At 45.4% G+C, this 57,671-nt stretch carries 50 protein-coding genes and 1 rRNA gene (1 of these 51 running past the window's edge); 21 read left to right on the forward strand and 30 right to left on the reverse strand.

Annotated features, from left to right (window positions below; all coding sequences use genetic code 11):
• From AC58QC_RS17645 to AC58QC_RS17655, 3 genes are all read right to left on the reverse strand, one after another.
• Window positions 1-112: ribosomal RNA gene (locus tag AC58QC_RS17645) — 16S ribosomal RNA — on the reverse strand; the annotation flags it as partial.
• 332 nt (window positions 113-444) lie between these two features.
• A complete protein-coding gene (locus AC58QC_RS17650) occupies window positions 445-723 on the reverse strand; it encodes a hypothetical protein (protein ID WP_497416440.1) in 279 nt (92 codons plus the stop codon).
• A 156-nt stretch (window positions 724-879) separates the two neighbouring features.
• Complete coding sequence (locus AC58QC_RS17655) at window positions 880-2,094, reverse strand: S-layer homology domain-containing protein (protein WP_497416441.1); 1,215 nt, start codon at window positions 2,092-2,094, stop codon at window positions 880-882.
• 213 nt (window positions 2,095-2,307) lie between these two features.
• On the opposite strand from AC58QC_RS17655, the gene AC58QC_RS17660 reads away from it, so the two are divergent.
• The 4 genes from AC58QC_RS17660 (at window position 2,308) to AC58QC_RS17675 (ending at window position 6,910) form a co-directional block, all read left to right on the forward strand.
• Entirely contained in the window at window positions 2,308-3,963 is a 1,656-nt protein-coding gene (locus tag AC58QC_RS17660; RefSeq protein ID WP_497416442.1) for an FAD-dependent oxidoreductase, read from the forward strand.
• A 151-nt stretch (window positions 3,964-4,114) separates the two neighbouring features.
• A complete protein-coding gene (locus AC58QC_RS17665; RefSeq protein WP_497416443.1) occupies window positions 4,115-4,891 on the forward strand; it encodes a DeoR/GlpR family DNA-binding transcription regulator in 777 nt (258 codons plus the stop codon).
• Window positions 4,884-5,708, forward strand: a complete 825-nt coding sequence (locus tag AC58QC_RS17670) for an HAD family hydrolase (protein ID WP_497416444.1) — start codon at window positions 4,884-4,886, stop codon at window positions 5,706-5,708. Before AC58QC_RS17665 ends, AC58QC_RS17670 begins: the two co-directional genes overlap by 8 nt.
• The gene (locus AC58QC_RS17675; protein WP_497416445.1) at window positions 5,705-6,910 is read left to right on the forward strand and encodes an MFS transporter; all 1,206 of its coding nucleotides are present in this window, start codon (window positions 5,705-5,707) and stop codon (window positions 6,908-6,910) included. Before AC58QC_RS17670 ends, AC58QC_RS17675 begins: the two co-directional genes overlap by 4 nt.
• A gap of 73 nt (window positions 6,911-6,983) precedes the next feature.
• On the opposite strand, the gene AC58QC_RS17680 is transcribed toward AC58QC_RS17675, so the two are convergent.
• From AC58QC_RS17680 to AC58QC_RS17690, 3 genes are all read right to left on the reverse strand, one after another.
• On the reverse strand, window positions 6,984-7,529 hold the full coding sequence (locus AC58QC_RS17680) for a hypothetical protein (protein ID WP_497416446.1): 546 nt from the start codon (window positions 7,527-7,529) through the stop codon (window positions 6,984-6,986).
• A gap of 47 nt (window positions 7,530-7,576) precedes the next feature.
• The gene (locus AC58QC_RS17685; protein WP_497416447.1) at window positions 7,577-9,010 is read right to left on the reverse strand and encodes a DEAD/DEAH box helicase; all 1,434 of its coding nucleotides are present in this window, start codon (window positions 9,008-9,010) and stop codon (window positions 7,577-7,579) included.
• Between the two features lie 85 nt (window positions 9,011-9,095).
• Window positions 9,096-9,671, reverse strand: a complete 576-nt coding sequence (locus AC58QC_RS17690) for an RNA polymerase sigma factor (RefSeq protein ID WP_497416448.1) — start codon at window positions 9,669-9,671, stop codon at window positions 9,096-9,098.
• A gap of 247 nt (window positions 9,672-9,918) precedes the next feature.
• On the opposite strand from AC58QC_RS17690, the gene AC58QC_RS17695 reads away from it, so the two are divergent.
• On the forward strand, window positions 9,919-10,182 hold the full coding sequence (locus tag AC58QC_RS17695; RefSeq protein WP_497416449.1) for a DUF2573 family protein: 264 nt from the start codon (window positions 9,919-9,921) through the stop codon (window positions 10,180-10,182).
• Window positions 10,183-10,230: 48 nt separating this feature from the next.
• Here AC58QC_RS17695 and AC58QC_RS17700 read toward each other — a convergent pair whose 3' ends face one another.
• Window positions 10,231-11,007 (reverse strand): SDR family NAD(P)-dependent oxidoreductase, encoded by a 777-nt coding sequence (locus tag AC58QC_RS17700; protein ID WP_497416450.1) that lies wholly within the window; start codon window positions 11,005-11,007, stop codon window positions 10,231-10,233.
• 73 nt (window positions 11,008-11,080) lie between these two features.
• Window positions 11,081-11,539: a chemotaxis protein CheX gene (locus AC58QC_RS17705; protein WP_497416451.1), complete on the reverse strand. Its 459-nt coding sequence runs from the start codon at window positions 11,537-11,539 to the stop codon at window positions 11,081-11,083.
• 280 nt (window positions 11,540-11,819) lie between these two features.
• Between AC58QC_RS17705 and AC58QC_RS17710 the strand changes: the two genes are divergently transcribed.
• Window positions 11,820-13,499: a PAS domain-containing sensor histidine kinase gene (locus tag AC58QC_RS17710; RefSeq protein ID WP_497416452.1), complete on the forward strand. Its 1,680-nt coding sequence runs from the start codon at window positions 11,820-11,822 to the stop codon at window positions 13,497-13,499.
• Entirely contained in the window at window positions 13,496-14,293 is a 798-nt protein-coding gene (locus AC58QC_RS17715; RefSeq protein WP_497416453.1) for a TIGR01457 family HAD-type hydrolase, read from the forward strand. Before AC58QC_RS17710 ends, AC58QC_RS17715 begins: the two co-directional genes overlap by 4 nt.
• Before the next feature lie 270 nt (window positions 14,294-14,563).
• On the opposite strand, the gene AC58QC_RS17720 is transcribed toward AC58QC_RS17715, so the two are convergent.
• Together AC58QC_RS17720 and AC58QC_RS17725 are read right to left on the reverse strand one after the other, a co-directional pair.
• Window positions 14,564-15,142, reverse strand: a complete 579-nt coding sequence (locus AC58QC_RS17720; RefSeq protein WP_497416454.1) for a PadR family transcriptional regulator — start codon at window positions 15,140-15,142, stop codon at window positions 14,564-14,566.
• A gap of 13 nt (window positions 15,143-15,155) precedes the next feature.
• A complete protein-coding gene (locus AC58QC_RS17725) occupies window positions 15,156-16,682 on the reverse strand; it encodes an MDR family MFS transporter (RefSeq protein WP_497416455.1) in 1,527 nt (508 codons plus the stop codon).
• Window positions 16,683-16,947: 265 nt separating this feature from the next.
• On the opposite strand from AC58QC_RS17725, the gene AC58QC_RS17730 reads away from it, so the two are divergent.
• On the forward strand, window positions 16,948-17,850 hold the full coding sequence (locus AC58QC_RS17730) for a LysR family transcriptional regulator (protein ID WP_497416456.1): 903 nt from the start codon (window positions 16,948-16,950) through the stop codon (window positions 17,848-17,850).
• Window positions 17,851-17,972: 122 nt separating this feature from the next.
• Complete coding sequence (locus tag AC58QC_RS17735) at window positions 17,973-18,779, forward strand: histidinol-phosphatase (protein ID WP_497416457.1); 807 nt, start codon at window positions 17,973-17,975, stop codon at window positions 18,777-18,779.
• Window positions 18,780-18,992: 213 nt separating this feature from the next.
• Here the strand turns inward: AC58QC_RS17735 and AC58QC_RS17740 are convergent, their stop codons facing one another.
• Entirely contained in the window at window positions 18,993-19,088 is a 96-nt protein-coding gene (locus AC58QC_RS17740; RefSeq protein ID WP_497416458.1) for a hypothetical protein, read from the reverse strand.
• A gap of 164 nt (window positions 19,089-19,252) precedes the next feature.
• On the opposite strand from AC58QC_RS17740, the gene AC58QC_RS17745 reads away from it, so the two are divergent.
• The gene (locus tag AC58QC_RS17745) at window positions 19,253-20,326 is read left to right on the forward strand and encodes a ParB/RepB/Spo0J family partition protein (RefSeq protein ID WP_497416459.1); all 1,074 of its coding nucleotides are present in this window, start codon (window positions 19,253-19,255) and stop codon (window positions 20,324-20,326) included.
• 38 nt (window positions 20,327-20,364) lie between these two features.
• Here the strand turns inward: AC58QC_RS17745 and AC58QC_RS17750 are convergent, their stop codons facing one another.
• Window positions 20,365-21,852, reverse strand: coding sequence for an amidase family protein (locus AC58QC_RS17750; RefSeq protein ID WP_497416460.1), 1,488 nt, complete (start codon window positions 21,850-21,852; stop codon window positions 20,365-20,367).
• Between the two features lie 207 nt (window positions 21,853-22,059).
• Here AC58QC_RS17750 and AC58QC_RS17755 point away from each other — a divergent pair, with 207 nt between their 5' ends.
• From AC58QC_RS17755 to AC58QC_RS17770, 4 genes are all read left to right on the forward strand, one after another.
• Window positions 22,060-22,737: a GntR family transcriptional regulator gene (locus AC58QC_RS17755; protein WP_497416461.1), complete on the forward strand. Its 678-nt coding sequence runs from the start codon at window positions 22,060-22,062 to the stop codon at window positions 22,735-22,737.
• 30 nt (window positions 22,738-22,767) lie between these two features.
• On the forward strand, window positions 22,768-23,874 hold the full coding sequence (gene uxuA / locus AC58QC_RS17760; RefSeq protein ID WP_497416462.1) for a mannonate dehydratase: 1,107 nt from the start codon (window positions 22,768-22,770) through the stop codon (window positions 23,872-23,874).
• Entirely contained in the window at window positions 23,858-24,712 is an 855-nt protein-coding gene (locus tag AC58QC_RS17765) for an SDR family oxidoreductase (RefSeq protein ID WP_497416463.1), read from the forward strand. Before uxuA ends, AC58QC_RS17765 begins: the two co-directional genes overlap by 17 nt.
• Before the next feature lie 183 nt (window positions 24,713-24,895).
• Entirely contained in the window at window positions 24,896-25,516 is a 621-nt protein-coding gene (locus AC58QC_RS17770) for a transcriptional regulator (RefSeq protein ID WP_497416683.1), read from the forward strand.
• 319 nt (window positions 25,517-25,835) lie between these two features.
• Here AC58QC_RS17770 and AC58QC_RS17775 read toward each other — a convergent pair whose 3' ends face one another.
• The 4 genes from AC58QC_RS17775 to AC58QC_RS17790 all read right to left on the reverse strand — a co-directional run bounded on the left by AC58QC_RS17775 (window position 25,836) and on the right by AC58QC_RS17790 (window position 30,301).
• Window positions 25,836-29,087: a response regulator gene (locus AC58QC_RS17775; protein WP_497416464.1), complete on the reverse strand. Its 3,252-nt coding sequence runs from the start codon at window positions 29,085-29,087 to the stop codon at window positions 25,836-25,838.
• Between the two features lie 235 nt (window positions 29,088-29,322).
• On the reverse strand, window positions 29,323-29,448 hold the full coding sequence (locus tag AC58QC_RS17780) for a hypothetical protein (RefSeq protein WP_497416465.1): 126 nt from the start codon (window positions 29,446-29,448) through the stop codon (window positions 29,323-29,325).
• Window positions 29,435-29,782, reverse strand: a complete 348-nt coding sequence (locus AC58QC_RS17785) for a hypothetical protein (RefSeq protein WP_497416466.1) — start codon at window positions 29,780-29,782, stop codon at window positions 29,435-29,437. The genes AC58QC_RS17780 and AC58QC_RS17785 overlap by 14 nt, the downstream gene beginning before the upstream one ends.
• Before the next feature lie 27 nt (window positions 29,783-29,809).
• Window positions 29,810-30,301: a CYTH domain-containing protein gene (locus AC58QC_RS17790; RefSeq protein ID WP_497416467.1), complete on the reverse strand. Its 492-nt coding sequence runs from the start codon at window positions 30,299-30,301 to the stop codon at window positions 29,810-29,812.
• Between the two features lie 84 nt (window positions 30,302-30,385).
• Here AC58QC_RS17790 and AC58QC_RS17795 point away from each other — a divergent pair, with 84 nt between their 5' ends.
• Window positions 30,386-30,826 (forward strand): glycoside hydrolase family 2 TIM barrel-domain containing protein, encoded by a 441-nt coding sequence (locus AC58QC_RS17795; protein WP_497416468.1) that lies wholly within the window; start codon window positions 30,386-30,388, stop codon window positions 30,824-30,826.
• 48 nt (window positions 30,827-30,874) lie between these two features.
• Here the strand turns inward: AC58QC_RS17795 and AC58QC_RS17800 are convergent, their stop codons facing one another.
• On the reverse strand, window positions 30,875-31,240 hold the full coding sequence (locus AC58QC_RS17800; protein ID WP_497416469.1) for a group I truncated hemoglobin: 366 nt from the start codon (window positions 31,238-31,240) through the stop codon (window positions 30,875-30,877).
• 156 nt (window positions 31,241-31,396) lie between these two features.
• On the opposite strand from AC58QC_RS17800, the gene AC58QC_RS17805 reads away from it, so the two are divergent.
• Both AC58QC_RS17805 and AC58QC_RS17810 read left to right on the forward strand, forming a co-directional pair.
• Entirely contained in the window at window positions 31,397-31,663 is a 267-nt protein-coding gene (locus tag AC58QC_RS17805) for a hypothetical protein (RefSeq protein ID WP_497416470.1), read from the forward strand.
• A gap of 267 nt (window positions 31,664-31,930) precedes the next feature.
• On the forward strand, window positions 31,931-36,292 hold the full coding sequence (locus AC58QC_RS17810) for a glycoside hydrolase family 10 protein (protein WP_497416471.1): 4,362 nt from the start codon (window positions 31,931-31,933) through the stop codon (window positions 36,290-36,292).
• A 260-nt stretch (window positions 36,293-36,552) separates the two neighbouring features.
• On the opposite strand, the gene AC58QC_RS17815 is transcribed toward AC58QC_RS17810, so the two are convergent.
• Complete coding sequence (locus AC58QC_RS17815; RefSeq protein WP_497416472.1) at window positions 36,553-37,317, reverse strand: hydroxypyruvate isomerase family protein; 765 nt, start codon at window positions 37,315-37,317, stop codon at window positions 36,553-36,555.
• A gap of 73 nt (window positions 37,318-37,390) precedes the next feature.
• Between AC58QC_RS17815 and corA the strand changes: the two genes are divergently transcribed.
• Window positions 37,391-38,341 (forward strand): magnesium/cobalt transporter CorA, encoded by a 951-nt coding sequence (gene corA / locus AC58QC_RS17820; protein ID WP_497416473.1) that lies wholly within the window; start codon window positions 37,391-37,393, stop codon window positions 38,339-38,341.
• Between the two features lie 92 nt (window positions 38,342-38,433).
• Here corA and AC58QC_RS17825 read toward each other — a convergent pair whose 3' ends face one another.
• The 5 genes from AC58QC_RS17825 to AC58QC_RS17845 all read right to left on the reverse strand — a co-directional run bounded on the left by AC58QC_RS17825 (window position 38,434) and on the right by AC58QC_RS17845 (window position 45,081).
• Complete coding sequence (locus AC58QC_RS17825) at window positions 38,434-40,179, reverse strand: glycoside hydrolase family 35 protein (protein ID WP_497416474.1); 1,746 nt, start codon at window positions 40,177-40,179, stop codon at window positions 38,434-38,436.
• 40 nt (window positions 40,180-40,219) lie between these two features.
• Entirely contained in the window at window positions 40,220-41,479 is a 1,260-nt protein-coding gene (locus AC58QC_RS17830; RefSeq protein ID WP_497416475.1) for a Gfo/Idh/MocA family protein, read from the reverse strand.
• 82 nt (window positions 41,480-41,561) lie between these two features.
• Complete coding sequence (locus AC58QC_RS17835) at window positions 41,562-43,154, reverse strand: extracellular solute-binding protein (protein WP_497416476.1); 1,593 nt, start codon at window positions 43,152-43,154, stop codon at window positions 41,562-41,564.
• A 64-nt stretch (window positions 43,155-43,218) separates the two neighbouring features.
• Window positions 43,219-44,103: a carbohydrate ABC transporter permease gene (locus AC58QC_RS17840; protein WP_497416477.1), complete on the reverse strand. Its 885-nt coding sequence runs from the start codon at window positions 44,101-44,103 to the stop codon at window positions 43,219-43,221.
• A gap of 42 nt (window positions 44,104-44,145) precedes the next feature.
• Entirely contained in the window at window positions 44,146-45,081 is a 936-nt protein-coding gene (locus AC58QC_RS17845; RefSeq protein ID WP_497416684.1) for an ABC transporter permease, read from the reverse strand.
• A 266-nt stretch (window positions 45,082-45,347) separates the two neighbouring features.
• On the opposite strand from AC58QC_RS17845, the gene AC58QC_RS17850 reads away from it, so the two are divergent.
• Window positions 45,348-47,573: a helix-turn-helix domain-containing protein gene (locus AC58QC_RS17850; protein ID WP_497416685.1), complete on the forward strand. Its 2,226-nt coding sequence runs from the start codon at window positions 45,348-45,350 to the stop codon at window positions 47,571-47,573.
• A gap of 264 nt (window positions 47,574-47,837) precedes the next feature.
• Entirely contained in the window at window positions 47,838-48,446 is a 609-nt protein-coding gene (locus AC58QC_RS17855) for a hypothetical protein (protein ID WP_497416478.1), read from the forward strand.
• A gap of 105 nt (window positions 48,447-48,551) precedes the next feature.
• Here the strand turns inward: AC58QC_RS17855 and AC58QC_RS17860 are convergent, their stop codons facing one another.
• Complete coding sequence (locus AC58QC_RS17860) at window positions 48,552-49,535, reverse strand: glycoside hydrolase family 43 protein (RefSeq protein WP_497416479.1); 984 nt, start codon at window positions 49,533-49,535, stop codon at window positions 48,552-48,554.
• A gap of 336 nt (window positions 49,536-49,871) precedes the next feature.
• On the opposite strand from AC58QC_RS17860, the gene AC58QC_RS17865 reads away from it, so the two are divergent.
• Window positions 49,872-51,137: an erythromycin esterase family protein gene (locus tag AC58QC_RS17865; RefSeq protein WP_497416686.1), complete on the forward strand. Its 1,266-nt coding sequence runs from the start codon at window positions 49,872-49,874 to the stop codon at window positions 51,135-51,137.
• Window positions 51,138-51,504: 367 nt separating this feature from the next.
• On the opposite strand, the gene AC58QC_RS17870 is transcribed toward AC58QC_RS17865, so the two are convergent.
• The 6 genes from AC58QC_RS17870 to AC58QC_RS17895 form a co-directional block, all read right to left on the reverse strand.
• Window positions 51,505-52,908, reverse strand: coding sequence for an NAD-dependent malic enzyme (locus AC58QC_RS17870; protein ID WP_497416480.1), 1,404 nt, complete (start codon window positions 52,906-52,908; stop codon window positions 51,505-51,507).
• A gap of 467 nt (window positions 52,909-53,375) precedes the next feature.
• Window positions 53,376-54,236, reverse strand: a complete 861-nt coding sequence (gene rocF, locus AC58QC_RS17875; protein WP_497416481.1) for an arginase — start codon at window positions 54,234-54,236, stop codon at window positions 53,376-53,378.
• A gap of 10 nt (window positions 54,237-54,246) precedes the next feature.
• Window positions 54,247-55,446 (reverse strand): ornithine--oxo-acid transaminase, encoded by a 1,200-nt coding sequence (locus AC58QC_RS17880; protein ID WP_497416482.1) that lies wholly within the window; start codon window positions 55,444-55,446, stop codon window positions 54,247-54,249.
• Window positions 55,447-55,472: 26 nt separating this feature from the next.
• Complete coding sequence (gene rocF, locus AC58QC_RS17885) at window positions 55,473-56,384, reverse strand: arginase (protein WP_497416483.1); 912 nt, start codon at window positions 56,382-56,384, stop codon at window positions 55,473-55,475.
• A 108-nt stretch (window positions 56,385-56,492) separates the two neighbouring features.
• Window positions 56,493-57,365, reverse strand: coding sequence for a LysR family transcriptional regulator (locus AC58QC_RS17890; protein WP_497416484.1), 873 nt, complete (start codon window positions 57,363-57,365; stop codon window positions 56,493-56,495).
• Between the two features lie 83 nt (window positions 57,366-57,448).
• Window positions 57,449-57,671: the end of an ABC transporter ATP-binding protein gene (locus AC58QC_RS17895; protein ID WP_497416485.1), read on the reverse strand. Its footprint extends 743 nt past the window's final position; only the last 223 of its 966 coding nucleotides appear in the window; its start codon lies beyond the right edge, outside the window — the gene reads right to left on this strand; it ends in the stop codon at window positions 57,449-57,451.

The following is a 57,671-nucleotide window of genomic DNA, read 5'->3' on the forward strand; positions in this document are numbered from 1 at the left end:
TGTTACTCACCCGTCCGCCGCTAGCTTATCCCGAAGGATAAACCCGCTCGACTTGCATGTATTAGGCACGCCGCCAGCGTTCGTCCTGAGCCAGGATCAAACTCTCCATAAAGGTACCCAAAAAAGTGACGTTAACCTCCGAAGAGAATTCCGATTACTTTTCCGGGGCCCAAATTCAAATCTGACTTGCTCATTTGAAGCTAGCGAGATTTTGCAATCTCATTTATAGTCGATTGCTCGACTGTGCTTACTCACTCGTTGTTCAGTTTTCAAAGATCAATTCTCCATGCGTTATCCCCGCCTCAACCTCAAGGCCGGAATTACAATATAGCATAATTGCCCAACCAGATGCAAGCTTTATTTCTACAAATTCCGATAAAATTTGCAGCCCGTTTTGGCCGGACCAGTAATATACCACGGGCATTTGGATAATGCAACACCTTTTTAAAAAGAATATCGATTCAGCTCTTGCACCACAAGTTCTTGCTCAAATTGCTCTTTCAATGAATCATTGCTTGGCGAAATCGTTAGTCCCATTTCTTTGAACTCTCGAATCAGATTCTGAATCTCATGAAGGTTACCCTCTTGAACATATTGCTCAGTCTGATTGATGACATGGAACGCCATAGCCTGATAAGCATCCGAAAAGCTTTGATCAACACCCTCTGCACCTCGGTAATCAGCGTAATATCTTTTAAACGTATCCATCAAGCTTTCTTCCATTCCTAACCACTCCTCTCAAGTTATAGCATAGTTTCCCACTTCTCTTGCCAAATTATACAATTAAATGAACAACAAGCCCCCCGCTAGTAAGCAAGGAGCTTGTTTATGAATCTAACCTTTTTATATATCTATTGTAGGAATGCGAACTTTCTACCTTTATTTAACGTCAATAGTTGTAACGGATTGATTTTGGCCTTTAAGCTGGATCAGGTGACCTGCTGAGAAGTTAGCCAAATTGCCTGTCAAAGCGAAAGTCGAAGCCACATTATATGTAGTGGATTGATCAACGCCATTGATATTTTGTGTAATTGTGATTGTCGCAATTTTACCTTGAGCGTTAACTGTTGTTGCAGTCAACGTACCCGTAATGTCGAAGTTTGCATTTACTGGGGCATTCGTAGTTACTTCTACAAATACAACTGTGTTGTTGAATGTACGTACTTTCACAGTATCGCCAACAGCAATTTCAGTAGCAGCTACTTTCACACCATTACGCAAAACGAAAGCATCTGGGTGCAATGTGTACACAGTTGTTGTGCCATTTTTAGTTAGGGAAAGAACATTGTTGTAAACAGCCGCATTAACCGTACCTGTTTTTGTGTTTTGATCTTCACCAGGCAATTGCTCGTTTGTACGATCTAGAAGAGCTGCCAGTTGAGCACGTGTTACATTTTGATTTGGTCTGAATGTATTGTCTTCAAAACCGTCGACTAAGCCTTTATCAACCGCTACTTTCACATAACCAACGGATCCTGCTGGAATTTGCTTCGCATCCTTAAATGTAAGTTTGCTAGTCATGTTTGCTTTAGCTTCACCTTCTAATTTCAACGCTTTCACTAGAAGTGTCGTTGCCCATAGACGGTTTGCTTCTTCACTTGGACGAACGCTGTCATCGCTTTCTGTGAATAGGTCATTCTCAAGAGCTACAGCAACATAACCTACTGCCCATGCAGGAACTTTGTCTGCATCTTTGAAGTTCAATTTCGTTGATTTTTCAGCATCGGACTCAGCTTGCTCACGCAATCCCATCAAACGAACAGCCGCTGTAATCGCTTCAATACGAGTTACTGTTTTCTCTGGTTTAAAGCTGCCATCTTCATATCCTTCGAAAACACGTTTGGAAGCTAGGCTTGCAATATAACGCATTGCCCATTGTGAATTTTTCATATCGTTAAAATTAATGTTAATTGTTACGTTCCCGTTAAAAACATTTTGGGTATAGTTGGTATTGTTTTTAGATCCATTGTTATTATTACCTTTACCGTGATCATCGTTTTTACTTCCATTTGCAAATGCGGCAGTTCCGCCACCCATTACCATTGTAAGAACAAGTCCTGTAGCTACGAATTTTTTCATTAGATCCTTTTTCATTGTAAAATCTCTCCCTTAGTCATTTTATGGTTTTTACATAAGATGGAGCCTTCGCGAAGGGTTCCTGGTTATGCTACAAGGATTCGCCAAAGCATGTCATTTTTTGGGGGTAGAGCTTGTAAAACTTTTTAAAATCAATTCTCAAAGTCTATTAAATCCACTCTGAAACTGCTAAACTGAGACCATATAGTCTAACGCTAAAGGAGCTTATGTATGCGCTTACGAAACCCGCGAGTTCAACTCGTTATTGCTCTGGCTGTACTCCTAATCCTTGTATCAGCATTCTCATTCAGCAAGATTTGGTTCAAACAAGGAAGCATTAACGTGACCGCTGTAGCTCCACCTGTGATTCATCAAGACACCCCACAAGTAAGTGAAGTCCCGGCAGCAGCACCCATTCAAGAGCCGAAAAAAGAGAGCGTCGCCACATATCCAACAGAAAACGTAGATGTCGTCGTCATTGGAAGCGAGCTTGAAGGCCTCTATTTGGCTCGAGCCGCCATGGATGAAGGCCTCAAAGTGAGAATATTAGATCCGCACCAAGCCTTTGGAGGTCAAATCCTGCAAAGTCAGATGCTGTTTCTGGATGAAACACGCGATGAACAAGGGCGCCTTCTCGTTCAAGGCCGAGCGAAAGAACTCTTCGACGGCTTCCGTAACGCTAAGATTCGTAAGCTGCCTGAATTTACAACCTATATGAATAAACTAAGCAAAGATATCCCCATAGAGTCAGGCATCACCATCCAAGAAGTTGAACAAATCGAAACGCCTGACTATATGCACAAGATTCCATCGCTCATCTATCGAACAAACAAAAATGAAGTAAAGAAAATCACAGCTTCTTATTGGGTAGATAATAGTGATTTTGCCGCTTTAATTAGTCGATTGGAAGCCAAACGTCTACCAGGACTAGAGAAGTTCTATGGTCAGAAAGACATTGAATATATGAGTGCTGGCATGATGATGAAGTTTAAAAACGTAGATTGGAAGAAGTTCAATGCTGCATTCAACGCATTAAAGCCTGAGGAAAGAGCAAAGCAATTTGGCGGCGGAAGTGTCAGCGATAGTTTCGCAATTGGTCTTAGCGGAATGACGAAGGCTTATCATCCTTCTAATGATCGTGTTTTCTTAAGAGGTTTGAATGCGGTGAATCAACGCGATGGAGAGGTCCTCATTAACGCCCTGCTCGTCTATACCGTGGATCCTGCCAAGCAGGCGTCTGTGCAAGAAGCTGTATATTTAGGAAATAAAGAAACTGCACTCATCTTACAACATTTCCGTAAAACATTACCTGGTTGGGAAAAAGCAGAGCTTGGCGAACTTCCAACTTATCCCTATGTACGTGAATACAACCATTATGAAATGGACTATACATTAAAGCCTTCTGATCTCCTTGCTGGCACCATGTTCTGGGACAATGTCAGTATTGGCGGTTATCCGTTAGATTTACAAGGTACAAGTGCCAACAAGTGGGGAATCGAGATGGGTCGACCCGATAAATATGGCATGCCGCTTCGCAGCTTTTTGCTTAAAAATTATGAGAATGTCATCGCAGCTGGAAAAAATGTTGGTTCCTCAGCTATTGCTTACGGCAGCACACGTATTCAACCGAACACGAGTCTTGCCGCTGAATCTATCGGTGTCATCTTAGGCCAACTTCATGGTAAGCAAAAGCTTCGCGAAATTACACCTGAACAAATGTTGACGCTTCAAACGTATTTAGCAGCCCATTATCAAATCAAGTTGACTGGCGTAACGGCTACCAACAAGATTACAGGGTGGAATGAAGAGGAAATTCGCAAACTGGATACTGGCGAGATCACCTATCCAAGTTATATTCAAACGCGTAAGAAGCCTGCCGTAAAATAAGGATTCAAGTCAGAAACCGTGTCCTCGTTCATGCAACGAGAGCACGGTTTTTTTCTTTCGTAAAGGTATTGTAACTAAGGCAACATGCGTATACAATAAGCAATATACTTATAATTACTTATCAACACTTAAGCATAGGAGGCCGACACCCTTGTTTCAAGAAGAACGACTCGTTGCCATCCTCGAATACTTAAAATCAAATAAGCGTATATCGGTTGACCTGATCTGTGAGCTTTATGAAGTTTCTCGAGATACCGCAAGACGAGACATGGTGAAGTTAGAAGAACAAGGCTCGATCGTTCGTACAAGAGGCGGAGCAATTCTTCCGACACTTTCCAAAGAAGTCGGAAATTATGATCAGCGTTTACAGGCAGAGTCATCTTCCAAGCATACGATTGGGAAGACAGCCGCTGCCCTCGTTCAAGATGGCGATTATCTTATGATGGATGCCTCAACGACTGTTCTGCATGCCGCAACTGCCCTGAGCTCTAAAAACAACATTGTCATCACGAGCTCCATTGAAACAGCCGCTATCCTCACCCGCAAAGATGAAATAACAATTCATATGCTTGGCGGCGTGCTAGATAATAAGCATCATAGTGTCTACGGCGCGAAGGCGATTGAAATGTTAAAAGAATATCATGTCGATAAACTGTTCATTGGAACTTGCGGAATATCTGAAGATGGATTATCTGCGCCGAACGAAGAGGACTGCTATCTAGTTAGAGCCATGATGCAGCATGCGGATCAAGTGATTGTACTCGCAGATCATTCCAAATTCGGTAAGCGATTGTTCCATCGGGTAGTTGGATTTGAAAGTATTGATATCCTTGTGACCGATCAAGCGCTTAGCGAAGAGATGAAAGAACGCCTATTGGCCAGTGAAGTTGAAATTGTATTAGCAGGAGGAGATAACCACCATGATTAAACTTATCGTTAGCGATCTTGACGGCACCTTGCTTGACCATCATAAGAAAGTAACTGAGCGAGAGCTTAATGCGCTACGCCAAGTAAAAGAAGCAGGAATTACGCTTTGTCTAGCCTCGGGAAGAATGAATTTGGAGATGCAGCAAGTGCTTCAAGAAATCGATCATCAAGCACATTCTGTGTCCCAAAATGGCGCCTTTATCCACTTGGTGGATGGAACACTCCTGCAAGCGAAGCTATTTGAGCCTTCTATCGCCAATCTAGTTTATCAGCTCATCAAAGCTTACGATGTCGTAAAGCTGATTTGCTCTGGGAATGCCAACTATATTGAGCGCTTGAGCCCAGCTTCCGACGAAATTCAAGCGAGAATGTTTGAACCTTTTCTATTAAATAGCGAATTAGAGATGACCATGAAAGATGTGTTTCCGATATGTAAATTTTCTCTCTTCGGGCGTGTAGACAATTTACTAGAGATCAAAGCGTTATTAGAAAAAGAACTCCCCGATCAATTGGACATCTATCTGGCTGATAAAGATTGTCTCGACATCATGCCTCATCAAGTTTCGAAAGGGAGCTCATTGCTTACACTTATCGCGCATTTAGGTTTCAAGCCTGACGAGATCGCATGTTTTGGAGACTCTTTTAACGATGTTTCTATGTTTGGTATTACACCACATAGCTTCGCCATGCATACTGCTCATTCAGATGTGAAAAGGCATGCCGCTTATACGGTGAATTCCGTATCCGAAGCGATTGCACACGTATTTGCTTTCAATGAAAAGTTTACGTCTGAACATAAAGGCAGCGCCGCATTATGAAAAGACTTTTAATTATGGGCTGCTTATCTTACTTACTAACAGGCTGCACACACGTTATATTTGGCGCGGTGCTGCCTGAACTACTGGCCCATTATGGTCGAAGCTACAGTGGCGGTGGAATGCTGGTCTTCTTGCAGTTTGGGGGGTTCATGCTAGGTGTGCTTGCGATGCCTTCGCTCATTCGTCGTATTAGTCGTAGAAGTACGATTACAATGGCATTTTGCTTCTTGTTTGTCGCTATGCTTGCTATTGGCTTACTGCCTCCCTGGCCAATGGTTATCGGGTTGACCTTCCTTGCAGGTATCTCATTCGGACTTGTGGAATCCAGTATAAGCACATTCGTTCTCATGGCAGCCAAAGATCAACAAGCCGTTGCCTTCAGCAAGCTTGAAGTTTTCTTTGGACTAGGCGCCTTATTTATGCCGCTTGTATCTAGTTTACTTATTGCAAATGGTCTATGGAAAAATGCGTTCATGCTGCTAGGCATTAGCGCACTTGCTACAGGGATCATTTGGTCAAAGCTTTCCTTAGGTGAGCATGATGAATTACTTTCACATAAAGCAGACAGCACACAGAAAGCGGAGCGAGTTCCCGTTCTGTCTAAAAGATCCTTCATCTTCTTATGCTTGCTGATGACCGTATTCTTCTTATATTGCGGCATGGAGAATACGATCGTTAATTTCTTACCGTCGATCTTCAAAGACCAGCTTCAGGCTCCCAGCTCCATCGCTTCACTTGGCGTTACCGCTTATTGGGTAACCATGGTGGTTGGACGCATATTTGCAGGCGTACTTGCGGAGAAAATAACGTATTTTAAGTATTTAGTCTTCTCCTTCGCCTTAAGTGTGCTCACCGTATTCGTATGGCTATTTAGCACGAATTTGTGGAGTAGCTTTGCCGTCATTCTTTTACTCGGATTATTTATGTCAGGTATGTTCGCCGTCGCCATAATCTATGCGAATCAATTATTGCCAGGACGTACGGAACAAACAACAAGTACACTTATCGCCTCTGGTGGTTTGGGCGGAGCCATTCTGCCGCTCGGTGTAGGTTGGGGCATGGATCACTTCCATGTAGGCGTCTCGATTTGGTTTGTACTTATTAGTATGTGTGTTGTATTTGGCATTATTATGTATACTCGCAGATGGCAGGTTCCTATGCTGCGGGCGAAAGCTGATGACATCATTGCATCCCAATCGTGATGCGGGAATAGAATAGCTGGAACGTAATGAAAAACCCTTCAGATCCACAATGTGGAATTGAAGGGTTTTCGCTTTATTGAAATGCCTTTAATTGAATCACAATGGCTTTATCCTCAAACACCACATTCTTAATCCCAATTAATTTAGGCAAATAAGATTGAAGTGGAATTTCAACAGGAGCCAATTGCAGCCAATCACTAGGCAGCTGCCAATTCTTGATCTGCGTATTCACATGCTGAATGACCAAGTTAGGCGGGTCCCACGCCAATGAAAACATCGTGCGAGCACCGACCGGAATCCGTTCGTGCCACCTCACGTTTACATCCGCCTCAATCATGGAGCCTTGAAGGTTCAGCTTGATACCTTCCATACGGAAATCATGCGGCAGCAAGCTGTGCGAAGCTAATTGCTTCTTGAGCAAATGATTAACTTCCTCTTCCGAAAGCCGAACCTCCAGCTTCCGGGAGAGGATCATTTCTGCCATTTTGCTGCTAATTGAAATCTCTTTATACTGCAGATCAAGTGACTCCGTTGGTTTCACATACTGAATGACGATGACTAGCATCACCGCTGTGATGACAGCCAGAGTCAAGATCGTAATCATGATTTTCTTCAGCATGCTGCTTTACACCCCGCAGATAATGACTAGCTTCCTTAAGAAGCAAGCTATTCTTCTTTATTCTGCTGCTTCTCTTTCAACCAGCGCGGAGCTCCCTTGCTCTTGCGATCGCGCTCGCGTTGCGCTTTGCTAACGGCTTTGCCAGCGGCAGCCGGCTTCCCTTGCGCTGCCGGCTTCGCCGGAGCAGCGTCACGCTGGCCGCGCTCGTCTGGTGCCGCGGCGCTTACACGCACCGCGCCCGCTGGCGCGGCAGCATCGCGCGCGCTGGCGGAGCCGCTGCGCGAAGGTGCTGCGCTAGGGCGCGCAGCTTCACGGCGGCTGCGCATCGTAGCCGCACTGCGGTCTTGGGCCGGATCAACCAACCGGCCTTCGTACATCGCCTTCGGCTCGATCGTGATGCCAAGCTGCTTCTCGAATTTTTCGATGATGAATAGCTCTTTCGACGTCACGATAGAGATCGACGTCCCTTCGCGGCCCATCCGGCCTGTCCGACCTACACGGTGAAGATAATACTCCGCATTCGTAGCCACATCCAAATGGAATACGTGCGTCACACCTTCAATATCTAGTCCTCTTGCAGCAACATCAGTTGCAAGCAACAATTGGAATTTGCCCTCACGGAAATTACCCATGACTTTGGCGCGGTCCTGCTTGCTAGCTTCTCCATAGAGGGCTTCAATCGAAAGGCCGACATACTGCAGCTTGCCAACGACTTGCGCAATATCATCAGTCACGTTAATGAAAACAATCGCAGAAGTTGGCTTGATCATGCGAACAAGTCTTCTGAGTGTATCAATTTTCTCACGTTCCTGGCACACGACATAGTGATGTTCCAGCGTTTCAGCAGTACGCTGTGAGGGATTAATTTTGATAATAACCGGATCCTTCAGCCATCTGCCTGCTGCTTGCTCCGTACTTTGGGGAATTGTCGCCGAGACAAACACCATCTGACTTGAACGCAGCATACCTTTGAGCACCGCTTCTACATCTTGCATAGAGCCAAGCTCGAACACCTGGTCGACTTCATCGACAATGCCGATTTTCACATGATGCAGCGTCAACTTCCGAATTTTCATCAGCTCAAGCAAACGCCCTGGCGTTCCAACGACAATGTGCGGATGAAGGCGCAGCTTTTCTACCTGTCTCGCAGCGGCAGCTCCCCCAATCAAGGATTGCGAACGAATAGGTCCCCCGCTCGTCAGTTTCTCTATTTCCTGCATAATTTGCATGCCTAGCTCTCTCGTAGGGACGACAACCAGTACTTGCAATTGTTTTTGCGAAGGATCGATTCGCGCAAGTGCCGGCAGCAAATAAGCTAGTGTTTTACCCGTTCCAGTCTGGGATTGGATAATCGCATCTTTACCTTGCAGAAGAACTGGGATACCCTCCGCTTGAATCGGAGTTGGCTCACCAATCCCCAAATGTTGTAATTTATCTAAATACGTCTGTGCAATCTGCAGCTGTTCAAAACTCGTACTCAATGCTAAATACCCCTTTTCTCTTCCAACCTCATGCCCATATTATATGCTAGAGTGCTTCAGCAAACAAATATTTACCGTTACCCCACTATCTCTCTGATCCCCACTCATCCAAAAACTTCTGCTTAATGGCATCGCGCGCACGAAACAGCCTTTGTCGCACAACGCCTTCTGTTACATTAAGTTCACTAGCCATATCCTTGTAAGATAAATTATGCATCCATTTCATGGCGATAATTTGTCTATAGGAGGGATTAAGTTGATTGATATAGGCGATAACGGCTTCTCGCATGACCTTCATTTCCACTTCTACATCTGGCGAGGCCGAATAATCGGAAGTTGGGGCTGACTCCTTTAAGGAGAAGAGAATCTCTGTCTCGAGTTCGTCACGGTTACGTTTATGTTTTCGCAGATGATTTAGGGTTACGTTCCGGGTAAGTCTTTTGAGCCAGCTCTCATATTTATCAATTTCTGTTAATAACGGGGCCTTGTGAACCGCACGAAGAAAGGACTCCTGGATAATATCCTCCACGGCCGCGTGATCTCTCAAAATAAAGTTAATCATCGGATAGACGAGCAAGTAAAATTCTTTATAAATTTGTTCCTGCAAGCTCTTATCTAATGTATTAAAGTCGCTGTTGAATATCTCTTTCAGTGACTTCATCCTATTCCCCCCTAGCCTACAGGCAAAAAGACCCATCATATATCTACCTTATTTTAGGATAAAAAGGAGGAGTAAACAATCGTTTAACGAGAAATATTCGGAAAAATTTTCCTCCAGGTTCGAAGAAGACTTAAAATGCGTGAAAATCGGTCTACAACGCCTTTTTCTCCACTTTTGACAGGTACACCTTCATCTATTAAACTTAAAGTGCTCCAACTACCTATTTCCATCCGAAGGGATGAAGTGAATGAATACCGATTTCGAGAATGATTTTAACACGTTGGTCACCAAAACAGCTGAACTTATTACGGGGGACACATCCCCAGAAATGATCGAGAAAATCAAGGTTTGGGCATTTTTTAACCATGTTCATAAGGCTCTTCCTGCACTTGCCTCCCACTGGAACCAATCTCATCCCGAAGGCAAGGCCGAAATGCGTCGTATTTTCGAGGAAATCCGTGCGCTGAATCAAGCCAAGCAAGCAGCAAAGCCTGATCAAGCTGAAACGTAGGATAGTAAGTTGAAAAAAGCGACCCCAATCATCTGACTGGGAGCCGCTTTATTTTTTGTTCATAATACCTGACGCCAGCTTGTCGAACATGCGAGGAAACATATGAAACAATTTGATTCCTACACCAGCTACAAAAGGCAGGTTCTTTTCAGGAATGTTTTTCTCGATGGCATGCAAAAGCTCCTTAACAACTTTCTCTGGCTTTAACATGAACCAAGCGACGTTTTTCACGTAATTGCCGCTCGGATCCGCCTTGTCGAAGAAAGGCGTCGCAATCGGACCTGGGTTAATAGCCGTAACCGATACCCCCGTCTTCGCTAGCTCCATTCGCAAACTATTCGTAAAGCCTAGCACCGCATGCTTGGTCGCAGAGTAAGCAGTCGATTTGGCTGAGCCAATTTTACCTGCCATCGAGGCAATATTGACGATATGACCGCTGCCCACCTTCAACATATGAGGAAGTACGGCTTTCGTGCAGCGCACTAGACCTAGATAGTTCACATTCATCATCTCTTCAAATTGTGCAAAAGGCGCCTCAGCAAATGCCTCGAAAATACCATATCCGGCATTATTAATTAGGATATCAATACGCCCAAATTCGGCGATGATTTGAGCTACAACTCCATTGACTTCTTCCGTATTTGTAACATCCATCGCATAAACCGCATGCCGCCCTGGCAAGCCTGAAGCAATTTGCTTCAGCTTATCTGTACTCCGTGCCGTTAGCACAGGAATAGCTCCCTTGGCTGCAAATTGCTTTGCCATCACAGCCCCTATCCCACTTGACGCACCAGTAATCAAGACGACCTTGTTCGTAATTTCCAACCTAATCCGCTCCCTTCCACGCAAAAAAAATGGAGTTACCATTTTGTAGGTACTCCACACGTTCTAACTTATATTACGTAATTAATACTTGAATGTCTAGTTCACCAATGCCATCCATAATTAATGGAATGGTTAATGCTTTCTTCGGCACAAATCCTGCTGCCGTAGCAGATTGGACAATCTTAGGTGGCGTGATGTCTACCCGAACCCCTTGATTAAAGAGCATCGTGCTCGCGTTACCACTAATCATATTACCTAGTTCAGAAATGGCACTCTTTCCCATTTCGTCCATTTCGGTGACGACGAATCCGCCCATCATGGCAGATACCATTTTCAAAGCAACGTCTTCAGCCAAACCAAAGACAACGTCGCCTTCCATTTGCCCAGTCATCCCAATTTGAATCCAGATATAATTTTCCACAAACTTAACGTCTTTAATGCCGAGCTGCCCCGTTGTTGGGCGAATGTTAGCAACTTGTTCGATGACAATTCTAGCCGACTCCAAAAAGGGATTAATGTACTCAGCCTTCATAGCTCCGCTCCGATCTCATTTGTGAATAAGTTCCACAGAAAAACGACCTTTTTCAACATTATACATAAAATTTTGGGACAAGTATACTGTCAATTTCACAAAAATAGTTCCAACTACTCAGATACATACCCCCTATTCTACCGTCATACTTAAATTGTCGAAATGCTAATTGAATCGATTACTAAATGGTAGAGACACAAAAGCAATGGTAAATTATACTAAATACTATCTATTCCTGTTAAACTATTAAAGAGAATCTCAAAAGGAGAGCTGAGAGTCAATGATGATGAACCCCCCTCCTGCAAGTGCTCGAAAATTAATATTTTATTTAATAGGCACTCTAACGCTGCTCGGTGTCGATTTGTTTTTTTTACATCAACTATCCTATTTTCAACATAACCGAATAGCAAGTGTAGCTGTCGATTGCGGGTTGTTCGTCGTATTCATGATACTTGCCTACTTGGGAAGCAGGCTAATCAAGCGACGTGAAGCTAGTATTTCGGAGTCTGCTGAGCGGTATAAATCTCTTTTTGATAACCATCCTGACTCCATTATTTCCTTTAGCTTAGACGGCGATGTACTATCTTCGAATCACGGACTTGAAAGCTTGCTGGGCTTGGGTGAAGAATCGTCAAAATCCGCTTCTTTTCTACCCATGATCCATCCTCCTGACTTACTCAAAACGCTCCACCATTTTCAAGTGGCTTCTGAAGGAATGCCGCAAAATTTCGAAGCTGCGTTCTTGCATCAGAATGGATTTCCCATCCCTTCTAATGTAACTTTCGTCCCCACCAAGGTGGGCAACCAAATCGTTGGGGTTTATGCCATTCTCAAAGACTTAACGGAGATCAGAGAACAGAAAAAGGAAATTGATAAGCTTTATAAGCAAAATCAACTAATTCTGAACTCCGTCTCTGAAGGCATTTATGGGATAGATATCAATGGACGTACCATATTCTGGAACAAAGCGGCAGAAGCGATCACCGGATGGAAGGTGGACGAGATGCTAGGACGGCGTATACATAATCTCATTCGACCTGTTCATATGGATGGTACTTTCGTCAGACTAGAGGAAAACGCGATTGTGAATACGATGTTGCAGCGTGAAGGCTCGATTGTGAATGAAGATGTGTTTTGGAAAAAGGATGGGAGCAGCTTCCCTGTTGAATATATGTCTAGTCCTATGCTCGAGGTAAGCGGCCAGTTACTAGGCACCGTCATTACGTTCAGTGATATTACCGAGTTGAAGAAGACGCAGGAATTGCTGATTAAATCGGATAAGCTTTCTGCCGTTGGGCAATTGGCTGCCGGTGTTGCTCATGAAATCCGTAATCCGCTGACGGCATTAAAGGGCTTCCTCAAGCTGCTCAAAACGAGTTCGACGAAAGAGCAGTATTATATTGAGATTATGCAAAAAGAGTTACAACGTATAGAATTCATTGTGAATGAGTTTCTTTTTGTATCCAAACCGCAGGCCACACATTTCGTTACAAGTACCTTGTATACGATTGTCATGAGCACAGTAGAATTGCTTCAGCCTCAAGCCCTGCTAAGTAATATTGAAATTGAAGCTGAAGTTGACTCCGGGCTGCCACCAGTTACTTGTGACGAGAATCAAATTAAGCAAGTTTTTATCAATATTATGAAAAATGCAATCGAGTCCATGTCGCAAGGCGGAATCCTGCGAATTCATGCGGAGCTGAAAGGTACGGGCGATCAAATTATTGTTCGTTTCGTGGATCAGGGCTGCGGAATTGCGCCAGAGCGTCTTCCCAAGCTTGGAGAGCCCTTCTACAGCACGAAGGAAAAAGGAACAGGTCTTGGTTTGATGGTCTGTTATCGAATCATTGAAGCACACGGCGGCTTCATGAAAATAAACAGTAAATTAGAGGAAGGCACGGTCGTCGAGATCACACTTCCGACAACAACTTACCTAGTAAAAGGAGCAGCAACAGGATGAACGGATTTCTGATTGATCTAGATGGCACACTTTACAGAGGGCATGAGCCCATTCCAGGAGCCGCAGCTTTCTTGGAATGGCTGCATCAGGAGCAATTGCCCTACTTATTGGTGACGAACAATTCGTCCCGCACCCCCGAACAGGTTGCCGAGCATCTGCAAGCGCTCGGCATAGCAGTACCCGCGGCAGCCGTCTATACGTCCTCACAAGCGGCTGCTCAGTACTTGACCGAGCAGCGCGCAGGCCAGCGCGTGCATATGATCGGCGAAGACGGCCTGCGGATTGCGCTGGACGCAGCCGGCTTCGCTTTCGAGGGGACGACGCCGGACTACGTCGTCCAGGGCATTGATCGCAGCTTCACCTATGGGAAGCTGACGGAAGCGGTCCGCCATCTGAAACATGGCGCGACCTATGTTTTAACCAATCCCGACCGGATGCTTCCGTCGGATGGAGGGCTTATGCCAGGGGCGGGCTCCCTGGCCGCTGCGATCACCGCCGCCTCCGGCGTGGAGCCGGTGGTGATCGGTAAGCCTTCGCCGATCATCATGGCGTATGCCATTGAGCGGCTCGGCCTGCCTGCCGCCGATGTCTGGGTCATCGGCGATAACGTGCACACCGACATCCGCGGAGGCGCGATGGCGGGGTGCCGCACGGCTCTTGTCCTGACGGGCGTGGCCACGCCAGACAATGTGCACGAGCAGCTGGCGTCGGCTGACTTGACGCCGGACTTGGTCTGCACGGATTTGCCGCATTTCATTGCGCAGCTTGAAATGCTATCATCATCGAGCAAGTGAGGGTTGGCGGCTGTACAGCTGCATTAGTCCGATTTCGCCGAACTAATTACCTATTTTCATTGTGTGAAGGTTGTTGACGGCGATTTAGTTGGGCAAATTAGGACTAATTAAGAAGTAATGACACGAAAAATAAGATTAATTCGGCAATTTCGGACTAATGGGTGCCGGGGAGTAATCCGCCCGAGAATAGATCGCGTTATAAATGTTGTTTTTATCGCCTAAAAAAACGCACTACCTTGTTGGCCAAGGTAGTGCGTTTTTCAATCTTCCTCACTCAATCCGATCCCAATCCACATCGAGCTCCGAATCTTTCTCCTGCAGCCGACCCTCTCGGGCATCTTGTTGCAGCCCTTCTAGCCATTTCAACTCGGTGAAAGCACGCTTATAGCTGCCGACCATCATTTGCAAAACAACGCGTGGAACAATGGTCAAATGCTCGTTGTATAAGCTTTTCATCTTATTCATAATCATTTTCTGTTCCAAAATTTTATGTTCAAGAATATCGGCAATCTTGGCTTGATCACCATGAACGGTAAACGGCAGGGCTACATAAAGCGGATGATAATGCTTAATCTCTTCATGCAATTGATGAGACAGCAGCTCTTGAAATTTTCGCTTACCAGCTTCCGTGATTTGATAAATCGTCTTCTCGGGTCGATTCGTATCGCGCACGACTTCCAGTGCTTCTACAAGACCTTCTTTATGAAGCTGATCCATCGCGTAGTAAAGCGAACCATCCTGCAGCTTCATATAATTAGTCATGCCACGTTCTTTCATCGTTTGGCGAATCTCATAGGTGTGCCGATTGGCTTCCATTAATAGTCCGAGAATGACCAGCTTCATCGACATTTGTTTTTTCCTCCTAGTGTCCTACTGGTACATCTCCTTTAACAGGCGCTTTACCAACTTCTAGTTTAGCATTTCCCATCATTAAAATGAACGCAAGACCTAGCACGGCTAAGACGATCGTTGTTTGGAAAACGACAGCAATGGAATCTGCAAGCGCAGTAAGCAGCTTATGCAAGACCTCAGCTGGAATTTTCGCTCTCACCTCAGGTTGCAGCAGCATACGTGCGTCATGAAACTTTTCAGCCATTGCTGGATCGTTCAGCGAAGTCGTGATGTTATCCTTCAAAGCGTTCACTTGAATGCTCCCGAATATGGCAACCCCAATGGCGGAACCAACAGATCGGAAGAAAGCAACTAAGGATGTCACAGTACCCCGACGGCGGAAATCAACTTTGTGAAGTGCTGACATCGACGTAATTGGGAAGCAAGCGCCAATGCCAAGACCAAGAATAATCATGTACGTCGTGATGACCCATCTCTCTGAATCAATGGAAATTCCACCAAGAAGCGATGTCGCTACTAATAGAAGAGCCACCGATACAAGCAGCACATTCCGATAGGAGAATTTACTGATAAAGCGTCCTCCTAACGCACTACTTACTACAACACCTAGCATCATTGGCGTTAATGTCGAGCCAGCTGATGTCGCAGATCCTTCGAATACACCTTGAATAAACAAAGGGATGTAAGTACCCGCCGAAATCAGAACCGCTCCGTAGGCAAAGCTTACACCCATGCTTGATGTAAACAAACGGTTTTTGAACAAATCGAGCGGTACAATTGGTTCTGCGGCGTATTTCTCTATGAGAAGAAAGCCTGCCAGCAATACTACGAAGCCTGCGAACAAACCAATAATCTGCATCGAATCCCACGCATACTCTTTACCGCCAAACTCCAATGCGAACATGAGTGAAACAATAGCTGCGGTCAGAACAATCGTACCACCCCAATCGATCTTCGCCTTAGAGTGTTCCACAGACTCGTGATAGAAGAAAATAATAATCAACAGGGAAACAATACCTAGAGGTAAATTGATAAAGAAAATCCATTCCCAAGTAACATGATCCGTAAAATAAGCACCAATTATGGGTCCAAGTACACTGGATAAACCGAATACAGCGCCGAACAAGCCCTGCATTTTACCTCGTTTCTCTGGAGGGAAAATGTCAAAAATAATAGCAAATGTAATCGGCACCAAGGCACCGCCACCAATACCTTGAATCGCGCGGTAGATGATCAGCTGTGTCATCGACGATGCTGTTCCGCATAACGCAGATCCAATCATAAAGACGATAATCCCGATTATGAAAAATAACTTGCGCCCATACATATCAGATAGTTTTCCGAAGATCGGCATTGCAGCCACATTCGCGATCAGATAAGCCGAGAATACCCAGACGAATTGGCTGAAGCCGCCCAGCTTGGATACAATCGTTGGCATCGCGGTGGAAACGATCGTTTGATCGAGTGAAGCAAGCAAGAGCCCAAGCATCAAGCCCACAACCGTCCAGGTCGGATTTGATTTACGTGTTAAAGACATACGTGAAGTCTCCTCAATCGTTTATTTATATTACATAAATTATTATATTCAAATTTGAGTAATTTGAAAAGATGTTTTTCAGGTTAAAGCCTTTTCCCATGCCTCCGTAGCTTGCGCCCGAAAACTTACAATTATCCTGCAATGTTGCCTAGTTCGCACTTCCTATCATATAATAAAGTTAGAAAAGGTTTTTATGTCCTTTACAATTTCGATAAATTTTATTTGTACCTTTGTACCCTTAATCTAACTTGCAGGAGGTAATCTCATGAATATGAACCAGTTAGAAACCCTGCTCACGATTTCCAAAACGATGAGCTTTCGTAAAGCTGGTGAGATTCTTAACCTGACCCAACCTGCCGTTTCCGCGCAAATAAAAAGTCTTGAGGATGAATTCGGTACGATTCTCATTGATCGTAATCAGCCTGTTACGTTAACGGATAGTGGAAAGCTCTTCTTGGAGCACGCGGAAAAAATATTGCGGATCACCAATGACCTGAAACAGCGTCTTTCTGATCTGAGTCAAACCCCTCAAGGTCACATTCATATTGGCACAACGACTTCTATTGCCATGCAGATATTGCCGAGGGTGCTTTCCTATTTCCAAGATCAATTCCCGCTGATCAAAACAACGATTCATTCCATGACCTCCTCTCAGATCATGACATCCGTGGAAAGCGGTCACATCGATATTGGCATCACGTACTTGTTTGAGAAGAATCCAGCACTGGAGACATCTGTGCTTTATTATGATACTTTCGAGCTCATCGTCTCCACGCATCATCCGCTTAGTCGTTTCACCCACTTATCTATCGAGAAGCTCAAGAACATTCCGTTTATCATGCTTTCCCCGGAAACAGCGGGCCGACGTTTTGTCGATCAAATCTTCAAGTCCTATGAGGTAGCTCCTCATATCGTCATGGAGTTGTCCAGCAGTGAGGAAGTCAAACGCATGGTAGAGCTGAATCTTGGTGTAGCGATTATTTCGAAGATGTCGGTAGCTGATGAATTGCGGCATGGCACATTGAAAATGGTAAAAGTGAATGAATTGGATATTACCCATCCGGTAGGCGTAGTATATAAGTCAGGACGTTACTTAAATTCAGCCATGCAACAGTTTCTTGGCGATCTTAAAGGAATGCCTGAAACGCAATTTATCGGTTCTGAATAAGTTTGTGCTTAAGATGCTAGTATTGCTGAAACTTACCCCACAAAGTGATGTTTGCCTTCGAAGGTTATTCCTATTACTTTGCGGGGACCCCGAAACTAGCAATATTTTTAGGAGGACTAGCAATGAAATTCGACCTACATACGCATCATGAACGGTGCGGTCATGCGCAAGATACCATACGTGATTATATTGAGGCAGCCATCGCGGCCGGACTTCAGGTTATTGGGATCTCGGATCACTCTCCTTACTTTGGAAGTAAAGAAGACCGTGCACAACCTGCAATTGCCATGGCGAAAAGCGAATTTCCGCGATATATCGAAGAAGTACTTCGCCTTAAACAAGAGTATGCTGGCAAAATTAATGTACTCTTAGGTGTAGAATCTGATTATTTTCCCGAGCATGTGGACGTCTATCGGCAAGAATATGCAAAATATCCGTTCGATTACATCATTGGCTCTGTTCATCTCTCTGGCGGTGTGAGTATCTTCAATCGCAACAGATGGAAAAAATTGAATGAAGCTGAGAAAGTAGCCCATAAGGAAGAATATTATGGACTAATTGCTGAATCCGCACGTTCAGGGATGTTCCAAATTCTTGGACATATTGATGCCATGAAAGGCTTCTACCCTGCCTTTTCCGATATCTCGACCCCAAAGGTTGATGAAACACTGCAAATCATCGGGGAATCTGGCATAGCGATCGAGATTAATACGTCAGGTAAAACGAAAGACGTTGGTGGCTGGTATCCTTCACACCAAATTCTGGAGCGTGCGCTGCATTACGGCGTTGAGGTTACTTTCGGGTCTGACGCCCATGTCCCTAGTCGCGTTGCTGACGATTGGGAAGAAGTCCGGAAAACCTTGAAGGAAATTGGATTCAAGCATTGGGTCTATTTCCAAAATAAGCAGAAGCAAATTGTTGCGTTATAGCGGACTTTTTCTTGTCCTAACAAAAGAGGTGCCCCCAGTACAGGGGCACCTCTTTTGTTATCGTACAAACCAATTATATATCATAATTATGTATAGACTTTGCTCTTAGGAAAGCCATCTTCTCATGTAACCCTACTTTTAATACTGCTTCTAGCTGCTCTGGCTTCATTGGTTTATAGAAATAATAGCCTTGAATTTGATGGCATCCATTCGTTACCAAGAAATCCACCTGCTCTTCGGTTTCCTCTTCGTAACCGGGAATCTTTTCAAATAGCTTAGGGACGAATAATGCGTACCGAAATCGTCCACGGAAATGGAGATCCCTAGTTGGCGAAGCCTGTACAGAACTTATTTATTGCTGAACTTGCTGCCTGCGGATAGGAATCGCCATGATCTATCGAATTGACGTTCCCACGGTTCCAACCTTGATATATAATTAAGTTAGATGACCCTGAACGAATGGAGACATGAAGATGGACATACATAACCTTGCAATACATCTCATTGATGAGGACACTGATCAGCCCCGTTATCAGTTCGATGAAGAGGCACTTCAAGAATTAATGAAAAGCATTGGCGAAATTGGCTTGCTCTCACCGATTAAAGTGCGTACAACCGCAGACAATCGATATAAAATCATTTATGGCAATCGCAGATATAAAGCTAGTAAAATGCTTGGACTTCCAACCATGCCTTGTATCGTGTCCACGGTAACGGATGAGATGGAAATCTATCTGGAGCAGATTGCTGAAAATCTAACGCGTGAAGGCTTCTCTCCGATCGAGGAAGCCGAGGCGTTTCATAAGCTCATGCATGACGCGAAGTTTAGTTCTTCTATTAAATATCTTTCTGGTAAGCTTGGTAAGCCGGAATCCTATATCAAAAACAAATGTGAACTGCTCAAGTTTGGGAACTCCGTAAAGAAGCTCATCGCCTCTGGAACCGAGATTCGTAAAGATAAGCTCACTGAGGATCAATTACTGCCGCTGAAGGATCTGCCAATGGAGCATCGTGATCCGCTTGCATTAATCATGGCACGCGATGAGATGCCTGTCAGTGATGTCAAGAAAATTGCGAAGATGTTTAAGGATAAGGACATTTCCGATCGGATTAAAGGCCAGCTGCTCTATAAATCTGGGCCTGAATTAATCGAAACCTGGTCCACCTTCCAGAACAATCGGGCAGAACGAGCAAAGCCCGTCGCAGCCAAAGCACCTGCCAAGTCTGAGAAGGTGAAAGTGGATGTTACTGAGGCTGTTGAGGAAGTAAAAGTTGAAGTCAAAGACGTTACGGCAGCGGAAACTAGGATTTCTTCCCCACAAGCTGACGTTCCCGCAGCAGCTGTGAACCCACTTCAATCAAAATTGCAGCAAATGCTTCGTGCGATTCCCGCTCCTCCCACTCCGAGCGAGCTGAATATGGAGCAGGATGGAATGAATGAGCAAGAAAGAGAGCAGTTCTCACAAGACGTCTCGACGTTAGTGGCACAGTTGGAACAACAATTGGAAGCTTGGAAAAAGGTTCAAGTTTTAGCTGTTACGCACTAACGATTACTGACACCGCATGTGACTCGTGCTATTCCTATTTAGGATAGCTCGGGCTGCATGCGGTGTTTTGTTGCTTGTTCGAATCCATAGGCAATTTGAATTAAAGTAGGTTCACTATACGCCGTTCCAACGAAAGTAATGCCTTGCGGTCCTTTGGTTATATAACCTCCTGGCGCAATAATCCCTGTTGCCGCGTATCCGCCTGGTACCGTTATAGAAGGATATCCGGCTCTAGCGGCTAGGTCAGCACCGCCTTCATTCCCCAGAAACATGAGAGCATCAAGCTGATGCTCTTGTAGTGCATAATCAATGCCGAGTGCACGTGCATTCTCCCCATTTTTCCTCAGACTATCCGTATACACTTGTTCCGTTAATGTCCCGCTTGTTTGCTCTGACCACAGTAAAGTTCCTTGTCCGTATTTCAGTGTCCTATGTGCATGCTCGTTATTAAAAGCAATCACTTCTTCCAAAGAATGTACCAGTACATCCTCTGAAAGCTTAGCCAGATAGGCATTCAAGTCTTTTTTAAATTCGTATCTCATGACGTTATAATCCCAAGCTGTTTGTTCACACGGGAGCACGACGGGATCGATAATTGTCGCTCCTTTTTGCTTCAAGACGGTAATAGCCGCTTCAACGATTTCAAGTCTAGCTTCATCTAAATGCTCATAATAAAAACGAGGGATTCCGATTCGAGCCTTCGCCAAGGCGTTGTCCTCAAGGAAAGCAGTGTAATCTTGAATAGTTTGCCCTCTACTTGTTAAAGTGACCGCATCCCTCTCATCCTGTCCTGCTATTGCACCGAGTACGATTGCTGCGTCCCGAACCGAACGCGCCATTGGACCTGCTGTGTCTTGACTATGCGCAATTGGGATGATGCCCGTTCGACTAACAAGCCCTATGGTCGGCTTGATACCAACGATACTGTTCTGACTGGCAGGGCTAATAATCGAGCCCGATGTTTCGGTGCCAATGGCAGCTGCTGCGAAATGTGCAGCCGTCGCTACGGCGGAGCCCGAGCTTGAACCGCCAACGAAGAGTTCACCAGGGCCATATGGATTCAGAGTCAGTCCGCCTCTCGAACTATACCCCGCCCATATTTCACCTGACATGAAAACAGCCCATTCCGTCATATTCGTTTTACCAAGAATAACGGCCCCAGCTGCTCGAAGCCCAGACGCGACGAAAGAATCCTCAGCAGCTAATGAATTGGCGAGTGCTAATGAGCCTGCACTTGTATGCATCCTGTCCTGGGTATCGATATTATCCTTCAGTAAAATAGGAATACCATGCAGCATTCCACGTGCTCCTTGTGAACTTCTTTCTTTATCTAAAGCTTCCGCTATAAACAGTGCATCCGGATTGATTTCCAAAATTGCATGTAAGACAGAATCATACTTCTCAATACGTGCTAAATACATTTGCACGATCTGAACTGAGGTAGTTCTTCCCTCCATCATAGCTTCCTGCATGCTCGTAATATCAGCTTCGATCAACCATTTCTCACTTACGTTTATCGTAGGCATAGTTAAACTCCTCATCTTTTCTGTTATATGTACAACACTTCTCTAAATTATATAGGCTTCCTGTAAAACGACACCGGCGAGTTTACCTATAAGCAACTATCGGGGGAGTATGCACACAGGTAGAGAAAGATAACGAATTCCCACTACCGCACTACCATACAAGTATGGTAGTATTGATTTAGGCTTCATTTACCAAAGGAGACAAGCATGGATTTTTTCAAAAAACCACTGATTAGTTCGACCCGTGATGCCGTCTATCACACGCTAAAGGCTCAAATTCTGAGTCTTACCCTGCTTCCAGGTGCCACCATTTCGGAGAAAGAAATGTCGGTAAGCTTCAATGTGAGTCGGACACCCGTTCGGGAAAGCTTCGTGCAATTAGCACAGGAAGGCTTGTTGGACATTTATCCGCAACGCGGCACAGTTGTCTCCCTCATTGACTTGGAGCTCGTGGATGAGGCGCGCTTCATTCGAGAGCATTTGGAAAGCGCTGTTATCCGGTTGGCCTGCACCTCTTTTCCAGAAGAGTCCCTCCGCTCACTGCAGATGAACTTAGCCTCCCAGAAAGTCTGTTCGGATGAACAAGATTTCAAAAAAATGTTTGAGCTTGATGAGGAGTTTCATCGAACGATTTTCGAAGGTTGTAAGAAAATGAACACCTGGGCGGTCATTCAACAAATTAACGTGCATTTGAACCGTACCCGTATGCTTCGATTGGCCACAGATCATCATTGGGATGAGCTGTATGCGCAGCATGGACAGATTGTTGACGCCATCAAAGAGCAACAGCCAGATGAGGCAGAGCAATTAATTCGCGCCCATCTGCAGGTTGGCATTTCCGATCAGGCATTATTGAAAGAGAAGTTCCCCACGTATTTCAAATAGGTTGATTAAAATGGAGGCGAATGTACACCTATGAAAATGGTATTCCGCTGGTTTGGGGAGGGCAATGATACTGTCTCTCTTAAACAAATTAAACAAATTCCAGGTGTTGAAGGCATCGTCTGGGCACTGCATGATGTTCCTGCCGGGGAAGAATGGCCGATGGACAAGATTCAGAAGATCAAAGCCGAGGCTGATCGTGCCGGGCTGCATATGCAGGTTGTTGAGAGCGTCAACATTCATGAGGACATTAAATTAGGACTTCCTAGTCGTGATACGTACATCGCTAATTATAAGAAAACGATCGCCACTTTAGCACAGGTTGGTGTCAAGGTGATTTGCTACAATTTCATGCCAGTGTTCGACTGGGTACGTACGGATTTATATAAGGAGCTGGAAGATGGCTCGACGGCTTTATTTTATGAAAAAAGTAAAATTGCCAACCTCGACCTTGCTGAGCATGTTGGGCGGATCAATGCCAACCCTGATTTCAGCATGCCAGGCTGGGAACCAGAGCGGCTTGCTCATTTGACGGAGCTTTTTGACGCCTATAAGGATGTCACTGAAGAGCATCTCTGGGCTAACCTCAAGTATTTCTTGGATGAAATTATCCCCGTAGCCGCTGAGCATGGTATTCGAATGGCTATTCACCCGGACGATCCGCCATGGTCTGTCTTCGGATTGCCACGATTGATGACGAGCCAAGCGAATATTCGCCGCTTCTTAGCTATGCATGACAGCCCCTATAACGGGCTTACCATGTGCAGTGGCTCACTCGGTGCGAATCCGAGTAACGATATTGTCTCGATCGTTCATGAATTCGCAGATCGGATTCCTTTTGCACATCTGCGGAATGTTCGCGTGTATGAGAATGGTGATTTCATTGAAACTTCTCATCGTACGAAGGATGGCACGGTTGATATGTCAGGTATTGTACAGGCGCTGCATCAAAACAATTACGAAGGCTTCTGTCGTCCAGATCATGGCCGTCATATTTGGGATGAGCGCTGTAGACCTGGATACGGGCTGTATGACCGTGCTTTAGGTATCATGTATTTATGGGGACTTTGGGACATGATGTGTCGCCAGGAAGTTACTTTACAAGAAGGAGCTGTCACAGCTAATGAGCGGTTTAACTAATTTTCCATCCTTACACGGGAAGGTCGTTGTGATTACAGGGGGAGCTGGTGTTCTGTGCCGCGTAATGGCATTAGAACTAGCTAGACAAGGCGCACGCATTGCCATTTTGAATCGTACACATGAGAAAGGGCTTGCTGTCGTTCACGAAATTCAAGCTGCTGGCGGCGAAGCGATTGCCGTTGCTTGCGATGTAACCGTAGCCGAAAGTGTAGAGCAGGCTGCAGCTTCTGTAATGGAACAGTTGGGCACCTGTGATATTTTGATTAATGGCGCTGGCGGTAATCATGCAAGTGCGAATACGACGAATGAGATTTTCAAATTGGAGGATATGGCCAATCCTGATGTGCAATCCTTTTATGATCTAAGTATTCCTGGATTCCGCAATGTGCTTGATCTTAATTTCGTGGGTACATTAATTCCAACTCAAGTGTTTACTAAACATATGCATGGCAAAACCGGTGCAACTGTAATCAACATCTCATCCATGAGCGCACCTTCGCCAATGACGAAAGTTCCTGCCTATAGCGCAGCCAAAGCAGCTATCGATAACTTTACGAAATGGTTGGCTGTTCATTTGGCAGAAAGCGGCATTCGTGTAAATGCCATCGCGCCAGGGTTCTTTTTGACCGAACAAAATGCCAAATTGTTAATGAAAGAGGATGGATCGCTGACGGATCGCTCTCATAAAATCATTGCACATACCCCGATGCGCCGCTTCGGCAAGCCGGAGGATTTACTGGGCACCTTGCTGTGGCTGGCTGACTCCGACATGTCCCGCTTCGTTACAGGAACAACGATCCCTGTGGACGGCGGATTTATGGCTTATTCGGGCGTTTAGTAGGTCTAGTAATACGAACCATTTTCTTTTATACTGTTATTAATAAGTAAGACGGAGTGAAGCACACGCCGTTTCATTGCATAACGCTCATTGTGAGCTATGCATTGGAACGGTTTTTGTTTGTTTATGGACAAATAAAGGAGGCCGAGAGTATTGTTGTTTGAGCAAACGTATACGGCATGGATGAATGGTATGATAGCGACTGTTGGAAATGTAAATCACCGGAGGCGAGAATTGTTAGAGAAAGGATTGGGACACGGAACAATTGAATTCTTACGTTGCATTTGGTTTCCTGCAATCGGAAATTTCAATCATTTATATCCAGAGTGGGAAGTACGTGATTTCAATAATGGATACCGGTATCTGGATCTTGCCTACATGCCTGGCGGTGTAAAAGGAGGGATCGAAATACAGGGATATGGTTCGCATGCAAGGGACCTAGATGTCAGAAGATTTAAGGATCTATGTATGCGGCACAGCCTGCTTACCCTTGACGGATGGACTTTTTTGCCAATCGCCTATCTGTCCATCAAGGAAGAACCTAAGCAATGCCAACAGCTTATTCTCTCATTCGTGGGGAGATTCTTATCAACCGATGTGTCGGCTGGTTTGGATTGGGCAGAGGCAGAAGTATTGCGTTTTGCTCGTCGATTGCTGCGACCCATCACACCAGTTGAAGTTGAAGAGCACCTTCAGCTTTCGAATCGTCATGCAAGGCGAGTTTTACATCAATTAGTTGAGAAGCAATTCCTAACTGTTGTAGGAGGACGTCTACGTTATCGTTCATTTCAATTGAAGCAGTAAATAATTATGCCTAACGGACATAGACGACGCTATATGGCTAAATACAATGATCCAGACTGGCTTACGGACACAATATACGCTATTGGGCGAAATTCAGGCAACAATCCTGGTTAAATGTCAAAATAACGGCTACTGGGTCCGTTAATATCTGAACGGAGCTGTGTCGGGTAAAATAACGACCTTGGTGTCCATTAGAGCAGAGTATTCTTACGCATAAAAAAAATCCCCTCAAGTATTTCACCATCCCTCATGAACATCATGAGGCTAATAATGAGTTTTTACTTAAGGGGCTATTTACAAGTTCTATAGTAGCAATGACTTAATCTTCATCTGGGATACTCACAATAATGCGCTCGATCTCCGCTGCGATTTCGGCAATCTGCTTCTCGTAGTTCTCTTTCAGGAGAATTATCGATTGGAGCTCCACTGCTCCCACATGCAAGGCATCTGCCGACAAACTGCCAGCTACACCGATGAGCGTATGTGCTGCTCTTTTGGCTGCTACCCAGTCCTCCTCAAGTTGATGAGTCCTTAGCTGATCTGCAAAATCGCTATAATTCTTCTTAAATAGCTGCAGCATGACGAGCAGAATACTCTCTTTGCCCTCCACTCTGGCCAAAGCCGCTACCCAGTCTATCCCAGCGACATCTTTATAATAAGGAATTACTTCCATCGGCCGTGACTGCTTGAATCCCTTCTCCGGCTCTATCCATTTATGAATGACACGAAATAGTCGCTTAACATCCAGCGGTTTGCTCACAACATCGTTCATCCCCATACGGACATACTCTTCTTGGTCCTGTTTGACCACGTTAGCGGTAAGCCCTATGATTGGCAATTGGCTAAATCTTGGATTCTGACGAATAAGCCTCGTTGCTTCAACACCATCCATGACAGGCATATGGATATCCATAAGAACCAGCGCATAGTCAGCGCTTTCCAGCTTATCCAGCGCTTCTTGCCCATTGGTTGCTAACGTGACCTTGTAGCCCCGTTCCTCAATAAGCTCCATCGCGACTTGTTGATTAATTTCATTGTCCTCAACCAACAGAATGTGTCCCCATGTGATCTCTGAAATTGAATGAGTCGACAGGGCTTCCAGATCAACTGCTTGGGATTGGTGTTTAGGATGGAATAAATATTCCAATGTCTGAAACAGCTCTAGTCGACTAATCGGTTTAACAAGTACAGCATTAGGTCTTACCTCTTCGGGTAGAGACAGCAGCTCTTCCTTCCCCATGGGTGATGTAAGGCAAATAAGGCGTGTTCGATCTCTGTCGATGGTATTCAGGAGAGTATGCCACGTCTCAATGCCATACATGTCTTCGCTCTCCATATCCAGGATGAGACAATCGAGGTCATCGTCACCTTCCTCTCTCCAGCCAACCTGTTTAAACAACACATCCCAGGAAGGAACGGTCGTTACGATGAGGGCGAAAGACTCTAAGGTATCCTGCAAGCTGTTTCGCATGAGGGGATGATCCTCAACAACCATTACGCGATAAGGGTTGTGCCCCTCTCCAATATCCCACTCATCGGGATCGTCCTGCTCAATAACTTGGAAAGGTAAGTCAAACGTGAATCGGCTCCCATTCCCTACAATGCTCTCTGCTTTGAGCACTCCACCCATCAAACTGATCAAATGTTGGCTAATCGGCAGACCCAATCCGGTTCCTCCATACTCACGACTCGTTGAGCCGTCCGCCTGAGAGAAGGGTTCGAATATGTAAGAAAGTCGATCGGCCGAAATGCCAATCCCCGAGTCTTCGACGCTAAATCGCAGTATCATGTCTTCGCTCAATGTCTGCGGACACAGCTCGATATGGAGCATCACATAGCCTGCCCTAGTGAATTTAATGGCATTGCTGCAGAGATTAAGCAGCACTTGTTTTAGTCGAAGCGGATCCCCGAGAAGTCGCTTGGGCAGCTCTGCTGGCGTGCTGAAAATAATTTCAATTTGGTGGCTCTTAGTTAACACACTACAAATGCTGGAAAGCTCCTTAAGCAGTTCATCTAGATTAAAGCTTGTTCTTTCCACTTCTAATTTGCCTGCTTCTACTTTAGAGAAATCTAGAACATCATTTATAATGCCTAACAATGTGTGAGAAGAGGATGTGATATTAGTTAGATAATCCTTCTGATGCTCGGAAAGAGCTGTTTTCCCTAACAACTGTGATAGCCCGATGATCCCATTCAAAGGCGTACGGATTTCATGACTCATTTTGGCAATAAAATGACTCTTAGCTTGATTCGCTTGATCGGCCGCATGTCGCATGGACGCTTCCGTGAAGTCGTGAATGGTACCGACAATGCCTTTCACATCCCCATTCGCATGATGATAGGCTGAAAGTGTGACACGATATTCTCTCCTTACGCCATCTGCTGTAGGAATCGTGATTTCAAACCGCACACTATCGCCACAGCTCAGCACTTCCTGGAAATGCTGCTCCCAAAGCGCCTGCTCAGAAGCTGGCAAAAAAGCGGTCATTGGAAGACCCAACATGTCCTTTGATCTGGTTTGTGAAAGAACACACGCCGCTTGATTCACCGATGTGATTTCACCTTCTGTTGTGAAACCCAGAATGCCCTCCTGCGAATTCTCAACGAGAATCCGATTCCGCTCTTCACTTTCCTGTATGCGACGCTCTGCCAATGTCCTCTCGGTGACATCTGTCGCCGAACCTATGACTTCAATGACATGTTCGCCATCAAAGACAGGCTGTAACGTTGTGAACACGACTTTTCCTTTGACATCCATCTCATAGACGACTTGCTTTCCCTCAAAGGCCTCTTCATACTTCGATTGCAAAAAATGCGCAACGTCCTCCGAAAAATAAGGAATCGCATGCACACTCTTATCGAAATAGTCATCAGGCTTGACGCCAAGCTCACGCAATAATTGACCATCGATGATCGTGTAAACCAATTTATTTTGAACTTTTTTGAGCTTAAATGTAAGCCCAGGTTGGAATCGAAGAATATCAGAAAGCTCTTGCTTCATATGACGCACTTGCCCTTTAAGCGATTCGGAGAGTAAGAAATAACGAAAAAGTCCAGCAACGAACATGCCAGCCCCTAAATGCAAGAGTAAGTTCGGTATAACAAGTTCAGTAGCAGGGAGCTTATAGATAATTACCATATCGACGAATAAAACACTGACTGGACATAAGACAAGCAGCATCCATTTCTTCCAATAGTCTCGGATGTAATAATTAGCAAGCGCACAACCTGCGTAAATAATCAATCCCAGAATCGATACACGAACCAAAACATGAGGATCCATGATCGTTCTGCCAATAATAATGACAACCGTCGTAATGAGCCCCGAAACGCCTCCACCAATGAAAGTAGCCATCAATATTGCAATCGCTTTCAAATCAAGGATATGCCTTTCGCTCACATGGACCCCAGTATAGGCAAGCATAACCCCGAATAGCCCGTGCGTTATACCTGCCCACATTTGAAATTTCCATCTTGCTGTTGCCTTTAATTTAGGAGAAAGAAAAATTTGAATTGATAGAAAAACAAATACAGCGACAATCGAAAAATTGTTTAGTAGGTCTTTCAACATCGTACTCACCCCATCCCGATTGCTCCCACGCTTTCTCAAACTGGGCAGTTAACTCGACAAACTGCTGACGATAATAGTGGATTAAATTCATGGATGGCCCCTCGCAATTCCTTTAGAAGTTCTAACAATACTTAGATCATACCTAGAAATTGTTGTAAAACTTCTATCTAGAATTTTAAGGAAACATGTTTTTTACTCATACTTCCCTAATGCATCTGGAGTTGGAGGGAAACATTTATGCATGCACATTGAGAAATGTATTAACCTGGGCAACCCAAGCCTCATCAGCATCGGCCAGCAACGTATTCCAACCTATAACTCTGGCAGGCACTAGGTTTTTCTCTTGATTATCTACGAACAAAACGTCCGCTTGCTCCTTCGGAAAATGCCTTCGAACAAGCTCGTACACTCCATGCCTCCAGATGATGCATCGCTGTCAACGGCTTTAATTGCTGGAGTATCCAGGTACGACCCACCTTATTTTCAAGCTGTGGGAACAATTCGTTTAACCAATTCCAGAAGCCCTCTTCCGTCATTTTACCATTCCACAGATCACCTTTAATTTCCTTAAAGCGATTCGGTAAGCTGACCAGCGACGCTTCATCTGTGCCATCAGAAAACCCACTCCAAGCTTGAGGTGAAAAATTCGTCACAAGTACACCTGCAACATCCAGTACCAGTTGCGGCTTAGACATGGCTATCCACCACCTTTTCCCAAAGCATTAGTTCTTCTGCAACGCGACCCACATCGATTTATTGCGGAACTCTTCCTCCGAACCAAGCTCTCTTCCGAACCAAGTCGGCGGTACAAACTGCTGTGCAGCCTGCAAATCAGGGAACTCGACTTCAACGACAAGCAGATCAATTTGTTTATATTCATCGATTTCAAATGTAAACCCTTCAGCTTCGAGCGTCGTACGAATCTTCTCTAATGGAATTAATCCGGTACGCTCTAGCAGCTGGTTATAGATTGACTCAGTGATGCTATACTCAACTTCTTCTCGAACCATCCCATGTCCCGACTTGAAGGTATGCGTATAATGCGATTCCCCTGAGCTATCTACAAGCTGGCGCACGCGAATTTCTTGATCGTCAGAGAAGGCCAAGTACGTTTGATAAATGTATTGCTTGGACACTTGTTTCAGTTCGTTATTCGCTAGTTCAGCCGCAGGAAACGCGGGCAATAAATACTTTCTCTCAATTTCGGCACCCATAATTCGGTTAGCCCCTCTCTACTTGTTCATGGTTCGAAAACGAACCGGTGAAATGTCGTTCCATACTCGAAACATTTTACCAAAATGAAACTCATCTGCATATCCACAAGCATCCGCGAAAACAAATATTATGGCTGGTATGAAGGCAGCGTCGACGGTTTTAGTACTATGCTGCAGAACTACTACATGAATGCGGAGAAACAAGACGCTGCTGGTAAGCCTGTAATCATGAGCGAGTTCGGCGTGGCGGGGATTTTTGGCGATGCAGGCTGGGAGCCGCGCCTGTTCAATGAAGACTATCAAGCGGATGTCGTCACGCGTGCTTTGAAAATCTTCCGCGACGACCCTCGCATCGTCGGGACGCTCATCTGGCACTTCGCCGACATTCGTGTCGATGTGCGGAGCGACCGTCCTTACTTCCGCGATCGCGCACGAAGCTTCAATAACAAAGGCTTGCTGAGCGAGTATCGCAAGCCGAAATTGGCTTATCGCTTAGTGAAGGAGATTTATCGCTCTGAACGATGAGACAAAGGGACTCAGCCTATGCGGGCTGGGTCCCTTTTTAAATAACACTCATTTATGTAAGATATCGTCCTTCAACGTAGACACCTTCGCCAACACCTGGTTGATCTCGTCGGCCCCCACATGAAAATGAGCAAGCGCATCATGAAGATTTGTCGCAATCGCTCGAAAATGCTCCTCCTGCAGATTCATCCCTGCATGCGCTTTGGCCATGGATGCCCCTGTATACTGATTCGGCCCCCCTAACGCGAAACTAAAAAATTTAGTCTGATGCTTGCGCTGCTTCTCCATATCCGTGTTGTGAAAAAAGTGATTGACCGTATCATCCGCCAAAACCAGCTCATAGAAGTAGTCCACTACAGCTGTGATTGCCCCTTCCCCACCGAGCTTTTCGTACAACGTCATTTCGCTCTCCATGTGTATCCTCCTTCAAGACTGAATCTCTTTACTGGGTTATATTATCCAAAAACATGGAAAATTACACGATGTTATACGACTCCGCCCTTGTCCAGCACACTGTCTATCTACCACGCATTCAATATATTGAAGCTAAATAGAAACGAGGTGATTGGAATGGCTTGTGTAAACGTAAAAGCTGTTCGTCAACCTGACTTAGTTTTGATAAGTTGGTCTAGAAACCCTCTTGTTGCAGGCTCCCCGCGCAGAATTAAAGCTGTACGTGTAATTGGCAGTTCTCAACCTTGTACAGCTACTTTGGTAACCAATGGTTTGCTTAGTACGGCATTAAGTTGTTTATTGGACGATTTCAAAATCGTTTACCAAAAAAGAACGACAAGCGTAAGCGGATATTTGTTACTGCAACGTTTTCGAGTTCAATAGAAGATGGTGAAGGGGCGGCTGAGGCTGCTCTTTTTTTATAGATTACATAGGCTTATGTGTATAAAAATTCGCAACATGTTGTACGCCCCTCTTTCCTGTAACCAAGAGATAACTTTATATTTAATAATTACAGTATCATGTAAAGTTTCTTTAGTTAAACGTGTTTTTGATCACGCTATAATTACGTTGGAAAGGAGACGTTTTCAACAAAATGTAAACGCTTAACTGATTCACTGAGTACTGATTATTGAGAGGGGAATGCCATATATGAGGAAAAAACTCATTCGAAGAGTTGTCTCCATCCTACTTGCAGCGGCTCTATTACTACCATCGAGCTTACATACTACGGTTGCAACAGCTGCGACTACGGAGACCACCACCATTTACCATGAGACCTTTGCGAGCGACCAAGGAAAAGCAACGAAAGCAGGTGGCGCTAACCTGTCACAGGTCACTGGCAAAACATTTACTGGCAATGCTGATGGAAAAGCTTTATATGTAAGCAACAGAGTTAATAACTGGGACGGGGCTGATTTCAAATTCAGCGACATCGGTCTGGAAAATGGCAAAACCTATACAGTAACTGCAACCGTCTATGTTGACGCCGATGTCACTGTCCCGAGCGGCGCACAAGCTGGTTTTCAAACAGTAAACGGCTATCAAAATACGACTTACGTCAATTATGAAGCCGGCAAAGCGCTTACCATAACCAAGGAATTTACTGTAGATACGAGCAAAGATAGCGCACTGCGCATTAATTCAAACAATGCCGGGGCAGGTGTGCCGTTCTACATTGGCGATATCCTCGTTACCGCTCAACAAACAACGGTAACAACGGTTAGAGAGGTTTACCACGAAACCTTTGCGAGCAGCCAAGGATTTGCCACGAAAGCAGGCAATGCTACCCTGTCACTAGTCACTGGAAAAACGTTTACAGGTAATACTGATGGAAAAGCCTTATATGTAAGCAACAGAGTTAACAACTGGGACGGAGTTGATTTCAAATTCAGCGACGTCGGCCTGGAAAACGGTAAAACCTACACGGTAACCGCAGCTGTCTATGTTGACGCAGATGTAACTGTTCCTGGCAGCGCACAAGCTGGTTTTCAAACCGTAAACGGCTATCAGAATACGATTTACGTCAATTACGAGGCCGGAAAGGCGCTCACCTTAACCAAGGAATTTACCGTAGATACGAGCAAAGATAGCGCCCTGCGCATCAATTCAAACACGCAAGGGGCAGGTGTACCTTACTACATCGGAGATATCCTGATCACCGAAAAGGTGGCTTCCGGCCCTGTCGTTGAGACACCTAGACTCCCGGCTGTGGATTTAAGCACCATCACTTTTGAAGATCAAACAGCGGGTGGATTTGTAGGCAGGAAAGGCACGGAAACGCTGACTGTCACCAATGAAGTCAACCATACCGAAGGCGGTTCACGCGCGTTGAAAGTTGAAGGACGAGCAGAAACTTGGCATGGACCTTCATTACGTGTGGAGAAATATGTTGATAAGGGCTACGAATATAAGATTACGGCCTGGGTTAAGCTCATCTCGCCTGGAAGCTCGCAACTCCAGCTGTCCACACAGGTTGGTAGTGCAAGCGCAAGTTATAATACCATTGACAAAAAAACAATTAGCACCGAAGACGGCTGGGTTAAATTCGAAGGAACTTACCGTTATAACACGGTACCCGATGAGTTTTTGAGCATATATGTGGAAAGCGCTAGCAGCAAAGATGCTTCTTTCTATATCGATGATATCAGCTTTGTAGAGAGTTCGGCGCCTATCGCCGTGCAAACCAATTTAACTCCGATTAAAGATGCCTATCAAAACGATTTCCTGATTGGTAACGCGGTATCGGCGGCAGATCTGGATGGCGTCAGACTTCAGCTTCTCAAGCTGCATAACAATGTCGTCACTGCAGAAAATGCCATGAAACCGGATCAGGCGTATAATGCGAATAAAGAATTGGACTTTACCGCGGAAGATACGCTTGTTACTAAAATTCAGGCTGCGGGACTCAAGTTGCATGGGCACGTGCTCGTATGGCATCAACAAACACCTATGTGGTTAAGTACGTCAACCGATTCACTTCCATTGGGACGAGTTGATGCTCTCGCAAATATGAAGAACCATATCAAAACGGTCATGGAGCATTTCAGTGACAAGGTGATATCGTGGGATGTCGTCAACGAGGCGATGAACGATAACCCGTCTAACCCAACGAATTGGCATGGAGCGCTGCGTAATTCCCCATGGAAAGCTGCCATCGGAGATGACTACGTGGAGCAGGCATTCTTGGCCGCAAGAGAAGTGCTGGACAATCATCCTACTTGGAATATCAAGCTTTATTACAATGATTATAACGAAGATAATCAGAATAAAGCGCAGGCCATTTACAGCATGGTCAAAGAAATCAATGATCGGTATGCGCTGACCCACCCTGGTAAACTCCTCGTCGACGGCGTCGGTATGCAAGCCCACTATAATCTAAACACGAATCCGGACAATGTTAAGCTGTCCTTGGAGAAGTTTATTTCATTAGGCGTAGAAGTGAGCATCTCCGAGCTTGATATTACGGCTGGAAGCAACTCTCGCCTTTCAGAGAAAGAAGCAATTGCTCAGGGCGCTTTATACGCCCAAATCTTCAAAATCTTCAAGGAAAACGCCGATCATATCGAACGTGTTACCTTCTGGGGATTGAATGATGCTACGAGCTGGAGAGCCAGTCAGAATCCGCAATTGTTTAATAGCGATCTGCAAGCCAAACCAGCGTACTACGGCGTAATTGACCCAGCTGCATTCTTGGCCGCACATCCGCCTGAGCCAGTGGCAGAAGCTAACCAGTCAACCGCCAAATATGCTACGCCTACAATTGACGGGATAGCTGATGATGCAGCTTGGAGCCATGCATCTGAAATGCCGATCAACCGGTATCAGCTAGCTTGGCAAGGGGCAAGTGGAGTAGCTAAAGCATTGTGGGATGATCAAAACCTGTATATTCTCATCCAAGTTAGCAACGCTGAGCTTGACAAAAGCAGCCCAAATGCCTATGAACAAGACTCCGTCGAAATCTTCTTGGACGAAAACAATGGAAAAACATCGTCCTATGAAGCTGATGACGGACAATACAGAATTAACTTTGACAACGAACAAACATTCAATCCAGCAAGTAAAGCAACCGGTTTTGAATCCGAGACCCATGTTTCTGGAACAAACTACACGGTTGAGGTGAAGATTCCGTTGAAATCGGTAACACCGGCTAACGACAAACAACTTGGTTTTGACGTACAGATCAATGATGCTAAAAGCGGCGCCCGTCAAAGCGTTGCCGCTTGGAACGATACGACCGGAACTGGTTTTCAAGACACATCTGTTTACGGCGTTCTTACCCTAACAGGTAAAAGTACCAGTTCGAACAGCGGTGGCTATGTTCCCCCGCAACTAGATAACATTAAAAATCCAGACGGCTCTGTTACGATAAAACCGGAAATGAAGACAGACAATGGACGAGCGATTGCTACGATTTCAAGCGACAACTTGAAAAAGGCGCTTGAGCAAGCTGCTCCTGCAGCAAACGACAAGAAGCAATTCGTAATCGAAGTACCAAAGCAAGCAAACGTGACTTCATATGAAGTGCAATTGCCAACACAAAGCCTAAAAGGACAAGAAACCTTTGAGCTTTCATTGAAAACTGCAGACGCGACAATCCGAATTCCAAGCAACATGCTGTCCAATGTGACAGAAAATGCTGAGCAAGTGTCCCTTCGCGTGGCTAAGGTCTCTATGGACAACGTGGATGCAGCTACCCGTGAACAAATCGGCAATCGTCCAGTTATCGAATTGACCCTAGCAGCAGGCGACAAAGTCATTGCATGGAACAACCAAAATGCGCCTGTAACGATAACCATCCCTTACACACCGACAACGGAAGAGCTTAGTGATACAGATCATATCATCATTTGGTACATCGATGGTCAAGGCAATGCGACACCGGTTCCAAACAGTCGCTATGACGCGGCAAGTGGAACGGTTGTCTTCCAAACAACCCATTTCAGCACCTATGCGGTAGCTTCCGTATTCAAGACCTTCGGAGACCTGCAGAACGTGCCTTGGGCTAAACAAGCTATTGATACAATGGCATCTCGCGATGTCATCAATGGAACAGCCGAGAACAGCTTCTCGCCTGAAGTTTCCATCAAGAGAGCGGACTTCATCTCGCTTCTTGTAAGAGCGCTTGAATTGCACAGCACAAGCATAAACGAAGCGATGTTCAGCGATGTCCCAACAACCGCTTATTATTATGATGAGCTAGTCATTGCGAAGGCATGGGGTATCACCACTGGCTTTGAAGACAATACGTTTAAACCAAACAGCAATATCTCTCGCCAAGATATGATGGTGTTGACGACACGCGCGATGGCGGCAGCCGGCAAGCAAGTCCAAGCCGGCGGAACTTTAGATGCTTATCCGGACGCAGCGAGTATTTCCAACTACGCGAAAGACAGCGCTGCAGCTCTAGTGAAATCTGGGATTGTGAATGGCAAGAGCGACAAGCTCGCTCCGAACGATCAGCTCACTCGTGCTGAAGCGGCAGTCATCCTGTACCGTATCTGGAATCAGTAATCACATCCACATTACTTCATGATCCATCATAACCTAGATTCGGTTCTGTCAAGGCGATCTCCCTTGTCGGATCTGAATCTAGGTTTTATATTTCTTGCGAACAAAAAAAAGGGACCTAGCCAACGGGGCCAGATCCAAAGTTTATATTAAAAAAGGGGGTCTTGTTTATTATAATACCCTTTCTATGTTAGAGAACTGTAACGGGAATGTTCCAATTGTGTTACAAATGTTATTCCGTGTAACATTCGCCACGTTCCTAGTCACTTCAGCAATTTTTGAAGCCCAACCTTGGGTTCCTCCACCGGGAAATATTCAAGTCCCATATGTCCTGTATAACCAGCCTCAGCAATAGCTTGGAAAATCTGTTCATAATTCAGCTCACCCTTGTCGAGCTCATGTCTGCCAGGGTTGCCTGCCGCATGGAAATGGCCGATCCACGCTAGATTCTCCCGAATGTTGGCGATCACATTCCCTTCGGTGATTTGTTGATGGTAGATATCGAATAGCACCTTCACGAAGGGACTATTTACTTGCTTTACGATAAGAAAAGCTTCTTCGGAAGAAGCCAAGAAATATCCTCGATGATTGACGCGCGTATTCAGCGGCTCAATCAGCAGTGTAACTCCCTCTTTTTCCAAAAGAGGTACACATGCCCGAAGCCCCTCAATCAACGATTGCGTCTGAGCCTCTCTCGAAACGCCTTGAAGCTCTTGTCCTACTTGTGAAATCAGTTGGGTGCAATTCAGGCGCTTCGCGACTGCGATTGATTCCGTAAGTCCCTCAATATAGACACTACGCAGAGCTGGATCTACCAAGCTCACGAATTTCGTGCAAAATGCCGCAATCGAGACACCAGCTGCTGCCACAGCATCCGCAACGGTATCCACATCCTTTTGCCACCAAGACCAGAATTCAATCGTATCGTATCCGAGCTCCTTCAGCTCATTCACACTTTCTCTAAAATCACGCTCTTTATACACGGCATCCACACAAACGGAGAGCTTCATCCCTATCCCTCTTTCCATTCTGATCTTTCCTCATTGTATGGTAAAATGAAGCAAATGCCTATGAAAAAATGAAATGCTAGGAGTCCCAGCTATGATACGAACGCTCGCCGTCACTACCGATTTTGATGTGATCCATGATCTCCCTCTAGAAGAACTATCCGCTCCAACGATTCGTTGGTACTGGGTTGATTTCTATAATCCGGATGAAAAAGAAGCCTCAAAGCTGAAGGATCATTTCCACTTTCATCCCCTCGCCATCGAGGACTGCTTTCATTTCATGCAACGACCGAAAATTGATCATTATCAAAATGTTCATTTCTTTGTTATGCATGCCATTAACGCTAAGACGCTGGATGCAGAAGAAGTCGATATGTTCCTTGGGAGCAACTATATTGTCACGTTCCATTTGCATGAATCCAGAGAAATCGAAGATGCTTGGACCCGGGTGTCCCAGCAAGAAAATCTGAGAAATCAGGGCCAGATCTATGCCGCGTATTTAGTCCTAGATAATCTAGTCGATCAATATTTCCCCAGTGTCTATCAAATTGAAGACGCACTCGATGATATCGAGAACAATATGAATGCGGAGGCCATTGATGCGTTGATGAATCAGGTTTTTGAAATCCGTTCACAACTGTTGAAATTACGTCGAACAATCGTTCCCATGCGTGACCTTCTGTACAGGATTATCAGTACGGATCGGATTGAGCAGGTGCGCGAGCATCTCGTCTTTTTCACGGATATTCATGATCATCTACTTAAGCTATCTGAAATGATTGACTCGAATCGCGAGATTACCGCTGACATTCGTGATAGTTATATCTCACTTAACTCCAATCGGATGAATACGATTATGAAAACGTTGACGGTGATTACGACGATTTTCATGCCACTAACGTTTATCGCAGGACTCTATGGGATGAACTTCACCTATATGCCTGAGCTTGAATGGCAATGGGGATACTTTGCAGTGCTTGTCATCATGATTGGCATTGGCTTAGGCATGTTTGCCTGGTTCCAGAAGAAGGGCTGGTTTAAATAACGACCCCGAAGCAGTATCGGGTTGAGGCTTTTAAAAGAAAAAACAAAAAAACCGAGAGAGGTAGCTGTTACTACCTCTCTCGGTCCTCTTAATTACCCTAAATCCGGGGCATCTACCAGCATAATCTCTGGACTGTCCGTACCGTGCAATTCAAATACAATAATCTCATTATTGCCTTTGCGTAGTAAAGGGCCAGGGAAATACAGCGTTTTTTGCGGTCCACGCTCCCAATAACGTCCCAAATTGAAACCATTTACCCAGACAACGCCTTTCTTCCAGCCATCAAGCCGAATGAACGTGTCCGCAATGTCATCGATCTCAATAGAACCTTTGTAAAAGGCAGGTCCTTCGTTAGCAACTTCATTAAAAGGCGAGTATTGTAAGCCTGACAACTGATCGAGCGGCAAAGGAGAAATCGTCCAATCGAACAAAAATTGACCGTTCAAACGGACACCCTCCGTTATTCCTTTTGAATCCTTCAGCTTGGAACCGTAGTTAATGCGCCCCATATTCTCGACGAGAATATCAATCTTGACGCTGCCGGCCGGAATATCCAACACCAGCGATTGGGGGTCCCATCGCTCCACGATACCGAGATACGAGCCGTCTACGAAAACAATCGCACGGTCGTGCACATCTTGCAGATGTAGTTTCATGTTTAGGCGGGGACCCGATACGGTTGTCGAGTACAGAATGAATCCATAATCCTGCCCAATTTGCTCCATAGTCAGCGGATATACGCTTGTCATAGGGGTTGAAAGTTGCGGTAAATGATGGAATAAATCGGCTTTCTGTGTCAAGCTGACAACGCCATACTGCTTTTTCGCAATAGGCTCAGGTAAAACGCATTCTCCTATATCCAGGTGTTGTGCTAATATCCGTCTAACAGCATGAAATTTCGGAGTTAGATCGCCGCATTCAGAAATAGGAGCGTCGTAGTCATAACTTGTGGTCGTCGGCTCGTAGACATCCCCGTAATTCGCCCCATTGTAGAACCCAAAGTTAGTGCCTCCATGGAACATGTAAAAGTTCACCGATGCGTCTAAGCTGAGCATTCGATCCAACACATTCGCTACATCCTCCGCATCCCGAGTATGATGTGGCTTCATCCAATGATCGAACCAGCCATTCCAATATTCCATGCACATGAGCGGTTCTGTCGGCCGGTATTCTCTAAACTTGGCGAACATTTCTTCTGGCTTTGAGCCGAAATTAACTGTCGCTAGCACATCCGGCAACGTGCCGCCTTGCAGCATATAGTCGGTGGGACCATCGGAAGTGAACAACGGAACGTTGACACCATGGCGAAGAAGACTTTGCCGCAAATGTTCTAAATAGGCCTTATCGTTGCCATAGCTGCCGTACTCGTTTTCAATTTGCATAGCGATAATGGGTCCGCCATTCGTACTTTGAAGCGGCGTCAACTTTGGAATGAGCACGTCGTAGTAGGCATCCACTTTTTGTAGGAATACCGGATCTGCGCAGCGAAGCCGGATGTCGGAGTAACGAAGAAGCCATGCAGGCAGACCTCCAAACTCCCACTCCGCGCATATATAAGGACTCGGCCGAACGATAACATATAATCCAAGTTCCTGTGCTGTTTCAATAAAACGTACTAGGTCCGCCATCCCTTCAAAGTGGAACACGCCCTCCTTCGGTTCATGCATATTCCATGCTACGTAAGTTTCCACTGTGTTGAAACCGCAAGCCTTCAGCTTCTGCAACCGATCCCGCCAATATTCAGGCACAACCCGAAAATAATGGATCGCACCAGCAACAATGCGGAATGGACGGCCGTCCATCTTAAATTGCTTGTCCCCTATTTCCAGCTTTGTCATCGTATACGCCCCATTTATTATTTTTTGGTCTATTCACCATTCATCCTTGCTCAGTAAACGTTTTGGCAAAATCATTAATATTGATCGACTTCCCTTTGTTCAGTCTCGACTCTTCGGCGGCAAAAGCCATCAAATGACTGCGTACAGAAGCGGATGCAGATGCAAGGCCTTCTCCGCCATCGTAATTGCGAACATCGCGCAGGAAGCTCTGTACAATCCCCGTATCGCCGCCGCCATGACCACTGTTTGGTACATGAACCTTAATCTCATTCACTTCTTGGGATACAAAATCGTACATCGTAATTTTGTCATCATGTCCGTTTATTTGACCCTTCGTTCCCATGATTTGAATGACCCGTTCCTGCTTCATCGTAAATCCGCTCATGCTGAAAGTCGCTGTTGCGCCGTTTTCAAATTCCATATTAACAACTTGATGGTCAACGACATTGTTATCACATTTATATACACAACGCCCGTAAGGCGAAGTTTTAAGTCCTTCAACGATGGCTTCCTTCGATAAATCCGGCGTAAAATGTCGGGCCCAGTTTTTTCCATCACCCAAATAAAATCTCGTGGCCGAATATGGACATGTTGATTCTACCGCACACCCATCGATACAACGATCCGTTGATCCTACAGGCGCATTCCCTGAATGAAAATGCATCAAGGAACCAAAGGAGCTTACGCGGACACAGGGCTGGTCCATAAGCCAAGAAAGAACGTCCATATCATGACACGATTTGGACAGAATCATCGGGCTGGACGTATCGGAGTTGTTCCAATTGCCACGTACGAAGCTGTGAGCGATATGCCAATAAGCAACATTCTCATTCAACTGGATGGAAACGACTTCACCAATGCGACCCTCATCAATTAATCGTTTGATCGTCGACCAAAAGGTCGTATAGCGCAGCACATGGCAGATCGTTAGCAGGCGCTCGTTCTCCTTGGCTGCCGCTTCCATCGCTAAACATTCTTTTGGGTCAGGTGACATAGGCTTTTCCAACAGTACGTGATACCCATGATTCAGTGCGGTAATGGTCGGTTCAAAATGCATTTTATCCTGTGTACAGATGACCATAATATCCGCGAGCTTCGGCTTAGCGTACAATTCGTTCCATGACAAGAAGCGATGATCATCTGGAATTTGATGCTCCGCAGCAAATTGTTCTCTTCTATGATCGTCCGGTTCGACGACAGCGACAAACTTCAGTTCATGCGGATAATCCAACGCATATGGCGCATAGCTTCGTGCTCCGCGTGCTCCTGCTCCGATTAAAACAGCTGTTAATGTTTGCATGTCAGGTTCCCCCATTTAAGTCCCAAGAGGCCGTCCTTTCAATCATCCTTTGATGATGCTAGGAACGGCCTCTAAGTTTACATTATTTCCATTCGCCTTGGATCTTGCCTGCCTGAATGGCCTTATTTACTTCAGTTATCATTTCTTTACCGCCCTTGGCCATGTACTCTTGCACCATTTTGTCCCAGTCAGTGAGAGGTCTTTGGCCGAAAATCATCTTGGTCGTTTCGTCCGTAATGTACTTAGCTAGCGCTGCGTTTTTCTCCATAAGTATCGGGGAAATGATGCGGCTAGTTGGGTTAATATAGAACTTCATGGTGTGAAGCATGTCAGCCATCGATTGTTGGAACTTGCCATATTGCGGTACCTTGGCGATTTTGGCAAATGTAAACAAGTCTTCGTCGTCCTTCACCCAGCCACCGTTCGTAATATAAGCGCTTGGAGCAACATTAGAGCGGTTCTCCGTGATCGGTTGCGCAATGTTATTGACCATTTTGTAGCCTTTACCTTCGCCGCCGAACAACCAATCGAAATCTTTATTTTGAGGATTTTTCTGATCATCCGGTATGGTTTTATGGAAGTAGTCAATCATTTCTAGTATGCGTTTCACTTTCTCTGGCTCGTTTTTCAGTTTAGCGGAAATCATGTACATCCGATAATAGCCGGAGCCAAGTGTGAGGCCTTGTGATCCGTCCGGTGCCTTGAAAGGAGGAATCGGCACGACTTCTGCTTTGGGATCATTTTGTAAGATCGTTTCCAACATAACACCGTTAGCGCTACTGGTTCCTGGTTGCTCGTACCAAATGCCAACTTTTCCTGCGTTAAACGCTTTGAAAACGTCCTTATATGCCGTTACGGCCCAGTCTTTGTTAAGAGCATCCTGTTTTTGCAGATCCGCCAAAAATTCGATTTTTTCTTTATTCCCTTTTGCAACAATCCCGGGAATGTACTGACCGCTTTCATCTTTATGGTACCAAGTGGAATTAGCGTAATAGGAGCCGAAGGATGGGTCATAGTAGATGTCTTTTGCAAGTCCAAGTCCAATGGTATCGGCTTTGCTGTTGCCGTCAGGATCGTTTTTCGTGAAGGCGATGGCGACCTGTTTGAGTTCCTCATAATTCGTTGGCATCTTCAGACCGAGCTTGTCAAGCCAGTCCTTACGGATGATCGGCTTCTTGCCGCCTTTTGGTGAGAAATAGGTCGGAATGCCATATACCTTACCATTTACTTTGAATGCATCCCAGATAAAGCTAGGAACGGTTTTGGTAGATTCATATTGCTGCAAGAACTCGTCCAGTGGCAGGAACGCACCTTGTTGCGCCCACTTCAAGTAGTTGGCGTCAACTACTTCCATACCAATAACGTCAGGAAGATCGCCGGAGGCCATCTTAACCGCAAGCTTTTCATCATAGGTGTCGAAAGGTACGTATTGTGACTTAAAGTCTATGTTGAATTTCTCATTTATTTGTTTAACGGCTTCGCTGTCTGGTCCAGGAACCGGCTCTTCCCATGTACCGTCAAACCAATTGATGGTGAACTTTTTAGCCTTGTCAGCTGCCGCCGTAGCCCCTGCATTCGGGCTTACTTTTGGGCTTTCCTCCGATTTGGTTGAACAGCCTGTTATACCGCCGACTAACGTAACCGAAAGCAGTATGCAAACGAGATTTTTTTTCAATGTCGAACCCTCCCTATTTTTTAACCTATAAATCTAACTTAGCATGTAAAGGTAAGCCATTTTCTCACCCCTTGACCGAACCCAACATCACCCCTTTCGCAAAATGCTTTTGCAGAAACGGATAGATCAGTAAGATCGGGATCGTCGCGATTAAAATTGCAGCCATGCCGATTGTCTCAGGTGGCGGCGCGTTTTGCGCCAAAGCCGCTTGTTGGCCATCGGAAAGGGAATCGAGCTTTTGGCTTAGGATCACAATTTGCCGCAGAATGACCTGTACAGTCCATTTACTTGGATCACTGATATAGATAAGCGCGGTGAAATACATGTTCCAGTTGGTTACGGCGTAAAACAAACCGAAAGCCGCCAAGGCAGGCTTGGAAAGCGGCAGAACAATCCGCGAAAAAATGTGCAGATCATTGGCTCCATCTATGACGGCAGCCTCAGTCAGCTCTTGCGGGATGCCTACAAAAAACTGACGTAATACGATCAGATTGAAGGAATTTATCGCTCCAGGAATGATTAGCGCCCAGTAACTATCGAGCAGGTGTGTCGCTTTGACCACCATATAAGTGGGGATAATCCCCGCTCCGAAAATGAACGTAAACAGCACAAGGAACATATAAAATCGTTGCCCCAGAATACCACGTGTCAGTGCATAAGCCATCATGGAGGTGAGCAGCAAACTGAACAACGTTCCTACTATAGTAATATAAGCGGTAACGCCAAGCGAGCGCATAAACACTTTCGAGTTAAAAATATATTGATAGGCATCCAATACAAAATGCGTTGGAAAAAGCACAAATTCCTTCGTTACATATTCCGCATATGAAGTTAATGAAATCATGAGCATATAGTAAAACGGAAACAGCATAACAATTCCAACCAGGGTGAGTATCGTGATATTTAAAGCATTTCCCGTTTTTTCAGATAACGATCTGAGCTTAGCCAATTCTACACCTCCTGCTGCAAGCTATACAAACGAAGCTATTCTTCAATACACACCATCTTCGCCAAACCGTTTCGCCAGCTTGTTAGCCCCGACTATCAAAACCAAACCGATCAAAGATTTGAACAATCCTACGGCAGTTGCAAAGCTGAAATCGGATTTCTCAATGCCTTTGAAATAGACGAAAGTATCGATAACGTTGCCTCTTTCCATGGTTAACGAATTCAACATGAGGAAAATTTGCTCAAACCCAACATCAAGCACACTGCCTAAACGAAGTATAAGCAAGATGACGATTGTACCTCGAATCGAGGGCAAGGTGATGTGCCAAATTTGCCGCCATTTGCTCGCACCGTCTACAACGGCTGCTTCGTACAGGCTCGGATTGACGCCTGCTAAAGCGGCGAGGAAAATGATCGTTCCCCAGCCGGATTCTTTCCAAATGACTTCGAGCACAATGAGCGGCATAAACCAGCCTGATGAGGTCAAGAACGCTGTTGCTTCCATGCCGAACAGTGCGTGCAACAGCTTATTAACAATTCCCTCGGACTTAAGAAAAACAGTCACGATCCCAACGACGACAACCCACGATAAGAAATGTGGCAAATAAACGATGGACTGGATGATTCGTTTGAACATTTTGTTACGCACTTCATTTAACATCATGGCCAAAATGATCGAGACCGGGAAAGCGAAGGATATTTGCAAAAAGGATAGGTACAAGGTGTTCCAAATAACGCGAATGACTTCTTGGTCTTCGAAAATCTTCTTAAAATGTTTCAATCCAACCCAATCACTGTGCAGAAATCCTTGAAACGGGCTGAAATCTTGAAAAGCTATAATGTTGCCTGCCATCGGGACGTACCTATAGATGATGAAATATAGGAGGCCTGGTAAGACCAGCAGATATAAATAGCGTTCCTTCCATAACCTAGCCGAAATTGAGTGCTTTTTGTTCGTATTGCGGGCCGTGTCCGCCATAGTGCGAAAACCCTTTTCCGCCGTATTGATGTCCAAGTTGGAAATCCCCCCTTTACTAAGCAATGGATAAGATAGTCTTGATTTGTGTTGATATTGCCATGTTATAATGGGGAATGCTTCCTGAATATCTGTAATTATTAGGAATTGACGCAAAATTGCAGGTTTTCGTAAAAATGCACAGTTTTCGAAAATGATACTACCCCGATCTCGTAGATACTTACCAAATGAGTTTTCTTGCAGAAACTTGGAGGTGGACAAGGCAATTGATGAGAAGCATACTGCAGTTAAAACTCAATACCCGTTCCATTTTGACGAAGTTATTGCTCAGCTTTTTGTCAATCATTGTGCTGTTTGTTTCGTTTAATGTCGTCTCGCTTATTCTGTTCCGAAAAAGCATTCATGATGAAATTATTACCTACAACGATGCTAATCTATCGCATACGGCGCAAAGTTTCGAACAGTATTTTCAATTGTTGAACAATGTCATTGTCAGCATGTATCTGGATGATCATTTACTGAATCTCAAAGGCTCAGATATTGATTATGTAGCAGCCGGACAAATCATGGATGATGTGCGAAGAACGGTGAACAATCAACAATTATTTCTGAATAATTTATTTGTTTATGATGTCAAGCATTCACTAGTTCTAGAGCAAGTACGGGGAAGTCGCTTGGATGTTATGTTCTCCGAGCACTATACGAACCCGAAGTATACCTACGAATTTTGGAAAAAGGAGTTTACAGAGCCGTTCAGTACCAAACTGTACCCAACCGCTACCTTCACCAGTGCCCAGACCATTCCCATTTCACAAACTGGCTTGGTCATTCCGTATGTGGTCAAAAGTAAGCTGTATCCCGAATTCATCATGCTCGCTTTTATTGATGTCCAAAAGTTGTACAAAGCCTACCATCAGTCCATCAACGACAACTTTTATATTTTAAGCCCGCAAGGCGTACCCCTATTCTCGTCCGATCAAACGGATAAACGCGAGCTTCCTGCTTTAAAGTCTGGAAAGGGATGGGCCAAAAGCGGAGGCAGTTATTATTTTTATGAAAAGGGGGAGTTAAGTGGTCTTACGTATATAAACATCGTGCCTGACGCCAGTATTTCAGCGCGAATCGTTCGTCTCAACGTTACATTACTAGTGTTGCTCGTCGTGTCTATAGCGATCAGTGTCTTGGTATCCATATTTTTGAGCAGGCGATTCAATAACCCCGTTAAAAAAATCGTCGAGTCCATTCGTCACTTAAATGAAAAGAAGGATTCGGATCAGAGAGGGACTAATGAGTTCGAATTTATTAATGAAAACATCGGAAGAATGCTTCGGGTGAATCAGAAAGCGTTAAGCGATCTCGAGGAAAAAAAGAGTCTCCTGCATTCTTATACACTTGTGAACCGTCTCAAACGCATCCGTGTCGGGCATCATGAAACGCTGGAGGGGATCGAACCGGACGAAAGGCCGTTTCGATTCGTACTTTTTCAATTGGCATTTAAAGCGCGGTTTAGGGAGGAGCTTCTCGGCGAAGAAGAGCGCGCAACCTCTTTTATTCACGAGTATGTCAGTCGGGCGATTAGCGAAGAGATGAAGAGATCGCAGACAATCCAGATTGAGTCGGACCAAATACTATCTCTCGTTTATTTGGATGAAGACGACACACGCTTAACGGATGTGTTGGACAAAGTCAAAGATGAGCTGGCAGCGGATAGCCAGTATTGTTTCTTTACGATAGCCGTTAGCTCACGGCACGATCACGCATCGCAAATGACCTCCGCTTACGAGGAAGTGGTTCAGTTGATCAAACTGCGGCCTTTTGACGATGAAACCTGTGTCTTAGAAGCAGGTCAAGTTCATGAGAAGTATTTCTTGCCGACAGCTGCGTTGGAGCATGAATTTAATGTGAATTTGCAGGAAGGGAACGATACGCTAGCGATGCAGTCGCTTCGTCGCATATTGGCGCAAATGAAGAAAAAGGGTATTGGGACGGCACGTTTCCATCGTTACGCCGAGGAAACAACCGACAAAGTGATACGAATGCTTCATATGAGCGATAATGAAGCATTGTACGGGCTAGCAGACTTAATTTCCACGATCCATACGGTAGAGCAGCTGGAGCAATATTTCGAAACATTGGTCAAAGAGGCGGCGCGGCTTGTCCGGGTGAAGAAAGAGGAGCGTGATCAGATCGTTAGCTTCGTCGGCACCTATACGGAGGAGCATTACGCCGAGGATATCTCACTTGAACTGGTCGCAGGCAAGCTGAACATCACCGGCGGGTACTTGTCTTCGTATTTCAAAGAAAAAACAGGCATGAACTTCGTCGACTATGTCAACGAGTTCCGCATTAAACAAGCGATGAATTTACTGCATCAATCGGAGATGAAAATCCAAGACATCGCAACAGCGACCGGATTTCAATCGCTAAGCTCGTTTAACCGCACATTCAAGAAGTTCTCTGGTGTGACGCCTAGTGAATATCGACGGTTGCTATAATGGAACAAGTCCCATTTTCCCGATGAAATTGGGAACGACAAAAAAGGTGCAGGATAAGTTCCCTGCGCCTCTTTCGTAATGCGTAGATCTTCTGCTTGAAACCTGCCGTTGATCAGATCCAACTCCTGATGCCACGCCCCATTACGTCGATTTCATTGTTTCGGCAGCGTCCAGAAAAGTAGATGAGGTTTTCACAGAACTTTCCCAGCCTCCAATTAACCGTTATAATAAATGGATACAATTGGAAGATGGAGGTACATGACGATGGCTTGGTCAGAACTACAAAGGATACCTAATGAATACAATGATGAAATGAAAATAATTGATGAATCCCTTCTTCAGTTGTTAACGGAACGTAAATCCCTAGCAAAAGGCAGACGATTTTACCCACAGAAGGAAGTCCTTCAAGAATGGTCAACTCGATTCGGTATTGAGATTCCGCAAATCAACTGGTTACTTAACAGTTTAAATGAAACTAACTACCCTGTCATGCCGACTGAACTTGGCGATTTGGTGCATGTTTTGCCAATTATGAAGAAATCCGTCGTCGAAGGCTATGAATATGCTTTGACACATGCCATGCAGCACCAAAACTGCAGCATTGTTTACGTTGAAATCAAACTTATCGAACCTGACATGAACATAGGTCACGTTCGGCCTCAATTATTATTAGATGTTATTAGTAATCATCCTTACAGTGTTCGTAGATATGGCTCTCATGGCGGTGGCGGGCGAACGCAAATCACTTACCTCGTCAGCCCGTGCTTACCTGACAATATGGATGACGTGCATTTCGCCTTAATTCCGTATGCCAGCCCGATGGAAGCACCGCCCAAAGAGATCATCTTGGATCAGGAAGTTCAATTCGATTAGTTAGGAAGCCTATTCATCCCTTGCTTCTGTCGGTTCTCGATGCAGACAATAATGAAACCCCCAATTCAACGTGAAATTGAATTGGGGGTTTTTCTATACAGATAGTTAATCTTTATAAGGATCAATCGTTTGAATCGTACCGTCTTCATTATAGTTGAGCTCGGTGTATTTCACGCAGCGCTTGTGATCAACGCCGTCGGACAAGGAGCTGTCATGGTAAAATAAGTACCATTTATCCTCAAATTGTACGATGGAATGATGGGTAGTCCAACCAATAACGGGCTTAAGAATCGTGCCTTTGAATTCAAATGGACCCGTCGGACTCTTACTCATTGCATATACTAAGTAGTGCGTCGAACCCGTAGAGTAGGAAAGATAGTAGTAGTCATTGTATTTATGCATCCATGGCCCTTCAAAATACCTTCTATCCTCGTCTCCAGCAACAATCGGATTGCCCTCTTCATCGACAATCGAAATTTCTCGAGGCGCTTCTTTGAACGTCAGCATATCCTCGGACAGTTCCGCCACTTGCGGTCCCAACGCAGGCTCGGATCCAGCAGGACCGGCCGCATCCGCAATAAACGTACCCGTCTGCCATTTCTCTAACTGGCCTCCCCACAGACCGCCGAAATACATATAAGCCTTATCGTCTTCATCCACGAACACAGCGGGGTCAATACTAAAACTGCCCGGGATATAATTTTCTTGCGGTGTGAAAGGTCCGGTCGGAGAAGAGCTCGTGGCAACCCCGATGCGAAAAATTTGATCATGATCTCTTGCCGGGAAAAAGAGGTAGTAGGTATTGTTCTTAAATGCGGCATCCGGAGCCCATAATTGCTGCTTAGCCCATGGAATATTTTTCAAATGCAACGCTTCACCGTGGTCGACACAAGGAGAATTAAAATCATCCATGGAAAGGACATGATAGTCTTCCATTTTATATTGGTCCCCATTATCATTTGAAGGCTCATCATGATCTAGATCGTGAGAAGGATAAATGTAAATTTTCCCATTAAATACATGAGCGGAAGGATCGGCTGTAAAAATGTGTGTGACTAGCGGCTGTTTAGGCGTTACAGGTTTATTCATATCCATAATCTCCTTTATATCGAGCTAATTAGTTTATTCATTGAACTTACTAACTTGATTATAGCAATGCTGCTATCTTACAAGCAAGTAGAAAATTGGCAGATTCGACTCTCATACCATTCTCGGCGCGTCAGGTGCACATCTCTTGATTCTGAGATAGATTCCCCACTATATTACTTAATTCAGTTGATTATTCTCTTATTTCTCATCGTGTATAATAGCGTATTGCCAATTTTGCCAGAGAAAAGCGCTTCCCCGTGAAGCGCTTTTTTCTGCGTTTTTTTGTGCATACTAAGTATGAAAATTCATAAGGAATAGGAGTAATATCAAGTGAACATGGATGAACACATTGTGGAACAAATAAAGAAACAAGCTGTGCCGTTGAACAGTTCTGAGGATTTGGATGTGTTAATTGAAGCAATTGGCGATAAGAAGTACGTTTTACTTGGCGAGGCCACGCATGGTACTTCTGAATTTTATAAGCTGCGCATGGAATTAAGCCGTAAATTAATTGAAACGAAGGGATTCTCCTTTATTGCAGTTGAGGGAGACTGGCCTTCCTGCTACGAGGTTAACCGCTATGTGAAGCAGTATAAGGATGCGAAGCCAAGCTCGCGTGAGGTGATGGAAGGGTTCAATCGATGGCCAACTTGGATGTGGGCGAATGAAGAAGTAGGGGAATTAATCGATTGGCTACGAAAGCACAATGAAGATAAAGCGATGACGCAGCGCGTTGGTTTCTATGGACTTGACGTCTATAGTTTGTGGGAGTCTTTGGAAGAAATCGAACGATACTTACAGGAAAAAGGTACGCCTGAGCAGTTGGATTTGGCCCATAAAGCCTTTGAGTGCTTTGACTCCTATGAAAAAGAGGGGCAAAACTACGGCGTTTCCGCAGCTTTCTACGGCGAAAGCTGTAAGGATGATGTCGTGAAGCTGTTGAAGGAGCTTCACGCGAAACGCGTGCTGTACGATGAAGACAGCGAAGCCGCCCTTAGCGCGGAGCTGAACGCCCTTGTTGCTGTAAACGCAGAGGACTATTACAGCACCATGGTCAGACACGATGCGGAATCGTGGAACGTCCGCGACCGACACATGGTCGAGGCGCTGCGCCGCCTCGCCGACTATCATGGCCCAGACGCCAAAGTCATCGTCTGGGAGCACAACACGCACATTGGCGATGCGCGTGCAACAGATATGCTGGCCGACGGCATGGTCAACGTTGGCCAGCTTGTGCGCGAAGCGCACGGCGAAGCCGATGTGTACGCCATCGGCTTCGGCACATACCGCGGCACCGTTATTGCCGCGAAATCTTGGGGCGCGCCTATGGCGACGATGCCAGTGCCCGCTGCCCAGCGGGGCAGCTGGGAGGAGCTCATGCATCGCGCTGGCGCGCATGATCAGATCCTCCTGCTTCGCCAGGAGGATCCGTTGCTCGGGCACGAGGTGCTGGGGCACCGTGCCATCGGTGTCGTGTACCGCCCCACTTCAGAGCGAGGGAACTACGTTCCCTCGGTGATGGCTCGGCGGTACAATGCTTTCGTGCATGTGGACGAGAGCCATGCGCTTCGTCCACTAACGATAGAAAAAGTGCTTGTGTGAATACACACAAGCACTTTTTCTTCGATTTAGGAGTTCAACGGCGTCATCGAAAGCTGGACTTCACCGGTTTTCACACGCAAGGCAATTGTCCGGCTGAAATGGCCTCCGACATCGCGATCTCGACGGCAACATTACGTTAGGCCTAGCCTGGTCCAAGAAGCATTATTTCCGTTTGCTCAGAAGTTTCACGAGTTTGTTCTCGAGTACTTCGATAAATTTCGGGGGAAATCAGAAAAAATGGGTGTGATTTCAATTGCCAGTTACCACAATAAAGAAAAAAGCCTACCAGAGTCATTGATTAAACTCGAGCAGGCTTGCGTTTTACTAATTTCACTCATCGATCCCATCAGGTTTATTTCATTCTTCTTCACCTGAAATCCGGCGGTGTGCGGCGTGAAACTCCCGTTAAGATGGCTGCTTCAACGATGGCACTCCTGACCTTGGTAACAACTTGTTCATTAAATATACTCGGTATTATGTACTGGTCATTTAGCTCATGCTCGGAAACAACGGAAGCAATGGCTCGTGCCGCTGCCAGCTTCATCGGTTCGTTGATCCGGCGCGCACGGCAGTCGAGTGCTCCTCTGAATATACCAGGGAACACAAGCACGTTATTGATTTGGTTCGGATAATCGCTCCGTCCAGTAGCAAACACGCGAACATGGGGAATCGCTTCCTTCGGATCAATCTCCGGCACCGGATTTGCCATGGCAAATACAATGCTGTCCGGGGCCATCTTCTGCACATCGTTTCCGCTAAGCAGTCCGCCTCTCGATACTCCGATAAATACGTCCGCTCCGCTAATCATGTCGCGTAAGTTGCCCGGATTAGCTTCGACTTGAGGCTGTTCTGCAAGCCATGCCCACATTGGATGCGAGTAATCGCCTCCGCGGACGATAGCGCCTTCCCGATCAACGGGGACAAGCCTTTTCACTCCTGCGGCCAGCAGCATTTTGCATATGGATACGCCTGCTGCCCCAATGCCGTTCACTACGATACGGACTTGATCCATCCGTTTGCCAACTACTTTGAGAGCGTTAAGGAGCCCGGCAATAACAACAATGGCTGTCCCATGCTGATCGTCATGAAAGATAGGGATGTCCAGCTCTTCCGCAAGCCTTGTTTCAATTTCGAAACAGCGCGGGGAGCTGATATCTTCCAAATTAATTCCGCCAAATATCGGACTAATCGCTTTAATCGTGCGGATGATCTCTTCTGTGTCCTGCGTGTCCAAGCAGATCGGAAAGGCATCCACCCCTGCTAACTGCTTAAATAGCATCGCTTTGCCTTCCATTACTGGTGCGGCCGCGTGCGGGCCGATATCGCCTAAGCCTAATACAGCGGTACCGTCTGTTACGACAGCTACGGTATTTCTTTTGATCGTTAAAGAATAAGCTTTTTGGGGATCTTCATGAATAGCTGTACATACACGAGCCACGCCAGGCGTATACACGATGGACAAGTCATCCCGGTTTTTGATCGGAAGTGTCGGCTGTACCGAGATTTTGCCTCCAAGATGCGCAAGAAAAATTCGGTCCGACACGTTCACGAGACGGATGCCGTCAATCGTTTTTATCGCTTCCACAACCGTGGACTCGGCTGAATCAGCCACATGAACAGTGATGTCCCGGATAGTAACTTCATGACCTGGGCGAATGATATCGATGGAAGTAATATCTCCTCCGGCTTTACTGATGGCAGAGGCTACATCACCAAAATTCACTCGATTCAAACTTAATTCCAGACGCAGAATAATACTGTTATAAGCCATGAAACATATCCCCGTTCTACTATTTTTTATACTCGAATTACAAAAGGGATGTTAAGTCTCGAAGAGTTTTATCACACTCATCGCTAAATATATCCGGTTTTTGGATTGCCCGCAGAAGGCGTATTTCTAATTTTGCAGATTAAAAGTATATCTTATTATAAGAAAGGAGCCTCTCAGAATACCCTAAGAGGCCTCAATAAATTTACAGAAGTGTTCTAACGATATAAGCCTTAAGAAACCTTATATGCACAAATGATTTTGAGCCTCGTTACATCATGCCGCCTATGAGGTTAAAGGCTGTAACATGGTTAATGACAATTCACGAAAGCGCGTAAAATCAAGGTTTTTTAACGAAATAGAATCGTTTTTCACTTACTTGCGTTACCATTATAATTCTTTGGTTTTTCAAAAATACAACTTTTGCAGCGGTCTCCATTTATGAGGTTTAATGCAGCAGTGGTTCTGATTTACAATATTCGCTTTCCTAAGAGGGAAGCAATCAAACCTACAGCTAACCGTGCCGTGCGTCTGCTTTCATCTAGCAGCGAATTCACTTCCACTACATCGATGGACGAAATTCGGCCGGATTCTGCCAGCAGCTCGCAGGCAAAATGCGCCTCACGGTAAGTCAGCCCGCCAGGTACCGGCATGCCTACACCCGGTGCCTCCAAGGGATCGAGGCAATCCATATCCAAGCTGACATGGATGCAATCAGTCCCATTGCCGGCAATTTGCAGCGCTTTTGTGATGACCTTCTCTATGCCCATCCGGTCGATATCATGCATCGTAAAGCAGGCAATCCCTTCCGATAACATGAGCTCCTTCTCTTCAAGCTCGATCTCACGAACGCCAATCAATACTACGTTCTCCTTGTTGATCGAGACCGCCTTGTCTGAAAGTTCATTCAGCTTAAGCCGGGCCTTGCCAAGCGCGATTGCAAGCGACATTCCATTGGCATGGCCCGTCGGACTTGTTTCCTCTGTTCTCAGTCCAACATGCGCATCAAAGTAAATCACGCCAAGGTTCGACCGAAAAGAAGTCAGCCCAGCGAGGACACCGATCGTTACGCTGTGATCACCCCCTAATATAAGCGGAAGTGATTCGTTCTGAACCGCTTGCGAGACTTGCTTCGCCACTAGCTTGCTCATTTCATTTACTTCTCGCGGGCTTTTCACTTTGTATTCGCCAGTGAGCTCATATTCCGTCTTACGAATAAGGCGGATTAATCCAGCTTGCATAATGCTTTCTGAACCATCCTCCGCACCCGGTCGACCGGCTCCAAGACCGAATGGCACTTGAATGATGCTTACTTGTTTGTTGCTCGACATCCTGCTCACCTCACTTTAAAACTAGATTAATTCGTTCAATTGCCCAATCCAATTGCTCCTTTGATATGGTTAGCGGAGGTGCAAATCGGATTGTTGTTTCGTGCGTTTCTTTGCACAGAATGCCGAGTTCTTTCAATTTCTCACAATAAGGACGAGCTTGCGTGTTCAACTCAACACCGATAAATAAGCCGCGGCCTCTTACTTCTTTAATTTGCGGATTTTTGATCTGTTTAAGCTGTTCGAGCAAATAGGCTCCAAGCTCCTCCGAGCGCTCGACCAATGCCTCTTCCTTCAAAACATCCATAGCTGCTACTGCTACCGCACAACCAAGTGGGTTTCCACCGAAGGTAGAACCATGCGAACCTGGACTAAACACACCCAAAATCTCCGGATCGGCCGCAACTGCCGAAATCGGGAAAACTCCACCGCCAAGTGCTTTTCCCAAGATATAGACATCGGGCATTACCGATTCCCAGTCACAGGCAAATCGCTTTCCAGTTCTTCCAAAACCCGTCTGTATCTCGTCGGCAACAAATAGTACATTGTTTTCTTTACAAAGCTGGTAAGCTTCTTTCAAAAAGCCTTCCGGCGGAATGACGATACCCGCTTCGCCTTGAATTGGTTCTACAAGGAATGCGGCTGTATTTCCAGTAATCGCTTTTTTAAGCGCATCCAAATCGCCGTAAGGAATGATTCTGAAGCCTGGTGTGAAAGGACCGAAGCCTGCTTTATATTCTTCCGATGAGGAAAAAGAAGTCACTGCAATCGTCCGGCCATGGAAATTCCCTTCGCACACAATAATTTCGGCTTGATCCGCAGGCACCTGCTTAACCTGATAAGCCCAGCGTCTTACGGCTTTAAGCGCGGTCTCAACTGCTTCGGCACCTGTATTCATTGGCAAAATCATGCTTTTACCCGTAATCGTCGAAAGCTTTTCATAAAACTCCCCGAGCTGGTCATTATGAAACGCTCTGGAGGTTAAGGTCACTTTATCCGCTTGATCCTTAAGCGCCTTGATAATTTTCGGATGCCTGTGGCCATGATTTAGCGCTGAATAGGCGCTTAGCATATCCATAAACCGGTTGCCTTCCGGATCCTCAACCCATACGCCTTCCGCCTGCGAAATGACGATCGGCAATGGATGATAGTTATGGGCTCCGAATTTATCGGTTTGCTCAATAATGCTGTTAGTTGTTGTTTCCGTATGCATATGCCACGCTCCTAAGGAATTGATGATTAAAGAATCCGCTCGCCAAATACGGAACCAATAAGTTCTACAGCTGTTTTAGCCGTTTTGTTGTTTTGATCCAGCATCGGATTCACTTCGACAAACTCAGCCGAGACTAGACATTTCTGTTCGTAAAGCATCTCCATCGCAAAATGGCTCTCCCTATACGACAACCCACCAGATACCGGCGTTCCGACACCCGGAGCCTCTACAGGGTCCATTCCATCCAGATCAAGACTGAGGTGCACGCCGTCTGTTCCATTCGTGACAATTTGAAGCGCCTCATCCATTACGTACTTCATGCCATATCGATCAATATCGTGCATAGTGAACACGCGAATGCCTTTTTCTTTCAAAAAAGTCCTTTCTCCTTGATCAATGGAGCGGGCTCCGATAATGACCACATTCTCCGGTCTAAGCTTCTTATCCATACCACCAATGGATACAAGGTCCGAATGACCGTATCCAAGAGCTGCTGCCAAAGACATGCCATGAATATTTCCTGAGTACGTAGTCTCATGAGTATTCACATCCGTGTGAGCGTCAAACCAGATGACGCCGAGCCGGTTCATTTGCTGTAACACTCCTTTAATCGTGCCAATCGCAATGCTATGATCGCCGCCGAGCACTAGAGGGAATTGTCCTTTGCCCATTTCCTTGGAAACAGCGTCGCACAGCTGGCTGTTCACATTCCTGATTTCCTTGAGATGCTTAAGCTTCTCTCCAGGTTGATACGCCTCTATCGATCTATTTACATGTATGTCGCCTAAATCTTGAATCTTATAACCAAGCGACTCCAGTCTTTGATGTACATTTGATCCTCTGATCGCGCCAGGCCCCATATCCACACCCTTGCGATCTGCGCCATATTGCTGCGGGACTCCGATAATCGAAATGTTATTATTCTTCACTGCAATCATCTGGGGCACCTCTTTCTATCTCGTTATATAGAAATTGTAGCACGCAGACAATTATTGAAAAAATTGAAATATTCAATGGTAACTATTAGAAATAACAATGATGTGAGCTTACATCTCCGTCCAAATCCTATTGACTATCTCGGCGAAGGAATGAATATTTTTTTCATCCAGCCGGTTTTTCAATATGACCATGGAGGTTTCAATTTTGCCGGGGAAGCGGTGAATTTCCGCCAGTGCCCCCTTGCGAAGCTCATCTTCTACAAGGGCAGAACCTAACAAGGCTATCCCTGTATGGTATAGAACGGTTCGCTTGATCGTTTCATCCGAAACGCATTCGATATAGGATGCCGGGGAAAATTCATGCTCCTCCAAACATTCAGTCACGAGACGCTGGATGTTGGAACCTGATTTATAAGTAATGAACGGATATTTCTCCATCAGCGTTTTCACATCGTATTTCTCGAAGAGCTCCCAAGTCGTTACGAGCACCAAATCCTCTTTACCGAGCGGAAGTGACTCCATGATCGGGGAATCGCAAGGACCGGCAATGATCGCCAAATCAGCTTCATTCGCGGCGACCTTCTTCATGGCATCATTGCTGTCGCAAGAGAAAAGCTGCAGCTTAACCTGCGGATTTTGCGAAATATAGGAATGAATGATCAGCGACAAATATTGAGTACAGTAAAATTCCGGAGCGGCTACCGTCAATACACCATGCGGATTTTCGAGCTTTCTCAGCTCTTGCTCCATCTCCTCAAGCAAATTAAACGTCTGATCGATATACTGCTTTACTATCCTTCCGGCAGGCGTCAGGAATGTTTTCTTCCCTACTCGGTTAATCAGTGTATGCCCTAGCTCGTTCTCAAGTGACTGGAGTTGAAGGGTGATGGTCGGCTGCGTATAGCCTAGATGATCGGCTGCCCTGGTCAAATTCAGCGTATCCGCTACCACTTGAAACGTTTTATATTTTTTGAAGTCCATCGATTATCTCCCCTTACTTTTAAAAACAAAAAAAAGGCTGAACACGTCACGTTTAGAACGGCTCAACCTTTTTCCAGTATAACCTAATTATATAAATGGCAAGCAACAAATTGGCCATTAACGTCCTTCAATTCAGGCTTCTCCGTTCGGCAAATCGCCATACACTCGCTGCACCGCGGATGAAATGTGCATCCCGAAGGCGGATTGGCAGGACTAGGCACATCCCCCTTCAGTACGATCCTTTCCTTCTTGACTAAAGGATTCGGAATCGGGATGGCAGATAATAAAGCTTTCGTATACGGATGC

The sequence above is a fragment of the Paenibacillus sp. J22P51 genome, from assembly GCF_059692215.1.

Coding starts and splice junctions, on each gene's coding strand:
- AC58QC_RS17855 (WP_497416478.1), top strand. CDS start 47,838: ATGGCTTGGTCAGAACTACAAAGGATACCTAATGAATACAATGATGAA.
- AC58QC_RS17830 (WP_497416475.1), bottom strand. CDS start 41,479: ATGCAAACATTAACAGCTGTTTTAATCGGAGCAGGAGCACGCGGAGCA.
- AC58QC_RS17660 (WP_497416442.1), top strand. CDS start 2,308: ATGCGCTTACGAAACCCGCGAGTTCAACTCGTTATTGCTCTGGCTGTA.
- AC58QC_RS17765 (WP_497416463.1), top strand. CDS start 23,858: ATGAGCGGTTTAACTAATTTTCCATCCTTACACGGGAAGGTCGTTGTG.
- AC58QC_RS17870 (WP_497416480.1), bottom strand. CDS start 52,908: ATGGCTTATAACAGTATTATTCTGCGTCTGGAATTAAGTTTGAATCGA.
- AC58QC_RS17825 (WP_497416474.1), bottom strand. CDS start 40,179: ATGACAAAGCTGGAAATAGGGGACAAGCAATTTAAGATGGACGGCCGT.
- AC58QC_RS17785 (WP_497416466.1), bottom strand. CDS start 29,782: ATGTCTAAGCCGCAACTGGTACTGGATGTTGCAGGTGTACTTGTGACG.
- AC58QC_RS17730 (WP_497416456.1), top strand. CDS start 16,948: ATGAATATGAACCAGTTAGAAACCCTGCTCACGATTTCCAAAACGATG.
- AC58QC_RS17755 (WP_497416461.1), top strand. CDS start 22,060: ATGGATTTTTTCAAAAAACCACTGATTAGTTCGACCCGTGATGCCGTC.
- AC58QC_RS17745 (WP_497416459.1), top strand. CDS start 19,253: ATGGACATACATAACCTTGCAATACATCTCATTGATGAGGACACTGAT.
- AC58QC_RS17850 (WP_497416685.1), top strand. CDS start 45,348: ATGAGAAGCATACTGCAGTTAAAACTCAATACCCGTTCCATTTTGACG.
- AC58QC_RS17715 (WP_497416453.1), top strand. CDS start 13,496: ATGAACGGATTTCTGATTGATCTAGATGGCACACTTTACAGAGGGCAT.
- AC58QC_RS17725 (WP_497416455.1), bottom strand. CDS start 16,682: ATGTCTTTAACACGTAAATCAAATCCGACCTGGACGGTTGTGGGCTTG.
- AC58QC_RS17655 (WP_497416441.1), bottom strand. CDS start 2,094: ATGAAAAAGGATCTAATGAAAAAATTCGTAGCTACAGGACTTGTTCTT.
- AC58QC_RS17690 (WP_497416448.1), bottom strand. CDS start 9,671: ATGAAGTCACTGAAAGAGATATTCAACAGCGACTTTAATACATTAGAT.
- AC58QC_RS17865 (WP_497416686.1), top strand. CDS start 49,872: ATGGATGAACACATTGTGGAACAAATAAAGAAACAAGCTGTGCCGTTG.
- AC58QC_RS17845 (WP_497416684.1), bottom strand. CDS start 45,081: ATGGCGGACACGGCCCGCAATACGAACAAAAAGCACTCAATTTCGGCT.
- AC58QC_RS17670 (WP_497416444.1), top strand. CDS start 4,884: ATGATTAAACTTATCGTTAGCGATCTTGACGGCACCTTGCTTGACCAT.
- AC58QC_RS17805 (WP_497416470.1), top strand. CDS start 31,397: ATGGCTTGTGTAAACGTAAAAGCTGTTCGTCAACCTGACTTAGTTTTG.
- AC58QC_RS17695 (WP_497416449.1), top strand. CDS start 9,919: ATGAATACCGATTTCGAGAATGATTTTAACACGTTGGTCACCAAAACA.
- AC58QC_RS17710 (WP_497416452.1), top strand. CDS start 11,820: ATGATGATGAACCCCCCTCCTGCAAGTGCTCGAAAATTAATATTTTAT.
- AC58QC_RS17775 (WP_497416464.1), bottom strand. CDS start 29,087: ATGTTGAAAGACCTACTAAACAATTTTTCGATTGTCGCTGTATTTGTT.
- AC58QC_RS17890 (WP_497416484.1), bottom strand. CDS start 57,365: ATGGACTTCAAAAAATATAAAACGTTTCAAGTGGTAGCGGATACGCTG.
- AC58QC_RS17735 (WP_497416457.1), top strand. CDS start 17,973: ATGAAATTCGACCTACATACGCATCATGAACGGTGCGGTCATGCGCAA.
- AC58QC_RS17880 (WP_497416482.1), bottom strand. CDS start 55,446: ATGCATACGGAAACAACAACTAACAGCATTATTGAGCAAACCGATAAA.
- AC58QC_RS17770 (WP_497416683.1), top strand. CDS start 24,896: ATGAATGGTATGATAGCGACTGTTGGAAATGTAAATCACCGGAGGCGA.
- AC58QC_RS17790 (WP_497416467.1), bottom strand. CDS start 30,301: ATGGGTGCCGAAATTGAGAGAAAGTATTTATTGCCCGCGTTTCCTGCG.
- AC58QC_RS17720 (WP_497416454.1), bottom strand. CDS start 15,142: ATGTCGATGAAGCTGGTCATTCTCGGACTATTAATGGAAGCCAATCGG.
- AC58QC_RS17815 (WP_497416472.1), bottom strand. CDS start 37,317: ATGGAAAGAGGGATAGGGATGAAGCTCTCCGTTTGTGTGGATGCCGTG.
- corA (WP_497416473.1), top strand. CDS start 37,391: ATGATACGAACGCTCGCCGTCACTACCGATTTTGATGTGATCCATGAT.
- AC58QC_RS17750 (WP_497416460.1), bottom strand. CDS start 21,852: ATGCCTACGATAAACGTAAGTGAGAAATGGTTGATCGAAGCTGATATT.
- AC58QC_RS17860 (WP_497416479.1), bottom strand. CDS start 49,535: ATGAATAAACCTGTAACGCCTAAACAGCCGCTAGTCACACACATTTTT.
- rocF (WP_497416483.1), bottom strand. CDS start 56,384: ATGATTGCAGTGAAGAATAATAACATTTCGATTATCGGAGTCCCGCAG.
- rocF (WP_497416481.1), bottom strand. CDS start 54,236: ATGTCGAGCAACAAACAAGTAAGCATCATTCAAGTGCCATTCGGTCTT.
- AC58QC_RS17650 (WP_497416440.1), bottom strand. CDS start 723: ATGGAAGAAAGCTTGATGGATACGTTTAAAAGATATTACGCTGATTAC.
- AC58QC_RS17705 (WP_497416451.1), bottom strand. CDS start 11,539: ATGAAGGCTGAGTACATTAATCCCTTTTTGGAGTCGGCTAGAATTGTC.
- AC58QC_RS17795 (WP_497416468.1), top strand. CDS start 30,386: ATGAAACTCATCTGCATATCCACAAGCATCCGCGAAAACAAATATTAT.
- AC58QC_RS17675 (WP_497416445.1), top strand. CDS start 5,705: ATGAAAAGACTTTTAATTATGGGCTGCTTATCTTACTTACTAACAGGC.
- uxuA (WP_497416462.1), top strand. CDS start 22,768: ATGAAAATGGTATTCCGCTGGTTTGGGGAGGGCAATGATACTGTCTCT.
- AC58QC_RS17810 (WP_497416471.1), top strand. CDS start 31,931: ATGAGGAAAAAACTCATTCGAAGAGTTGTCTCCATCCTACTTGCAGCG.
- AC58QC_RS17680 (WP_497416446.1), bottom strand. CDS start 7,529: ATGCTGAAGAAAATCATGATTACGATCTTGACTCTGGCTGTCATCACA.
- AC58QC_RS17800 (WP_497416469.1), bottom strand. CDS start 31,240: ATGGAGAGCGAAATGACGTTGTACGAAAAGCTCGGTGGGGAAGGGGCA.